Origin of the sequence: Sulfurimonas sp. NWX79, assembly GCF_039667035.1 — a bacterium.
GTDB lineage: Bacteria > Campylobacterota > Campylobacteria > Campylobacterales > Sulfurimonadaceae > Sulfurimonas > Sulfurimonas indica.
Genome location: NZ_JALCZL010000010.1, coordinates 1 through 56,085 on the forward strand (window position 1 = coordinate 1; position 56,085 = coordinate 56,085).

67 protein-coding genes, 1 tRNA gene and 1 other RNA gene (1 of these 69 only partly in view) are annotated in these 56,085 nt (G+C 37.5%); 27 read left to right on the plus strand and 42 right to left on the minus strand.

The window, feature by feature from the left end:
- Positions 1-181: 181 nt before the first annotated feature.
- The 10 genes from ssrA to MNY27_RS05755 all read left to right on the plus strand — a co-directional run bounded on the left by ssrA (position 182) and on the right by MNY27_RS05755 (position 7,077).
- Positions 182-575, plus strand: a transfer-messenger RNA (tmRNA) gene (ssrA, locus tag MNY27_RS05710).
- Between the two features lie 194 nt (positions 576-769).
- The gene (locus MNY27_RS05715; RefSeq protein ID WP_346391974.1) at positions 770-2,011 is read left to right on the plus strand and encodes an integrase arm-type DNA-binding domain-containing protein; all 1,242 of its coding nucleotides are present in this window, start codon (positions 770-772) and stop codon (positions 2,009-2,011) included.
- Complete coding sequence (locus tag MNY27_RS05720; RefSeq protein ID WP_346391975.1) at positions 2,012-2,629, plus strand: hypothetical protein; 618 nt, start codon at positions 2,012-2,014, stop codon at positions 2,627-2,629.
- A gap of 79 nt (positions 2,630-2,708) precedes the next feature.
- A complete protein-coding gene (locus MNY27_RS05725) occupies positions 2,709-2,891 on the plus strand; it encodes a helix-turn-helix domain-containing protein (protein ID WP_346391976.1) in 183 nt (60 codons plus the stop codon).
- 12 nt (positions 2,892-2,903) lie between these two features.
- Positions 2,904-4,085 carry a hypothetical protein gene (locus tag MNY27_RS05730; RefSeq protein ID WP_346391977.1) on the plus strand — a complete coding sequence of 394 codons (1,182 nt, stop codon included), beginning with the start codon at positions 2,904-2,906 and terminating at the stop codon, positions 4,083-4,085.
- A 10-nt stretch (positions 4,086-4,095) separates the two neighbouring features.
- Entirely contained in the window at positions 4,096-4,677 is a 582-nt protein-coding gene (locus MNY27_RS05735) for a replication protein (protein WP_346391978.1), read from the plus strand.
- Positions 4,674-4,961: a VRR-NUC domain-containing protein gene (locus MNY27_RS05740; RefSeq protein ID WP_346391979.1), complete on the plus strand. Its 288-nt coding sequence runs from the start codon at positions 4,674-4,676 to the stop codon at positions 4,959-4,961. Before MNY27_RS05735 ends, MNY27_RS05740 begins: the two co-directional genes overlap by 4 nt.
- Positions 4,962-5,017: 56 nt before the next feature.
- Positions 5,018-5,794: a PD-(D/E)XK nuclease-like domain-containing protein gene (locus tag MNY27_RS05745; RefSeq protein WP_346391980.1), complete on the plus strand. Its 777-nt coding sequence runs from the start codon at positions 5,018-5,020 to the stop codon at positions 5,792-5,794.
- A 6-nt stretch (positions 5,795-5,800) separates the two neighbouring features.
- Complete coding sequence (locus MNY27_RS05750) at positions 5,801-6,421, plus strand: hypothetical protein (RefSeq protein ID WP_346391981.1); 621 nt, start codon at positions 5,801-5,803, stop codon at positions 6,419-6,421.
- A gap of 107 nt (positions 6,422-6,528) precedes the next feature.
- Entirely contained in the window at positions 6,529-7,077 is a 549-nt protein-coding gene (locus MNY27_RS05755) for a phage terminase small subunit P27 family (protein ID WP_346391982.1), read from the plus strand.
- Positions 7,078-7,346: 269 nt separating this feature from the next.
- On the opposite strand, the gene MNY27_RS05760 is transcribed toward MNY27_RS05755, so the two are convergent.
- Positions 7,347-7,589, minus strand: coding sequence for an XRE family transcriptional regulator (locus tag MNY27_RS05760; protein ID WP_346391983.1), 243 nt, complete (start codon positions 7,587-7,589; stop codon positions 7,347-7,349).
- A gap of 163 nt (positions 7,590-7,752) precedes the next feature.
- On the opposite strand from MNY27_RS05760, the gene MNY27_RS05765 reads away from it, so the two are divergent.
- The 5 genes from MNY27_RS05765 to MNY27_RS05785 all read left to right on the plus strand — a co-directional run bounded on the left by MNY27_RS05765 (position 7,753) and on the right by MNY27_RS05785 (position 11,082).
- Positions 7,753-7,911, plus strand: coding sequence for a hypothetical protein (locus tag MNY27_RS05765; RefSeq protein WP_346391984.1), 159 nt, complete (start codon positions 7,753-7,755; stop codon positions 7,909-7,911).
- The gene (locus tag MNY27_RS05770; RefSeq protein ID WP_346391985.1) at positions 7,911-8,180 is read left to right on the plus strand and encodes an SH3 beta-barrel fold-containing protein; all 270 of its coding nucleotides are present in this window, start codon (positions 7,911-7,913) and stop codon (positions 8,178-8,180) included. Before MNY27_RS05765 ends, MNY27_RS05770 begins: the two co-directional genes overlap by 1 nt.
- 360 nt (positions 8,181-8,540) lie before the next feature.
- Positions 8,541-8,753 carry a hypothetical protein gene (locus tag MNY27_RS05775; protein WP_346391986.1) on the plus strand — a complete coding sequence of 71 codons (213 nt, stop codon included), beginning with the start codon at positions 8,541-8,543 and terminating at the stop codon, positions 8,751-8,753.
- A gap of 224 nt (positions 8,754-8,977) precedes the next feature.
- The gene (locus tag MNY27_RS05780; RefSeq protein WP_152184169.1) at positions 8,978-9,658 is read left to right on the plus strand and encodes a phosphoglycolate phosphatase; all 681 of its coding nucleotides are present in this window, start codon (positions 8,978-8,980) and stop codon (positions 9,656-9,658) included.
- A gap of 2 nt (positions 9,659-9,660) precedes the next feature.
- Positions 9,661-11,082, plus strand: coding sequence for an FAD-dependent oxidoreductase (locus MNY27_RS05785; protein ID WP_152184170.1), 1,422 nt, complete (start codon positions 9,661-9,663; stop codon positions 11,080-11,082).
- On the opposite strand, the gene MNY27_RS05790 is transcribed toward MNY27_RS05785, so the two are convergent.
- Positions 11,061-11,135: transfer RNA gene (locus MNY27_RS05790), tRNA-Val, on the minus strand. The genes MNY27_RS05785 and MNY27_RS05790 overlap by 22 nt on opposite strands.
- Before the next feature lie 201 nt (positions 11,136-11,336).
- On the opposite strand from MNY27_RS05790, the gene pckA reads away from it, so the two are divergent.
- Positions 11,337-12,923 (plus strand): phosphoenolpyruvate carboxykinase (ATP), encoded by a 1,587-nt coding sequence (gene pckA, locus MNY27_RS05795; RefSeq protein ID WP_152184171.1) that lies wholly within the window; start codon positions 11,337-11,339, stop codon positions 12,921-12,923.
- A 17-nt stretch (positions 12,924-12,940) separates the two neighbouring features.
- Here pckA and MNY27_RS05800 read toward each other — a convergent pair whose 3' ends face one another.
- Positions 12,941-13,510 (minus strand): DedA family protein, encoded by a 570-nt coding sequence (locus tag MNY27_RS05800; protein WP_152184234.1) that lies wholly within the window; start codon positions 13,508-13,510, stop codon positions 12,941-12,943.
- A gap of 33 nt (positions 13,511-13,543) precedes the next feature.
- Entirely contained in the window at positions 13,544-15,526 is a 1,983-nt protein-coding gene (uvrB, locus tag MNY27_RS05805) for an excinuclease ABC subunit UvrB (protein WP_152184172.1), read from the minus strand.
- Positions 15,527-15,609: 83 nt separating this feature from the next.
- Between uvrB and MNY27_RS05810 the strand changes: the two genes are divergently transcribed.
- Positions 15,610-17,214 carry a transporter substrate-binding domain-containing protein gene (locus MNY27_RS05810; protein WP_152184173.1) on the plus strand — a complete coding sequence of 535 codons (1,605 nt, stop codon included), beginning with the start codon at positions 15,610-15,612 and terminating at the stop codon, positions 17,212-17,214.
- Here MNY27_RS05810 and MNY27_RS05815 read toward each other — a convergent pair whose 3' ends face one another.
- Positions 17,215-17,787, minus strand: coding sequence for an outer membrane beta-barrel protein (locus tag MNY27_RS05815; protein ID WP_152184174.1), 573 nt, complete (start codon positions 17,785-17,787; stop codon positions 17,215-17,217).
- Positions 17,788-17,821: 34 nt separating this feature from the next.
- Entirely contained in the window at positions 17,822-18,967 is a 1,146-nt protein-coding gene (locus MNY27_RS05820; RefSeq protein ID WP_152184175.1) for an aminoacetone oxidase family FAD-binding enzyme, read from the minus strand.
- A 48-nt stretch (positions 18,968-19,015) separates the two neighbouring features.
- Between MNY27_RS05820 and rimO the strand changes: the two genes are divergently transcribed.
- Positions 19,016-20,344, plus strand: coding sequence for a 30S ribosomal protein S12 methylthiotransferase RimO (gene rimO / locus MNY27_RS05825; protein ID WP_152184176.1), 1,329 nt, complete (start codon positions 19,016-19,018; stop codon positions 20,342-20,344).
- A complete protein-coding gene (gene tilS, locus MNY27_RS05830) occupies positions 20,325-21,314 on the plus strand; it encodes a tRNA lysidine(34) synthetase TilS (RefSeq protein WP_152184177.1) in 990 nt (329 codons plus the stop codon). Before rimO ends, tilS begins: the two co-directional genes overlap by 20 nt.
- Here tilS and MNY27_RS05835 read toward each other — a convergent pair.
- From MNY27_RS05835 to MNY27_RS05870, 8 genes are read right to left on the minus strand one after another with little or no spacing between them, the layout of a single operon-like run.
- On the minus strand, positions 21,260-21,817 hold the full coding sequence (locus tag MNY27_RS05835) for a hypothetical protein (protein WP_152184178.1): 558 nt from the start codon (positions 21,815-21,817) through the stop codon (positions 21,260-21,262). The genes tilS and MNY27_RS05835 overlap by 55 nt on opposite strands.
- The gene (locus tag MNY27_RS05840; protein WP_346391987.1) at positions 21,807-22,340 is read right to left on the minus strand and encodes a hypothetical protein; all 534 of its coding nucleotides are present in this window, start codon (positions 22,338-22,340) and stop codon (positions 21,807-21,809) included. Before MNY27_RS05840 ends, MNY27_RS05835 begins: the two co-directional genes overlap by 11 nt.
- On the minus strand, positions 22,337-23,362 hold the full coding sequence (locus tag MNY27_RS05845; RefSeq protein WP_346391988.1) for a hypothetical protein: 1,026 nt from the start codon (positions 23,360-23,362) through the stop codon (positions 22,337-22,339). The genes MNY27_RS05840 and MNY27_RS05845 overlap by 4 nt, the downstream gene beginning before the upstream one ends.
- Complete coding sequence (locus MNY27_RS05850; protein WP_346391989.1) at positions 23,362-24,198, minus strand: tyrosine-type recombinase/integrase; 837 nt, start codon at positions 24,196-24,198, stop codon at positions 23,362-23,364. The genes MNY27_RS05845 and MNY27_RS05850 overlap by 1 nt, the downstream gene beginning before the upstream one ends.
- The gene (locus MNY27_RS05855; protein ID WP_346391990.1) at positions 24,179-24,634 is read right to left on the minus strand and encodes a hypothetical protein; all 456 of its coding nucleotides are present in this window, start codon (positions 24,632-24,634) and stop codon (positions 24,179-24,181) included. The genes MNY27_RS05850 and MNY27_RS05855 overlap by 20 nt, the downstream gene beginning before the upstream one ends.
- Positions 24,624-25,247, minus strand: a complete 624-nt coding sequence (locus MNY27_RS05860; protein WP_152184183.1) for a lysophospholipid acyltransferase family protein — start codon at positions 25,245-25,247, stop codon at positions 24,624-24,626. Before MNY27_RS05860 ends, MNY27_RS05855 begins: the two co-directional genes overlap by 11 nt.
- Entirely contained in the window at positions 25,240-26,544 is a 1,305-nt protein-coding gene (gene miaB / locus MNY27_RS05865; protein ID WP_152184184.1) for a tRNA (N6-isopentenyl adenosine(37)-C2)-methylthiotransferase MiaB, read from the minus strand. Before miaB ends, MNY27_RS05860 begins: the two co-directional genes overlap by 8 nt.
- 12 nt (positions 26,545-26,556) lie before the next feature.
- Complete coding sequence (locus MNY27_RS05870; protein WP_152184185.1) at positions 26,557-26,802, minus strand: HP0268 family nuclease; 246 nt, start codon at positions 26,800-26,802, stop codon at positions 26,557-26,559.
- Between the two features lie 173 nt (positions 26,803-26,975).
- Here MNY27_RS05870 and nusA point away from each other — a divergent pair, with 173 nt between their 5' ends.
- Positions 26,976-28,109 (plus strand): transcription termination factor NusA, encoded by a 1,134-nt coding sequence (gene nusA, locus MNY27_RS05875; RefSeq protein ID WP_346391991.1) that lies wholly within the window; start codon positions 26,976-26,978, stop codon positions 28,107-28,109.
- Positions 28,110-28,115: 6 nt separating this feature from the next.
- Here the strand turns inward: nusA and MNY27_RS05880 are convergent, their stop codons facing one another.
- The 6 genes from MNY27_RS05880 to MNY27_RS05905 all read right to left on the minus strand — a co-directional run bounded on the left by MNY27_RS05880 (position 28,116) and on the right by MNY27_RS05905 (position 32,085).
- Positions 28,116-29,075 (minus strand): ABC transporter permease, encoded by a 960-nt coding sequence (locus MNY27_RS05880; RefSeq protein ID WP_346391992.1) that lies wholly within the window; start codon positions 29,073-29,075, stop codon positions 28,116-28,118.
- 7 nt (positions 29,076-29,082) lie between these two features.
- The gene (locus MNY27_RS05885; RefSeq protein WP_346391993.1) at positions 29,083-29,490 is read right to left on the minus strand and encodes a DUF86 domain-containing protein; all 408 of its coding nucleotides are present in this window, start codon (positions 29,488-29,490) and stop codon (positions 29,083-29,085) included.
- Positions 29,480-29,854: a nucleotidyltransferase domain-containing protein gene (locus MNY27_RS05890; RefSeq protein WP_152184189.1), complete on the minus strand. Its 375-nt coding sequence runs from the start codon at positions 29,852-29,854 to the stop codon at positions 29,480-29,482. The genes MNY27_RS05885 and MNY27_RS05890 overlap by 11 nt, the downstream gene beginning before the upstream one ends.
- A 35-nt stretch (positions 29,855-29,889) precedes the next feature.
- The gene (locus MNY27_RS05895) at positions 29,890-30,180 is read right to left on the minus strand and encodes a nucleotidyltransferase domain-containing protein (protein WP_188109474.1); all 291 of its coding nucleotides are present in this window, start codon (positions 30,178-30,180) and stop codon (positions 29,890-29,892) included.
- The gene (locus MNY27_RS05900; protein ID WP_152184191.1) at positions 30,177-30,659 is read right to left on the minus strand and encodes a hypothetical protein; all 483 of its coding nucleotides are present in this window, start codon (positions 30,657-30,659) and stop codon (positions 30,177-30,179) included. Before MNY27_RS05900 ends, MNY27_RS05895 begins: the two co-directional genes overlap by 4 nt.
- A 112-nt stretch (positions 30,660-30,771) precedes the next feature.
- Complete coding sequence (locus MNY27_RS05905; RefSeq protein WP_152184192.1) at positions 30,772-32,085, minus strand: hypothetical protein; 1,314 nt, start codon at positions 32,083-32,085, stop codon at positions 30,772-30,774.
- A 107-nt stretch (positions 32,086-32,192) separates the two neighbouring features.
- Here MNY27_RS05905 and MNY27_RS05910 point away from each other — a divergent pair, with 107 nt between their 5' ends.
- A complete protein-coding gene (locus MNY27_RS05910; RefSeq protein ID WP_152184193.1) occupies positions 32,193-32,618 on the plus strand; it encodes a hypothetical protein in 426 nt (141 codons plus the stop codon).
- A gap of 9 nt (positions 32,619-32,627) precedes the next feature.
- On the opposite strand, the gene fabI is transcribed toward MNY27_RS05910, so the two are convergent.
- The 4 genes from fabI to gap form a co-directional block, all read right to left on the minus strand.
- On the minus strand, positions 32,628-33,446 hold the full coding sequence (gene fabI, locus MNY27_RS05915; RefSeq protein ID WP_152184194.1) for an enoyl-ACP reductase FabI: 819 nt from the start codon (positions 33,444-33,446) through the stop codon (positions 32,628-32,630).
- Positions 33,447-33,584: 138 nt separating this feature from the next.
- Entirely contained in the window at positions 33,585-34,301 is a 717-nt protein-coding gene (locus tag MNY27_RS05920; RefSeq protein WP_152184195.1) for a triose-phosphate isomerase, read from the minus strand.
- A gap of 3 nt (positions 34,302-34,304) precedes the next feature.
- Positions 34,305-35,513 (minus strand): phosphoglycerate kinase, encoded by a 1,209-nt coding sequence (locus MNY27_RS05925; protein ID WP_152184196.1) that lies wholly within the window; start codon positions 35,511-35,513, stop codon positions 34,305-34,307.
- Positions 35,514-35,522: 9 nt separating this feature from the next.
- A complete protein-coding gene (gene gap / locus MNY27_RS05930) occupies positions 35,523-36,524 on the minus strand; it encodes a type I glyceraldehyde-3-phosphate dehydrogenase (RefSeq protein WP_152184197.1) in 1,002 nt (333 codons plus the stop codon).
- A 331-nt stretch (positions 36,525-36,855) separates the two neighbouring features.
- Between gap and nadD the strand changes: the two genes are divergently transcribed.
- Together nadD and rsfS are read left to right on the plus strand one after the other, a co-directional pair.
- A complete protein-coding gene (gene nadD / locus MNY27_RS05935; protein ID WP_152184198.1) occupies positions 36,856-37,404 on the plus strand; it encodes a nicotinate (nicotinamide) nucleotide adenylyltransferase in 549 nt (182 codons plus the stop codon).
- On the plus strand, positions 37,388-37,708 hold the full coding sequence (rsfS, locus tag MNY27_RS05940) for a ribosome silencing factor (protein WP_152184199.1): 321 nt from the start codon (positions 37,388-37,390) through the stop codon (positions 37,706-37,708). Before nadD ends, rsfS begins: the two co-directional genes overlap by 17 nt.
- On the opposite strand, the gene mltF is transcribed toward rsfS, so the two are convergent.
- Genes mltF through MNY27_RS05965 form a run of 5 tightly spaced genes read right to left on the minus strand, consistent with a single transcriptional unit; the run spans position 37,705 to position 43,640 of the window.
- Positions 37,705-39,243, minus strand: coding sequence for a membrane-bound lytic murein transglycosylase MltF (gene mltF, locus MNY27_RS05945; protein ID WP_152184200.1), 1,539 nt, complete (start codon positions 39,241-39,243; stop codon positions 37,705-37,707). The two genes, rsfS and mltF, sit on opposite strands and share 4 nt — an antisense overlap.
- Positions 39,244-39,278: 35 nt before the next feature.
- Complete coding sequence (locus tag MNY27_RS05950) at positions 39,279-40,556, minus strand: ArsS family sensor histidine kinase (RefSeq protein ID WP_152184201.1); 1,278 nt, start codon at positions 40,554-40,556, stop codon at positions 39,279-39,281.
- The gene (locus tag MNY27_RS05955; RefSeq protein WP_152184202.1) at positions 40,556-41,218 is read right to left on the minus strand and encodes a response regulator transcription factor; all 663 of its coding nucleotides are present in this window, start codon (positions 41,216-41,218) and stop codon (positions 40,556-40,558) included. Before MNY27_RS05955 ends, MNY27_RS05950 begins: the two co-directional genes overlap by 1 nt.
- 53 nt (positions 41,219-41,271) lie before the next feature.
- Positions 41,272-43,416, minus strand: a complete 2,145-nt coding sequence (gene feoB / locus MNY27_RS05960; RefSeq protein ID WP_152184203.1) for a ferrous iron transport protein B — start codon at positions 43,414-43,416, stop codon at positions 41,272-41,274.
- Positions 43,413-43,640 (minus strand): FeoA family protein, encoded by a 228-nt coding sequence (locus tag MNY27_RS05965; protein WP_152184204.1) that lies wholly within the window; start codon positions 43,638-43,640, stop codon positions 43,413-43,415. The genes feoB and MNY27_RS05965 overlap by 4 nt, the downstream gene beginning before the upstream one ends.
- Before the next feature lie 191 nt (positions 43,641-43,831).
- Here MNY27_RS05965 and MNY27_RS05970 point away from each other — a divergent pair, with 191 nt between their 5' ends.
- Positions 43,832-44,389 (plus strand): CDP-alcohol phosphatidyltransferase family protein, encoded by a 558-nt coding sequence (locus tag MNY27_RS05970; protein ID WP_152184205.1) that lies wholly within the window; start codon positions 43,832-43,834, stop codon positions 44,387-44,389.
- 2 nt (positions 44,390-44,391) lie between these two features.
- On the opposite strand, the gene MNY27_RS05975 is transcribed toward MNY27_RS05970, so the two are convergent.
- The 3 genes from MNY27_RS05975 to rmuC are packed head-to-tail and all read right to left on the minus strand — an operon-like array spanning position 44,392 to position 46,248.
- A complete protein-coding gene (locus tag MNY27_RS05975) occupies positions 44,392-44,778 on the minus strand; it encodes a DoxX family protein (RefSeq protein ID WP_152184206.1) in 387 nt (128 codons plus the stop codon).
- Positions 44,779-44,781: 3 nt separating this feature from the next.
- Entirely contained in the window at positions 44,782-44,976 is a 195-nt protein-coding gene (locus tag MNY27_RS05980) for a hypothetical protein (RefSeq protein ID WP_152184207.1), read from the minus strand.
- Positions 44,977-46,248: a DNA recombination protein RmuC gene (rmuC, locus tag MNY27_RS05985; RefSeq protein WP_152184208.1), complete on the minus strand. Its 1,272-nt coding sequence runs from the start codon at positions 46,246-46,248 to the stop codon at positions 44,977-44,979. It abuts the gene before it with no gap.
- Between the two features lie 335 nt (positions 46,249-46,583).
- Here rmuC and MNY27_RS05990 point away from each other — a divergent pair, with 335 nt between their 5' ends.
- On the plus strand, positions 46,584-48,098 hold the full coding sequence (locus tag MNY27_RS05990; RefSeq protein WP_152184209.1) for a DEAD/DEAH box helicase: 1,515 nt from the start codon (positions 46,584-46,586) through the stop codon (positions 48,096-48,098).
- 76 nt (positions 48,099-48,174) lie between these two features.
- Entirely contained in the window at positions 48,175-48,558 is a 384-nt protein-coding gene (locus tag MNY27_RS05995) for an HIT family protein (protein WP_152184210.1), read from the plus strand.
- A gap of 69 nt (positions 48,559-48,627) precedes the next feature.
- Here MNY27_RS05995 and MNY27_RS06000 read toward each other — a convergent pair whose 3' ends face one another.
- The 7 genes from MNY27_RS06000 to metK form a co-directional block, all read right to left on the minus strand.
- Positions 48,628-49,626, minus strand: coding sequence for a beta-ketoacyl-ACP synthase III (locus tag MNY27_RS06000; RefSeq protein WP_152184211.1), 999 nt, complete (start codon positions 49,624-49,626; stop codon positions 48,628-48,630).
- Between the two features lies 1 nt (position 49,627).
- Entirely contained in the window at positions 49,628-50,623 is a 996-nt protein-coding gene (gene plsX / locus MNY27_RS06005) for a phosphate acyltransferase PlsX (protein ID WP_152184212.1), read from the minus strand.
- A gap of 4 nt (positions 50,624-50,627) precedes the next feature.
- Positions 50,628-50,777: a 50S ribosomal protein L32 gene (gene rpmF, locus MNY27_RS06010; protein WP_013326319.1), complete on the minus strand. Its 150-nt coding sequence runs from the start codon at positions 50,775-50,777 to the stop codon at positions 50,628-50,630.
- A 159-nt stretch (positions 50,778-50,936) separates the two neighbouring features.
- Positions 50,937-51,299 carry a DUF177 domain-containing protein gene (locus MNY27_RS06015; protein ID WP_246153836.1) on the minus strand — a complete coding sequence of 121 codons (363 nt, stop codon included), beginning with the start codon at positions 51,297-51,299 and terminating at the stop codon, positions 50,937-50,939.
- Between the two features lie 19 nt (positions 51,300-51,318).
- The gene (gene ndk / locus MNY27_RS06020; protein WP_152184214.1) at positions 51,319-51,732 is read right to left on the minus strand and encodes a nucleoside-diphosphate kinase; all 414 of its coding nucleotides are present in this window, start codon (positions 51,730-51,732) and stop codon (positions 51,319-51,321) included.
- Positions 51,733-51,881: 149 nt separating this feature from the next.
- Positions 51,882-52,166: a 4Fe-4S dicluster domain-containing protein gene (locus MNY27_RS06025; protein WP_152184215.1), complete on the minus strand. Its 285-nt coding sequence runs from the start codon at positions 52,164-52,166 to the stop codon at positions 51,882-51,884.
- A gap of 115 nt (positions 52,167-52,281) precedes the next feature.
- The gene (gene metK, locus MNY27_RS06030; protein WP_152184216.1) at positions 52,282-53,439 is read right to left on the minus strand and encodes a methionine adenosyltransferase; all 1,158 of its coding nucleotides are present in this window, start codon (positions 53,437-53,439) and stop codon (positions 52,282-52,284) included.
- A 170-nt stretch (positions 53,440-53,609) separates the two neighbouring features.
- Here metK and MNY27_RS06035 point away from each other — a divergent pair, with 170 nt between their 5' ends.
- The gene (locus MNY27_RS06035) at positions 53,610-54,206 is read left to right on the plus strand and encodes a peroxiredoxin (RefSeq protein ID WP_152184217.1); all 597 of its coding nucleotides are present in this window, start codon (positions 53,610-53,612) and stop codon (positions 54,204-54,206) included.
- 19 nt (positions 54,207-54,225) lie between these two features.
- On the opposite strand, the gene MNY27_RS06040 is transcribed toward MNY27_RS06035, so the two are convergent.
- From MNY27_RS06040 to MNY27_RS06050, 3 genes are all read right to left on the minus strand, one after another.
- The gene (locus tag MNY27_RS06040) at positions 54,226-54,366 is read right to left on the minus strand and encodes a hypothetical protein (RefSeq protein WP_346391994.1); all 141 of its coding nucleotides are present in this window, start codon (positions 54,364-54,366) and stop codon (positions 54,226-54,228) included.
- Between the two features lie 34 nt (positions 54,367-54,400).
- Entirely contained in the window at positions 54,401-55,660 is a 1,260-nt protein-coding gene (locus MNY27_RS06045; RefSeq protein ID WP_346391995.1) for a diguanylate cyclase, read from the minus strand.
- Positions 55,661-55,725: 65 nt separating this feature from the next.
- Positions 55,726-56,085 carry the 3' end of a DMT family transporter gene (locus tag MNY27_RS06050; RefSeq protein WP_246153837.1) on the minus strand. The gene runs 525 nt beyond the window's last position, so the window shows 360 of its 885 coding nt (coding positions 526-885); its start codon lies off the right edge, out of view; its stop codon occupies positions 55,726-55,728.

Here is a 56,085-nt window from a genome sequence, read left to right on the forward strand (position 1 = left end):
TTTGAACTTTTTCATAAATAATTTTCCTCTTTTTTGGCGAAAAAAGGATAACTTATTTTCAGTTAACCCCTTCTTATCGCTTCTTCAAGAAAATTGCATTTATGATTTGAACTTAGGAAATATTAACAAACTAAACATAATCTTTGATATAATTCTTTTGCTACATAATTGTAGTTATTTTGGGGACGACATGGCTTCGACTGGAGTCAATCGTCTGCGGTTGCATGTCGGACTGAGCAACTCCGTTACACGGCTCATCTTGCAATAAATGCAAACAATACAAATTATCGCCCAGCTTTAGCAGTAGCTTAAGTTTTACCCCCTCTTAAAGAGGACGGGCTGCTTCACCTGTGGATTCTAAATAAGCAGGATTTTCTCAAAGAGAATGAAGAAGTATAACCCTTTATTTAGATATATCATGAGTCTGTCTCAGCTCATGACGAATAAAAGAGACTGGTCTTGTGTAGCTTTGCAGGTTGTGTGAAGCAAGATAAGAATAAACAACCTTTCTAAGCATGTAGACGCCGCAGATAGTTGGCTCTAGGACTCCGGTTCGATCCCGGACGTCTCCACCATCGAACAATATAAAGCAATCTCATAAAGTCCACAAAATACCCTAAAATACGAAACAAAACACACTTCTTTAGTCTAACTTAATCTAATGTATAGTATAGTTATCTAAACTTTTTGGGGGCTGATTAGGGGGCTTAATGACAATCGGCCCCTTTTGCACTTTAAAATAAGCCCCCAATTTCAAAAGGATCTACCGATGGCACGGGTTATTCCACTTACTGCTACACAGATAAAACAGGCAAAAGCACAAAGTAAAGATTACAAGATGAGTGACGGCGGGGGCTTATATCTTTTAGTCACTAAAGCCGGTGGCAAACACTGGAAGCTAAAATATCGTATTGATGGCAAAGAGAAAAAGCTCTCTTTGGGGGCCTATCCTGATATTACTCTTCAAAGAGCAAGAGAGTTGCGTGAGACAAACAGAAAAATAATAGCTGACGGAATAGATCCTGCAGCGAAAAAACAACAAAAAAAGATACAGACCAAGCAAGAGTTCCAACGCACAAAATTTACTTTTAAATTTTTAGCAGAGCAGCTGCACGAAGAACGCTTAAAGAGTGGGGATATAAGTGAAGTACACTATAACAGAATTATCACAGCTTTTAAAAATGATGCCTATCCGGTAATAGGCGATAAGCATATAAGCGAAGTTACAACAAATAATATAAAAACAATCATTACTACTGTTGCAGATCGTGGAGCAGTTGAAAGCGCAAAAAAATTATACTATGCCATTTCAAAGACATTTAAAACACTTATCACAAGAGACAATCCAAATAATCCCGAGACAGATTACCAAATCACGAACCAACCGGCACAGCTCGATTTATCTGATTTGGTAGGGAATACTAAAAAGAAGCATTATCCGACAATCACAGACAAAGCCGGTATTAAAAATCTACTTACAAGTATAAAGGAGTATAGCGGTGAACTCTCTACAAAATATGCCCTTTTACTGCTTGCCTATACATTCGTTCGCCCATCTAATGCAAGGCTGGCACTATGGAGTGAGATTGACATCAAAGCCAGACAGTGGGTGATACCGGCTAAGAAAATGAAAACAAAAGATGAGTTTATAGTGCCGCTAAGTGATACGGTTATGGACCTCATCGAGGAGATAAGACAATACTCTTCCGACAGCCCCTACCTTTTTCCATCTACAAAAAGTAAAACAACACCACTAAGTGACGGGGCTCTTTTGGGGGCCGTTCGTAGAATGGGTTACACAACAGAGGAGTTTACACCTCACGGCTTTAGGGCAATGTTTAGCACCATAGCACACGAGAAGAGCCCTTTTGGCTTTGAGATCATAGAGACACAGCTCGCTCACAGCGTTGGCAACAGTGTAAGCCAGGCATACAACAGGGCAAAGTACCTCAACGAAAGGCATGAGCTTATGCAGTGGTGGAGTAACTATCTTGATGAAATTATTAATTAAATGAAAAGCATATTTGATACAAATAGAGCTTCAATTTACGAGAGTACTTACTCTGATAGATTAAAGAGAGAGAAAAATGTCAGAAAAAGCTGGAAAAAGTTACAAAAGACTCGTAAGGCATCATTGTTATATGACGATATATACTGGAAAGTATATAATGAAGAAGAGGAATATTATTTATTTTGCTATGGGATGGAAATAATAAAAGAAGCTGGCGAATATCTTGGCAATAATGATATTTATATGCTTGAACAACTTGCAGAGATTTTAACACTACCAAAAGAAAAAAATTTAGTCCCTTTTTTTGTTTCTAAGATTAATAAATTTGTATGTTATCCACAAGATAATGACTTAACTATTTATGAAATTTTATCTCAGATAAATACAAATAAAGAAGCTGAGATTATTTATGATGTTGTTCGTAGAAACACATTTTTAAAATCGTATAAAAGAGGGTATTCAGAGGCAAGAAAAAGAAAAACAAGAAAAAGAAAACTCACAAATACATATGAGCATCAATTAAGATTTGAAAGACATTTTCTTGAACGATTACTACAGGGAGAAAATGTCGGAATTAATAGAAGTAAAAAGATCTCTCAAATATTAAAATATATTTAAGCTAATTTTAAAACACCTTTGAAAATCAAACTATAATAAACTTACACCAATAGACCAATAAAATACAAAGGAAAAGATTATGGACTACGGTGTAAAAAAAGAAAACTACAGAGTAGTAGAAGCTGGCAAATATTTAGGTGTAGCAAAATCTACAGTATGGAAGTATATTAAAGACGGTAAGCTCAAAGCGCATAAACTCAGCCCAAGAGTAACAGTAATCCATCGCACAGAGCTTGAAAAATTCGCTCATATCAGACACTAAAGTTTATCTGTCATGGAACTATATCCTCACCAGGTAGAAGTGTCACATAAGATACAAGAGAAAATCAATAGTTTGGCACTTGCAATTTTGCAGGCACCGGAGCGAAGCGGTAAGACTTTGGCCACTATAGATGCTATAGAGAATCTTCCATGTGTAAAAAAGGCTCTATGGATTACAAAAAAAGCTGCTATTGACGGCATCAAAAGTGACCTAAAGCTTTATGACGCACAAAAAGACTACACGCTTATAAACTATGAAAGTATCCACAAGATAGATGAAGCCTTTGACCTCATCATACTTGATGAATTTCACTATGCTATAAGCTCCTATCCAAAGACACCGGCAAAAGCAAAAATAATCCGTGATAGATGGTTTAACACACCAAAGGTGCTTATATCTGCAACACCTGCACCGGAGAGTGCCTCGCAATGGTTTCACCCATTATGGCTATGTGCTGCACATCCATTCAGTAAATACAAAAGCTTTTACAAATGGGCGAAAGCCGGCTATGTGAGTGTCAAACAAAAGCATATCTTCGGGCGCATTATTAATGACTATTCAAACGCTAGAAGTCAAGTACTCGATGAGGTAAAAGAGTATCTTATTCAACTTGAGAGAAAAGAGCTAGGGTTTAAGTATGAGCCTGAAATAGTGCAGCACTATGTACCACTCAACGAAGAGACACAAAGTAACCTCAACAGATTTAAAATATCGCGAGTTATAGACAACTACTTTGCAGACACTCCTCTCAAACTCATCAACGGTTTGTATCAGATTGAATGCGGAGCGGTAAAAGTAGGCGATGAGTATTTTGATATGGGGAACAGAGAGTACATAAACTACATTAAGCAGCACTGGGGAGATACAAAAGACCTTGCCATAATGACAAGATGGGTGGGGCAAAGACAGATATTTGAGCGGGAGTTTAAAAACGCTCTTATTCTAAGCTCTCATGCTCACGCAGAGGGTATTGAACTCTCACATATAGAGCATTTAGTCATAGCTTCAATGGACTACAGCACTGCAAGGTTTCAGCAGCGCAACGCACGCCAGGCCTCAGCAAAACGGCAAACACCTATAAAAGTACATATTCTTATGGCAAGAGGATGGGTGTCTGAAGCTGTATTTAATGCAGTAGCGCAAAAGCACCAGGACTTTAAGGCGCGTATGTTCTTAAAAGATATTGAGTATTAAGGCTTTTTCCGTGGGAAATATCAAAGAGATTTATGCCGATTTGTCCTCTCATTACTTACTAATGTTAGATAAAAATGAGATAGATCACTATGAATTTACAGTTATATCTGTACTGCTAAAACAGACCGTTTTATACAACAAAAAAAGCGACGGAATCAGCATTTCTCAGTGGAGCAAAAAAACAGGCATATCAAAACGAAAAATTTCACATATTTTAGAGGCACTTTTGAGCAAAAAAATTATCAAGAAAAAACGCCAAAAAGCACCTAAAAAAGGTTATATATACAGCCGTTTTTATCTTACCCTTGTGTATGAGATGCTAAAGGTGCACCCTTATGCACCACATGCACACCCTTATACACAGGATGCACATACATATAGAGAGAGAAATAATAACAATAAAGATGCAGAAATTTTTAAAATAGATAAGAATCTAGTAGATGAATATTTACAGTTCTTAATAAGCAAAGGTACTATTTATAACAAAGATGGATACAAAGCAAGAATAAGAAGAGAAATACATAGAGGAGATGAAATGACAATAGCAAATATAAGAGAGTGGGCAGAGGAAAATAAAGGTATAAAAATATGAACGAACAACAGATACAAAAGAAAATCATTGATTATTTAAAGAGTATTGGCGCTTATACAGTCAAAACAATAGTTACTAATAGCTCAGGTACCCCTGACCTCTTAATGAGCTTTAAAGGGCATTTTATAGCCATAGAAGTAAAAGCAGCAAAAGGCAGAGTATCAGAACTGCAAAAGTGGCATTTGGAGCAGGTAAGAAAAAGTGGCGGTATAGCCTTTGTGGCAAAGTCGGTTGATGAGGTAAAGCTAGGACTATTCAAAGCAGGGTTAATTGAAGAGCATTAAAAAGTGCTCTTCGATCAGTTCTGCAGAACAGAGTAATTTAACATAAGGATTATATCATGACAAACAAAGAATATCATGAGACCAAAGGGATAAGTTCAAGTGACTTTAGGCTTTTGGAGCGTTCACCTGTACATTTGCATTTTAAAGAGCTTTTCAAACTGTCTGGCAGTTCTTTAGAATTTGGAAGCGCTTTGCATAAGCTCGTTTTAGAGACAGATACATTTCATGAAGAGTTTGCAATAGCGCCTGATCTGCCAAAAAATACAAAAGCAGGCAAAGAGTCTCACGCAAAGTTTTTAGAAGGATTAGGAGAGCGCACGGCAATTACAAAAAGCGACTATGCGACAATAGAGAAAATGGCCCTTAATATAAAGGCAATCGCCGGAGGCTTACTCAAAGGCGGCGTAGCAGAGAGTTCCCATTTTGCAGCAGATGAAAACGGCATAGTCAGAAAATGCAGACCTGACTACTTCATAGAGGACAAAGGGCTTGTAATTGATGTAAAAACGACCAAAGACAACAGTGAATACGGTTTTAAAAAAGCAATCTATGACTACAGATACCACCGTCAAGCTGCATGGTATATTGACACACTGCAGCTCAATGGGAAAAAGGCAAGTCGCTTTATCTTCATTACCGTTGAAAAAACAGCACCCTATATTGTCAGCATCTATGAACTAGACCAGAAGGCAATACAACGAGGAAGAGATGAGTACCAACGCTTATTAAACGACTATGTAACCTACCTCAACACAAACAAAGCAAATGTAGTCAAAAGTATTGGACTACCTGACTGGACCACAGCTACACAAGACGAACTAGAAACATACTAAGGAGATATGATGGAAACATTACCGACACAACAAAACAACACACAGAGTCAATTAACACCGTTTGCAGATGTTCAGAGCTTCGAGAGCGCACAAAGAATGGCTAAGGCACTAGCTACATCAGATTTGGTTCCAAAACAGTTTAGCGGCAATCTGGGAAACACATTGCTTGCATTAGAGATGAGTAACAGATTAAACATGCCGGTCTTTAGTGTCATGCAAAATTTATATGTGATACACGGAAAGCCAAGCTTTAGCGCTTCGTTTATGATAGCACTTGTAAATGCCTCAAAGAGATTTGATACTCCGCTGCTCTTTGAATACAACGAGGAGAGAACATCATGCTATGCCTATGCGATGCAAGGAGAGAATAAAATCAAAGGCTCTACCGTAACAATGCAGATGGCACAGCAAGAGGGATGGCTTAGCAAAAACGGCTCCAAATGGAAAACTATGCCGGAGTTAATGCTTATGTATAGAGCGGGTACATTCTTCGCCAGAGCATATGTCCCCGACCTTCTTATGGGTATGAAATCGCAGGAGGAAGTTTTAGACATTGAGGCAGAGGTAGTTGATGATAGCAGCAGCTCTGATCTTGATGATATGATTTTGCCACCGGTAGAGGATTAATGCTATAGATGACCGGGGGGGGTATTAATAGCTGCTATATATAGCTCTGCTATATCGTCAGCCCCCCCAAAACTTACACAAAAACTACTTTTTAAGGGGCACCCTTTATGGACTTGAAACAGTTAAAAATTGATGTTGAGAGTGGTGCTTTTAGCAATGTTAAACTAGCAAAAATACACGGCTGTAGCGAATCACACATCAGAAACTTAACATCTCGGCACGGATGGAACAATCCAAGAAAACGAAATAAGCACAACTCGCATGATGAGGTAACACCTGGTATGCATGGTGACCTCATCGATATGGTGGCCGTTAGAAAGTTTGAAGAGATAAAAAGAGAGCGTGAAGGCTACTTAACAAAAGCAGATGAAACACTACTGATAACATTAGCAAATCAATTTGCCAGATACATACGTCTTGAAAAGGAGGTATTAAAAGAGGGAGAAGTAATCATAAGTCAAAAAGGGGCTCCCTATCTAAATCCAAAATTCAATGCTCTACAGTCAGCTGCCAAAATGCTTGCAACACTAGGAAAAGAATTTGGGCTCTCTATAGCAAGCCGTAAGCGTGCAAATATTGAAAACAAAGAAGTTGATGATAAGGAGAGCATGTTTAACATCATGGAAGCAATACAAGATATTGACGTGGATGTGTAGAGTAGCAGCCGAGGGGGTGATTAATCCCCTCTTTTTGATTAGTGCAAATATGGCGCAAAGACCATTAACACTAAAAAGACCACTACAATTTTCAAGAACACGTTATGCCTCCCGTGGCAAGCTCCCACCCACACCACAAACCAACCGTAAAAAAACGGCAAAAAAAAAGGGCTAAAGCCGAAGCCCTAGCCCTATTGCTCACCACAACCTAAGATAATCAGTCCTAAGTATTAAGGAGAACATAACGTGTTTCAAGTCGTATTATATCACTATCCGTTAAATTGTTCAAGTGTTTCATCACACAGACCAGATTCTTTTATCATCGTTTTAAGCTCTTTGCATGATTTATTCTCTATGTAGAGATTTAGCCAGGACTCTACCCAGTCACTAACAGGGCGACCATCCTTACCCCACTTACTACAAGTATCATACTTTACACCTGCTAACTCAGAAAATGCTTTTAAGGAGAGCTTATTCTCTTTGAGTACTCGTTTGAATGTTTCATATTCCATTTTACAGAGACCTTTTTTTGCGTAATTATAGCATATTTGCACTAAATGCAACTATTCGATATACATTTTTGCACTAAATACTAATAAATACTTGACTTTATTATGATTTAATACTATAATAGTGAATATAAAATATGATTTAATCATAAAAAAGGAAAACAAAATGCAAACTCAAACTTATCCAACCTGGAACGAAATTAAAGATGAGGTTAGCAAAGAAGACCTTTTAGAGATTATGGATGCAGCTTTAGATATAGGACTCGAAGAGGCAATTACAGAGTATATAGAAGCAACTTATTACACATATGAGGAGATAGCATAATGCAAGTATCAAGATATAAAACAGCGGAGCTTATCAAAGCGACAAACGGAAAAATCTTTGCGTGCGAGTTTATCAAAAAGGATGGCAGCGTAAGAAAAATGATAGTGCGCTTAGGCGTTGCCAAAAATCTAAAAGGAGGTAAGAACGGGGCAAGTGCGAAAAACAGCTTGATGACTGTCTGGGATATGATGGCCGGAGGTTATCGCATGATAAATCTTGAGACGATCCAACGCTTAAAAGTGAATGGATCAACTTACGAGGTTATCTAACCTCAACGCTCTAAAGGAGACAAAAATATGAAAATAAAAGTGTATTTACCAGGTGGTTATAAGATTGTAAATGTTTCAGTTGCAGATGATGTTAAAAAAATTGCAGATAAATTTGAAAGATGGGAGTATGTATTATGAAGAAAAAACTAAAAAAAGCAAATAAGCAAATAAGCAAATTCAGGTTCTCGAAGTAGAGATTATTGAAGTTGAGAAGAAGCTTGAAAGATTGTTAGATGAGTTTGAAGAACGGGTTAATGAACAAGTCAGCATTATATTAAAACATAACGCACAAAATACAATGAATATGTTTAAAGAATCGTTTAGTGTAAGCGTACTAGGATTAAAAAGGAGGATAGAAAAATGAGTTATCAACAACAAACAATAAAAGCAATAGATAATGCAGATATGGCAAAGGTATATATTAGAGGTGCTATGGTACTAATAGACTTGTTAAAAGACTCAAGTACCTGGAACGAGGACTATATAAGAGATGCTTTTTACTCTGTTGAAAGTGTTTTAGAGTTGGCTACGAGAGAGTTAGATGAAATAATCAATATAAGGAATAAGATATAATCCTTGCAGTATTATATTAATGCCAGTTCTTTTTGCAGCAGGCAACTAGAATTTTTGGGGGCTGATTAGGGGGCTCAATTTAAAACAACACTGATTTAATCCCATAAAATAATGGTGGTTATGTTCAGGACGTCTCCACCAAATATTTTAACTTCCTCTTAAACTTTCATAATACTAACTAATAATAATCATAAATAAATTATCTCCTGTGTTATAATCAACTTATGAAATTTACAGATAAAGAATTACTCATTTTTGATTTTGACGGTACTTTGATAGACAGTGTACCGGACTTGGCTGATGCACTCAATAAAATGCTTACACAGATAAACAAAGAACCTTTTGAGGAAGATACTATACGTTATTGGGTAGGAAATGGTGCACAAACTTTAGTAAAAAGAGCTCTCTTAGGGAAAAATGACATATCCGATTTTCAAGAAGATACAGAATTTACTCAAGCCCTCTCTCTTTTTCTCTCTTTGTATAAAGAGATGCTTTGTAATAAAACAGTTATGTATGATGGCGTGGCACAAACACTGCAAAAATTAAAAGCAGATGGATACAGACTCACAATTGTGACCAATAAACCCTATGATTTTATCGAACCAATTTTAGAAAGACTTGGTCTTTCAGGGCTCTTTGAACTATTACTTGGTGGAGATTCACTGCCAGAGAAAAAACCATCACCACTTCCTCTTTTACATATTTGTGAAAAGTTAGCAGTTGCCAAGGAGCGAACTCTTATGATAGGTGATTCAAAAAATGATATTTTAGCTGCAAAAAATGCGGGAGTTGAAAGTATTGCCGTGAGCTATGGATATAATTACGGTGAAGATATCCGCACTTATCACCCCTCCGCTGTTATTGATACATTTGCAGATTTGACAACACTTTTAGAGAAATAACAATGTCAAAAGAGAACAAAGCAAAAATTGCCATTATTGGAGGAGGAATTGCCGGTGCTTCCGTTGCACTTTACCTTAGCGAGTTTCCTCTTGAGATTACACTTTTTGAAAAAAACAGTTCACTTGTAAGCGGCCCTCCAATGTGTCATCTTCACGCGGGAGGTAATCTCTATAGAGAGATAGATGATGCACAGTGCATAAAATTGCTCAAACAATCCATAGAGCTTTTGAGATTTTATCCTCACGCAATCGATTTTCGTCCTACTGTTATTGCCATACCCACAACAGATACAGGAGAACCATGTGAGCTTTTTTCAAGGCTTGAGAAACTCCAAAAGGAGTATGCATCTCTTATACAAAAAGATGAAAGTAATAAAGTCCTTGGAGAGAGTGAAGAGTACTATAAGCTCTTTGGTAAAGAAGAAGTTGAAAAACTAAGAGAAGAAACAGTTAAAAAGCATCCTGAAACGTTGGATGACTGGCTTATTCCCATTGCCAAAAACCTTGATTTAACAAAGATAAAATTTCCTCTGATATTGGTACAGGAGTATGGGCTTAATGTTTTTCGTATTGCGGCAAACAGCTCATTAGCACTACAGAAAAAAGAGAATGTTACGCTTAAAACAAACACTTTTGTAAAAGAAATCATCAAAAAGAAAGACTCATTTATTATCGAAAATGAACGCTTTGATTATCTTATCAATGCTGCAGGATTTCAGAGTGGTGTTATTGATGATATGCTTGGTATCAAAAGAGAACGTCTGGTTGAATTTAAAGCGGCTTATGTTACAAAATGGGAGACAAATGAAACAGTCTGGCCGGAAATCATCTTCTATGGGAAAAGAGGTACTCCAAACGGCATGGCACAGTTTACCCCTTATCCAAACGGTTATTTTCAGCTCCATGGAATGACAAAAGAAATCACACTCTTTGAAGATGGTTTGGCAAAAAGCTCAAAACTCAGTGCACAACCAAAACTCGAATCTAAGTTTATAGAAAAGATTGATAAAGGCTGGAAATTTTCTGTGACAAAAGAGCGAACAACACGGGCAATTGAGCATATCTCAAAATTTATGCCGGCTTTTAAAGCATCAAAAGTCGCTTCCAAACCTCTTTATGGAGCACAGCAAATTCCGGGTGATGATGCTACACTTCGAGCTTCAGAAGTTTCCTTTGAAGGAGAACGATATGCACGTTGTGAAATTGTCAAGGCATCTTCCATTCTTACTATGGCTGATGCCATCACAAAAAAACTGATTGATTTAAATATTTTAGATAAAGAGATGTATGGTAAAAGAGATTTTTCCACTGCAAAAAAAATAGAGAGTGAAACGATCACGAATTATGCTGAGAAGTTATGCTTGGAGAGAGAATACCCAAAATCTTTGGCATCTGTAAATTATGGTGTTCGAGAGAGGATTTGAACCTCCGACCACTTCGATGTCAACGAAGTGCTCTACCCCTGAGCTACCCGAACATTGTTTAATGAGTGAAATTCTAGCACAAATTCCTTAAAGTAATTTTCTTTTTTAAAGATTTTTTCAATGACTATTTTCTTTTGAAAAATATTGCAATATTCTCAAAATTTTACTTTTAATTTAGGTATAGACGTAGTATAATTTCACTCATAAGAAGATGCTTGAAAGTATCCATATAAATATTACCCCGAAGGTAAAACATGAATGTAACAGAATTAGAAGATATTGGAATTAAAAATGTCGGTAAGGTTTTTCATAATCTTAGTTATGACGAGTTGATTCAACATGAACTAGACAATGGTGAAGTAAAACTTACTAAAAAAGGTGCAACAGCAGTTGACACGGGAATCTTTACAGGAAGAAGTCCAAAAGACAAATATTTTGTTTACCGCGATCCTTCAAACAAATATATCGCATGGGGTGATGTTAACCAAAAAGTAAGTGAAGAAGTATTCAATGAGCTTTTAGATGTAGCTCGTAATCAACTCTCTGGAAAGGATCTCTATGTAACAGATGTATTTTGTGGTTCATCTCCTGCATCAAAAAGATCGATCCGCTTTATTTCAGAAATTGCATGGCAATCACACTTTGTAAAAAATATGTTTATCCGTCCAACAGAAGCAGAACTTGAAGTGTTTAAATCAGACTTTACAGTACTTAATGCTTGTAAAGCAGTAGATAAAAAGTGGAAAGAACATGGTCTTCACTCTGAAGTCTTTGTAATGTTTGACATTGAAAACAACATGGCTATCATCGGTGGTACTTGGTACGGCGGAGAGATGAAAAAAGGTATCTTCTCTATGATGAACTACTGGCTACCATTAGAAGGTAAACTTGCTATGCACTGTTCTGCGAACGTTGGTAAAGAGGGTGATACAGCTCTTTTCTTTGGTCTTAGCGGAACAGGAAAAACAACACTCTCTACTGACCCGAACCGTGCACTTATCGGTGATGATGAGCATGGTTGGGATAACCATGGGGTATTTAACTTCGAGGGTGGATGTTATGCAAAAGTCATCAACCTAGATGGAAAAAGTGAGCCTGAAATCTATGGAGCGATTAAAAAAGGTGCCCTACTAGAAAATGTTGTTATGGATGATGACGGTGAAGTAGATTACGAGGATGGTTCTAAAACTGAAAATACTCGTGTATCTTATCCAATCGGGCATATTGAGAATCATAAAGAAGACCTTATGGCAGGTCATCCACAAAACATTATCTTCTTAACGGCAGATGCTTTCGGTGTACTGCCACCGGTATCTAAACTTACACGTGAGCAGGCAATGTACTACTTCTTAAGTGGATATACTGCAAAAGTAGCAGGAACAGAGCGCGGAATCACAGAACCTGTTGCAACGTTCTCAGCATGTTTTGGAGAGGCTTTCTTACCACTGCATCCAACAGTTTATGCAAAACTTTTAGGTGAAAAGATTGACAAGCATGATGTAAGTGTCTACCTTGTAAACACAGGATGGACCGGTGGAAGATATGGTGTTGGTAAGCGTATGAGTATAAAAGATACACGTGCTTGTATCAATGCAATCCTTGATGGAACTATCAAAGAGAGTGAGTTTGGCACTACAAAAACATTTGGTCTTCATGTACCAAAAACACTCGGAGATATCGATCCAGACATCCTTAACCCACGTAATGCATGGGAAGACAAAGAAGAGTTTGATGCAACACGTGACAAACTTGCAAAGATGTTTATAGAAAACTTCAAAAAATACCAAGATGCAGAGAGTGAATTTGACTTCTCAGCAGCAGGACCAAAACTAGAGAAATAATTTTCTCTGGTTTACCCTTACTTTTTCACCTTTTTCTTCGTAGCTTTTTCCAAATAAAACCAAACACTCCCACCGATTACAAGTAAAATCACAGGTGCAAGCCATTTGTTTTCACTGATATAAATAGCAAAAGACTTCAGAGCCGCTCCAAAATAGTAACTAGAAAGCCCAAAAGCAAGCGCCCAAATAGCTGCTGCAAAAACATTTAAAATCGCAAACTTTTTAAAGTCATACTTTGTAAGTGCAATGGCAATCGGTACTACAGTTTTCAAACCATAGATAAACTTCTGAATAAAAATCACCCAGTCACCATGTTTTTTCATCAACATATGCGAAAGTGCCAACTTTCTTCTGTGTTTACGCAGCCCTTTCATCATCATAGATTTCTGATAACGTGTCAGCCAAAAAAGCATGATATCTCCCAGAGCGTTACCGGCAAATGCGATAGCTATTGAAGTTGTTAAATCCATCTTTCCCATAAAACTAAGCACTCCGGCAGCCACAAGCCCGATAAATCCACCACCAAGTGAGTAGATAAAAAGACCTATATATCCGTAGGTTACCAAGTTGCTAAATGTATCTTCCATTCCTGTTATATCCTTATTTTTCAATCTGCTCTTTTACAGTTTTTTTATTTTTTTTATTTCATCACGAAGTCGTGCTGCCTCTTCAAAATTAAGCTCCTTGGCTGCTGCTTTCATCTTTAATGACAACTCTTTTACAAGTGCCTTTTTCTCTGATGCCGGCATTTTATCCATTTTTTTATGTTTTTCATAGAGTCCGCCTGCATCTTCAATCTTCAGATTTTCATCAAGTGTACGTTTCGTTGTCTTAGGCATAATACCATGCTCTTTATTAAATGCTTCTTGTAATTCTCGACGCTTTTTCGTTATCTCAATAGCACGCTCCATTGAGCCCGTCATCTTGTTTGCATACAAAATCACCCGACCATTCTCATTTCTTGCAGCTCGTCCAATAGTCTGAATCAGTGCTGTTTCACTCCGCAAAAAGCCCTCTTTATCCGCATCTAAAATCCCAACTAAACTCACTTCCGGAATATCCAAACCCTCACGCAGAAGGTTAATTCCAATAAGCACATCAAACTCTCCCTGACGTAAAGCTCGTATGATTTGATTTCTCTCTATGGTATCGATATCTGAGTGCATATACTGCACTTTGATGCCTAAATCTGCCAAGTATTTTGTCAAAGCCTCTGCCATCTTTTTGGTCAGCACCGTTAAAAGTACCCGCTCATCTTTTGCAACTATCTTTTTGATCTCATCATGGATGTCTTCAACCTGATTATCTACAGGTTTTACTTCAATGATAGGATCAAGCAGTCCGGTCGGACGAATAATCTGCTCTGCTTTTACAGCGCTTCTCTCTAACTCATACTCATTTGGTGTAGCAGAGACAAAAAGATAATGTGGTGCTTTTTCGATGTACTCTTCAAGTTTTAAAGGACGGTTATCAAGTGCTGAAGGCAGACGAAAGCCATAATCAACAAGTACCTCTTTTCTAGCTCTGTCTCCTGCATACATCCCGCGAAACTGTGGCAATGATACGTGCGACTCATCAACAATTATCAGATAATCTTTATGTCGCACTTCAAAATAATCCAGTAGTGTAAAAGGAGCCTCTCCCGGCTTTTTGTTGGTTAACAGTCTGGAATAGTTCTCAATCCCTTTACACATTCCCGTAGTTTGGAGCATCTCTAAGTCAAACTCAACACGTTGCTTGAGACGCTGATATTCTACAAGTTTTCCCTCTTTTTGAAAATATGCAAGCCGCTCATCAAGTTCATCTTCTATACGTTTGATTGCTACTGCCATCTTCTCTTTTGAGACGGTAAACTGACTTGTTGAGTAGATAGTGAACTTTTTATGATCTTCAAGTCGTTTATTATCTATCACATCAAAGGTATAAATCGCTTCTATCTCATCCCCAAAAAACTCTATACGAATCGCCTCTTGTTCAAAATATGGCGGATAGATATCAATGCTCTCACCATTGACACGGATGTGCCCACTGTCAAAATAACTATCATTTCGTGAGTAACCCATCTCTACAAGTCGAAGCAGTAGTTTTTTCTGTCCTATCTCATCACCGACTGCTACAGACTGTACCATACTTTGATACTCCTGGGGATCTCCCAAACCATAGTTTGCAGAAACTGAAGCAATGACAATAACATCATCGTAGCTAAGCAGGTTCGCCGTAGCTGAGAGTCTCAGACGCTCCAGTTCATCATTGATAGCTGAATCTTTTTCAATGAAAAGATCCTGACGTGGAATGTAAGCTTCAGGCTGATAGTAGTCATAGTAGGAGACAAAATACTCCACATGATTGTTTGGAAAGAACTGACGAAACTCAGAGTAAAGCTGTGCTGCGAGTGTTTTATTATGCGTCATAATAATGGTTGGCAGTTTCGTTTTTTCAATGACACGCGCCATCGTATGTGTTTTACCAGAGCCTGTTACACCTTCAAGTGTCTGGTAACGATTCCCATCAAGGATACTTTGACTTAGTTTTTCTATGGCTTGTGGCTGATCACCTGCTGGCTCGTAGGGTGAAACCACTTCAAAATTTATATCTTTTTTCATTGATAAAATTATAGCTTTTTATAGTCAATAACAAAGCAGGTAACAAAACTATGTTATGATATAAAAAACAAAAAGGTATAGGTATGCACATTTTTCATTGGCTTGTTCTTTGTGCTCTCTTTTCTACAACACTCTTTTCATCCATTTCTTTACAGCTCAACGATAAAGAAAAGACTTGGTTAGAACAACACAAGATGATAAAACATACCGGTGACCCGGATTGGTTGCCTTTTGAAGCTTTTACACAAAAGGGCGAATATATTGGTATTATTTCTGATGGTCTCAATGTAATAGAGGCCAATACCGGTCTCAAGTTCAAAGTACTTCCATCTACATCATGGAACGAGTCACTTGAAATGCTCAAAAGTGGAAAAGTTGATATGCTAACGGAGACAACAGACTCTTACCTCCGCAAAAACTATCTCTTTACAAAAGCGTTCTTATCAAACTCCATTGTCATTATCATGCGTACACGAAGCTCTTACATCGACAATATCGAACAGTTGAGAGATAAAAAAATAGTCATGATAAAAGATTATGGTTATGTCCACAAGATTGAAGAGAAATATAAAAACATCCACTTTTATAAAGTCAGAAATATTCAAGAAGGACTTGAAGCCATAGCCACTGGAAAATATGATGTTATGCTTGTAACTATGGCTCTTGGTTCCTACGCTATTCATGCAATGCAACTCTCCAATGTACAGATAGTCGGAAAAACCGAATTTACTACACAGGTTGGATTTGCAATCAATCCAAAAGACAAACCTCTCGTGGGAATTTTAAATAAAGCATTTGACTCTCTTGATGAGCCGACAAAGCAAGCGATTCTCAGTAATTGGATTACACATAAATATGTAGAGAAAATTGACTATAAAATGATTTGGCAGGTAGCCATTATATCTTTTTTAATAGTTACCGCTGTTTTACTTTGGACACTGAGACTTAAACGAGAAATACGACGAAGAATAAAACTTGAAAAAGAGAATCAAGAGATGCTCGTACAACAAGCAAAACATGCAGTTCTTGGAGAGATGATGGATGCAGTTGCTCACCAGTGGAAACAACCGCTCAATGCCATTACGATGCTCAATGAACTTCTTATTTTAGAAGAAAAAGACGGCTTCGTGTCCGATAAATATCTCAAGCAGTATAAAAAGGATATGGATATTCAGATAAACCATCTCTTGACAACACTCAGTGAATTTCGCTCTTTTTTCAGGCCGGACAAAGAGCCAGAAAAGGTAAAGCTGCGTGATCTTATAGCATCAGTAGAACTTCTTGTAAAAGATGAACTTATGAAAGACTCCATCATACTTTCTGTTCACTGCGATCCAGAGATCTCAATAAAAGTAATAAAAAATGAGTTTAAACACATCTTACTCAATCTTATTAGCAACTCAAAAGATGCTTTTATAGAAAACGATATAAAAGAGAGAAAAATTTCTATTACTGTAACACAAAATGAAGATGAAACAATTATTGAATTTCGTGACAATGCAGGAGGTATTCCCAAGAAGATTCTACCACATATTTTTGAAGCAAATGTAACATCAAAACCAGAAGGAAAAGGAAGTGGGATAGGTCTTTATATGAGTAAGCAGATTGCAGAGAAAATGTCTGCAAAATTACATGTGCAAAACATTGCAAAAGGTGCAATGTTTACACTCATTATGAAAAATAATTAATTAATCCATCTGCCATTTAAGGATGATACTTGCATATGCAGTTGTTAATGAACTGAAATCATATGTATATGCACCCTGTGTTACTTTTTTATCAAGACTCATATATCTAGCACCTACTTCCAGATCTATCAGCTCTGTCGCATGGATATTAAAGCCAGCATCTGCTCCAAGATATCCTGTACTTGTATCTACCGAAGGCTGTGTACCATTTGTAGCAACTTTCATATATGCTTTTCCTGCATTTGCACCCAAGAAAAAGTTAGCACGCTTTGTAAAATTAAACTTGTATTGGAACTCTCCACCAATTGTATTTAATTTGTTGAAGTCTTTTGCATCATAATATCTTGCACTCAAAAAAATTCTAAAATTTTCAGATTCAGCACCAAGTTTAAGCCCTACATTACCAAATCCATTTTTTTGAATCTTTACGCTTCCAGCACCTGCAGTTTCAACATTAATATTGCTATATCCACCTTCTATACCAAAAAGTGAATTATATTCATCCGCCATTGATAGTGCTGGTATACTTAGTAAAGTTAAAGCTAAAGCTGCTTTAGTCAATCTATTTTTCATGTAGATTTCCTTTTTTTAATTTTATTTATTATACCTATTTTATTGCTTTTGCACAAACATAGGCACTACAAAACGCCCATTGGAAGTTATAACCACCAAGCTCTCCCGTTATATCGACAACTTCACCTATAAAATAAAGCCCTTTGACTTTTTTTGCTTCTAATGTTTCAATGTCCAGTTCATCTGTAACAACACCTCCACGACTCACCTCAGCTTTAGAAAAACCAAAGTTTCCCGCAGGTGCAAAAGTATAGTTATGAAGTTGCGTGAGCTTTACAAGTTCTTCACTTTGAACTTTACTGCACTCTTTATCCTTAAACTCTATGGCTTCTAAGAGTGCTTTAGACAATCTCTTTGGCAAAGGAATGACAGATGATACAAGTTTCTTTCCACCCTTTTTTATTAAAGAGATTATATCTTTATCTACTAAGAAATTTATACTGATATCCCCTTTTTTCCAATAAAGTGAAGTAGACAAAACCGCCGGTCCACTTATACCTTTATGTGCAAAGAGCATCTCCTCACGTAGAACTCTATCTGCTACTTTTATCTCCACAAAACAGGAGAGTCCACTGAGTGCTTTCATCCAAAACTGCTCTTTTTGCAGTGTCAGACCTACTAAAGCCGGTTCAAATCTTTGAACATTGATATCGAAATCTTTTGCAATTTTAAGGCCGATATCACTCGCACCTATATTTTTAAAACTCTCTCCTCCAGTTGCGACTACTACTTTTTTCGCTCTTTTAACACCCCTGTCTGTAAGAACTTCAAAACTATCTCCGCTCTTTTTTACCTCTAAAATCTTTTCATTTAAAATTATCTCTGCATACTTTGCATGACGCAGCAGAAGATTAATGATCTCATCAGAGCTTTTTTTACAAAAGTAGTATCTTCCTTTTCGAAGCTCTAGCTCAATACGTCCTCTCTCTAAAAAGTCAAGCAGATCATCTCGAGAGAACTTTTTTAAAAGTCTCTCTAAAAACTGCTGCTGGGCATCAAAATTATTGACACTAACATGCGTATTTGTGATATTACACTTGCCACCACCCGATATTTTTACTTTTCTTGCCACTTTTGTATTGACATCAATTATGCCGACAGAGAGTCGTTTTGGCAGATTTCCAGCACACATAAGCCCACTGGCACCTGCACCTAAAATAAGTACATCATAGTTTTTCATAAAGAGATTATACGATATAATTGCACAAATAATTAAAAAAGAAGAAAAATGGCTAACAAACTCCATATCGTCTCACTTGGATGTACGAAAAATCTTGTTGATACCGAAGTGATGATGGGAAAACTCCAAAACTTTGAACTGACAGACAATAATGAAGATGCAGATGTTATCATTGTCAATACCTGTGGTTTTATCGATGCAGCAAAAGAGGAATCTCTAAATACTGTGCTATCTCTGCATGAAACTCGTAAAGAAGATTCTCTTCTTGTAATGGCGGGATGCCTATCTGAGCGTTATCAAGATGAATTGATGGAGCAGATTCCTGAAGTAGATATCTTTACAGGGGTTGGAGATTACGACAAAATCGATGAACTTTTGGTCGAGAAAAAGAGCCGTTTTTCAGAAGAGGTCTATCTTATTGACGGTGCAGAGCGTGTAGTGACGGGGTCAACATATCATGCCTATATTAAACTCTCAGAGGGGTGCAATCAGACATGTTCTTTTTGTGCTATTCCTTCTTTTAAAGGCAAACTGCACTCTCGTGACCTGGATTCCATTGCACGTGAGGTTGAAGAGCTTGTGAAAAAAGGGTATTGGGACTTTTCATTTGTAAGCCAAGATTCAAGCTCTTACCTGCGTGACCAGAATGTAACAGACGGTCTCTCTTTGCTCATCCAGAGAATTGAGCTGATTGAAGGAGTAAAAAGTGCACGAATTCTTTACCTCTACCCTTCAACAACAACTATAAAACTTTTACAAAACATTGCAAAAAGCAAAGTTTTTCAAAACTACTTCGATATGCCGATTCAACACATCAATGACGATATGCTACGCATTATGAAGCGTGGTTTTGGCAAAGAAAAGACGCTTGAGCTGCTCAACTTCATGCGCTCTCTTCCAAACTCTTTTGTACGTACAAGCTTTATCGTTGGACATCCCCATGAGAGTGATGTGATGTTTGAAGAGATGTGTGACTTTGCGAGCTCTTTTGGTTTTGACAGAATCAATGTCTTTTCTTATTCTGATGAAGAGACAACTTCTGCCTATGCTATGGAAGAGAAGATTGATGATGAGACAAAGGCAAAACGTGCTCAAATCTTAGGTGATATCGCAGCTGAGTCTGCACAGAAATCACTTCAAGCAGAAGTTGGAAAAACACGTGAGATTGTCATTGATGGTGAGAGTGATGAACATGAGTTCTTACTCTCGGCACGTGAACTTCGCTGGGCTCCGGAGATCGATGGGGAGATCTATGTCAATGACCGTACAGATGATGCAAGTGAGCTTGAGTTTGGAAAAGCGTACGAAGCAAAAATCACAGAACTTGTCGGTAATATCTTAACAGCAACCGTAGATAATGCTAAAAAAGACGACTAAAGCACTCTTAGAAACTTCGAAAAACCTTCTAGCCTTCTCGGCTGGAGTTGACTCTACAGCTCTATTTTTTATCCTGCAAGAAAACAAGATTCCTTTTGATATCGCCATTGTTGATTATGGTCTGCGTGAGCAAAGTAAAGAAGAAATTGCTTATGCCCAAGAGTTAGCTAAAAAATACAATATAGAGTGTCATGTTCAAACTGCTGCTAAAATTGATAGTAATTTTGAAGCAAAGGCACGTGAGATACGCTACTCGTTTTTTGAAGAGCTTATTAACTCACATAACTATGACAATCTTCTGACTGCCCACCATTTAGGAGACAGGTTTGAGTGGTTTTTGATGCAGTTTTGTAAAGGTGCCGGCTGTGTAGAGCTTAGTGGTATGCGGGAGATTGAGCTGCGTGAGCATTACAGACTGATCCGTCCACTCCTGCACCTTGAAAAGCAGGAGCTGCTTGTGTATCTAAAAGAGAACAATCTACACTATTTTGAAGATGAAAGTAACAGAGATGAAAAATATAGTCGAAACTACTTTCGAAAAGCTCACGCACAACCACTTTTAGAGAAATATCTCTCAGGCATTAAAAAAAGTTTCTCCTATCTTGATGAAGACAGAGGGCAACTTATACAAGAGACTGAAATAAAAAAAATCAATCAGCTCGCCTGCTTCAGGCATCAGGATAAACGTTGTGATATTTATCATATTGACAAATATCTCAAATCCATCGGCCATATCATAACAAACGAAGAGAGAAAACTCTTAAAAGAGGAAGAGAGTGTTATCGTGGGACGAAAATATATTGTCACACAAGTAGCAGAGTATATCTGTATCGCACCCTACCAAGAAGCAAAAAATCTGACAAAAGCATTTAAAGAGAGCATGCGTCTCTTAAAGATAGAACCAAAGCTCAGAGGCTATTTGGCAGAAGATACAGAAGCAGAAGAGTTCTTGTCTTTATTATTGGCATAGACCTTCATTGTAAAAGATGATTTTATCATCTCCCCGTCACGCACAAATTTAATAGGAAAATTGACACCGATTATCCAGTCGCCTTTGTTCAGTGCATCTAAAAAGTCATAGAAGTTTGTCGGTGAAGAGATATGTGAAGTAGTATTGACTTCATAAACACTAAAACCCTCTTCATCTTTTGCTCTTTGGATCTTAGAGATCGTCAGCGATGAAAAGTGTGACTTATGTTGCTTCTCAAAACGTTCTGGTGAAAAAGGTCTGTCAAATGCTGTAATGATATTTCTGTTTTTGCTCTGCAACTCTTTAAGTGTTTCCAAAGTCTCATTATGAAAAACTTGATACTGATTGTACTCTTTGAGCTCTTTTTTCAGTGCTGTTCGTTTGAGGCGATACTCCTGACCTTCCGGTATCAAAAGTCCAAAAGAAAAAATCAAGACAAACAGAAAAAGAAAGAAAGACAGAAGCAGTATATAGATCTGATGACGCGATATATTAATCTTCACTGTTTAACTCCTCGCTTTCATCTTCATTGATATAGTTTGTTGAGACAAAATGCAACCAACCACTATCTGTCGGATAAAAACTTGTATATGTCTTCTGAAAAATCGAGCGCAGTGGTGCTTGCAACATAAAGTTATATACATCTTTATTCGGCGTTACACCATACAAAATCAGACCGTTTTGTAAAAGCTCTGCACGTGAGAGTGTTATACGCTCAGGTACGAGATCAAAAAGATTGGCAATCGAGTCTTTGAGCACCATATTTTGTGTAAAGACTTTTTCTGAGAGTGCTTTTTGCTTTTTAATATAGGCAATTTTACTATCCATATCTTCTATGTTTTTTTCCAAATCTATGCGGTTTTGTACCAAAGTCTCTCTCTCATTGACAAAAGAGTAATCTTTAAAGAGTAAAAATGCATATGTTGATAGTAGCATAATGATGGTAATTGAAAAAAATGTAACAATAAGCTGTACATCCGTAGTAAAAGGGGCCTTTTTACGTGGTTTTATGTAGCTGTATTTCATAAACCAAGCTCCTCTTTTACAAGTTCACATATTTCCGTATCTATCTCTGTATGTCTGATGTAGACATTTAAAAACATCTCTTCTTCAAGATACTTTTTCAAGTCACTGCTCACGCCAACCGCATCTGCGATATACATATTTTCTAAAAAAGTGCTCTCATACTTTTCATCTTTATAAAAATGAGCGACAGATGTCTGAATAAGTGAAAAACGCTGATAGTCCTCATTAAAACTTCCGTCATCAGCCTCTTGTAAAACATCATCACTTTCTAAGAACTCCTCTTCAACGTCCTTAGATTCATCAAACTCTTCAATCTCTTCAATCGCATCTAAATCCTCTATATCACTTAAATCTTCCAGAGCCTCCCCAGTATCATCAACATCAATATTTTCCAAGTCAATGCCACTATCCATCTCAAGGTCCAGAACTTCTTCATCTTCAATATCATTTGTCAAAAGAATATCATCCACTTCACTAGTTGTCTGCATATCCATATGCTCAGCATACAGCAGTTTTGAATTCTCAAAAACAGCTATGGAGATAAAGCTGTCCTGTACAAGTGCATAGAGTGCTAAATTTCCACTTATCTTATCTTTGAAAAAATTGGCAAGTACAACAAATGGAGAGAAGATAAAATCTACTCCTGTCTCTTTATAGGTTTTTTCTATCTCATAGAGTTCTGATTTTGATGTATAGTAGGTCCACTTTCCATTATAACACTTATATTCACAATTACTCAGATCATAATAGTATGGCAGTCGATTTTTTGAGCACGTCGGTAAGGCACCTTGTAAGCTGGAGTAGTCTAAAAGAGCGATGTAATAGTAAGGTGACTCTCTGACGTAGCTCTCTATAAACTCTAAAAGTTTTTCATCCAGTTGTGTAGTCTCAAACTCTGCATGAATATTATCAGCACTACCCTTTTTGGAATACAACTCTATATAGACAACAGTTGATGCACGCTTGACAATAATATTGACAAAAACTTTCAGATATAAAGCTTCAAAAATTTTAGCAAGCACTACTTTTCATCCTTACAGAGGGGATGTGCTTTGTCATAATTTTGTTGTTTCAATGCACTACCTAATTTCGTATATATTTGTGTTGTAGCCATAGAAGAGTGACCTAACAACTCACTAACATCGACAATCGGCGCACCACTGTTTAGCAGTGATGAAGCATAGGAGTGACGAAGTTGATGTGGTGTTACGCTCAAGGCTACACGACCAAAGACTTTAGTTATCATATATCTTAGACTATTTTCGCTTAATCTTTCGCCATTTTTTTCAAAAAGATATTTTTTTACCATAAAAACTGACAAATATTCATCAATTAATTTCTTTACACTCTCAAGAAGTGGAATATCTCTCTCTTTATTACCTTTTCCAATAATACGAATCCACTCACCATTGATATCTTCTACTTTCAGAGTTGCTAGTTCAGAGATACGCAGTCCTAAAGTATAGAGCATCAAAACAACAAGTTTTTCCTGCAGTTCTGCCTTCTCTAATGCCTCCATAATATGCTCGTGTGACACCGGTTTTGGCAGAGTTTTTGCTACTTTTATACTCTCATCGGCACGCAACAGTACCTCCGTACCGTTATCATTAAGATACTTGACAAAACTTCTTATAGCACTGAGTTTTTTTGAAATTGTTTTTGCATTCAGTGAAGCGATGTGAATGCGATACGGCATCAGATTAAAAAGCAGATGTTTTTTTTCATCAATGATTTCGATGTGCTTAAATGCTTCTTCTAAAGTTTCTGAGTAGCTTTTAACAGTGAGCTTGGAATACCCTCGCTGTTTTTGTAAATAATCTAAAAAAGCCGCTCTTTTCTTATCTATTGACTTTTTCAAGGAGTTGCTCAAAGTTTTTGTAGTAAGTCGCTGCTTCTTTTACCAAAGCCTCATCTGTAATCACACTAGGAGCAAGTTTCACATACGAGTCCACCATTATCTCACTCATAAGTTTTATCTTTGCTCTGTCAGCATCTGATATACTCTGCTTGGATGCTATGGTATTTATCTCACGCAGATACTCTTTTGCCTGGTCCACATACTTTTTATACTTCATAGATGTCTTAGACTGTGCCATAATCGTTGATGCCATACGATTGTAAACATCTATACTAAAGGCTTCATTTGCAAGTTCGTATGCTTTTTGATACTTTCCAGTTTCATAGTAGTATTTTGCTTCTAAGGATTTTTCATACGAAGGATTAATCAAAAAATAGACAACCATTACTATTATAAGACCAAGAGCGACAAAAGGAAAGAATATTTTAGCATTCATGTTTGAGTAACCCCTCTTTGAGCAATTTCCGTGCAGATTCAAGTTCCATGCCACTGATGTCTATCTCAGGACTTGCATAATAGTTAAGTATACCAAAAGGTTTGGGAATTGTAAACTTATCCCATGAATTTAGCTGCCAAAACTTTGTCGGCTTTATCTCGACAAGAACAATTTTGGCTTTTGTTTTCTGTGCCATCACAATGATACCGTCAGCTACTTCATGGCGAGGTCCTTTAGGACCATCAGGAGTAATGCCTATATCATACCCCTCTTTAATGGTCTTGATAGCCTGAATAAGTACACGTGCCGGATTTTTATCAGATGAGCCTGCAAGTGTTCCAAGCCCAAAGTATTTGATAGTGCGGGAGATAAGCTCTCCGTCAAAATGTGGAGAGATAAGTACCTTTGCGTGCGGTTTCTTACGATAGTACTTGTAAAGGTAAGGAAGCATTAAAAGCTCTCCATGCCAACAGGCAAAAATAACAGGCTCGTCCGTTATGGACTCTGGTGCATGAAAGTTTTTTTTGTTTGTAAGATATAAAAAACGAATGACCAAAGAGCCGATGAAAGGGACAAGAAGTAGAGCCAAAGAGCGGCTGAACTTTTTAAGCAAGAATCTCACCTGTATAAATCGTTCGTCCAATCTTTGTGATTTTCACATCTCTAAACTCACCAAGCAACTCTTCTGAACCTTTTACTTTGACAACAAGGTTGTTATCTGTTCTTCCTGAGACATATCCATCTGCATTAAGCTCTTCAAAATAGACTTCATAGGTTTTACCCATCTGTTTTTGGCTCTTTTCATCAAGCAGCTCTGTATAGAGTGTCTGCAGGTACGAAAGTCTCTCAGATGCCACTTCCGGATCTACAACATCACTAAAATGCTGTGCTTCTGTTTCAGGACGCGCGGAGTATTTAAAGGAGAATATCTGATCGAACTTCACCTGTTTCATCACATCAATCGTCTCGGCAAAATCTTCTTGGCTCTCTCCGGGAAATGCAACGATGATATCGGTAGATATACTTACCTCAGGGCAGTGAGAACGCAGCTTCTCTACACGGTTTAAAAACCACTCTTTAGAGTAGCCGCGTTTCATATCTTTAAGTACTTTTGTACTTCCACTCTGCAGTGGCATATGCATCGACTTACATATCTTCGGATTGCTCGAAAACTCTTCGATGAACTCGTCATCCATATGAAAAGGGTGTGGAGAAGTAAAGCGGATACGGCGAAGCCCTTCTATCTTTGAAAGACGGCGAAGGAGCTCTGTAAAATTTACCTTTTCATGCTCACTTGAAGAGAATCTACGACCATAATTGTTGACATTTTGCCCGAGTAAAAATATCTCTTTTGCACCATTGTCAACTGCACGCTGCGCTTCTCGCACGATTAATTCATCCGGGATGGAGATCTCTTCACCACGCGTCTTTGGAACGATACAGAAGGTACACTGTTTGTCGCAGCCTATGGAGATATTGATGTAGGCTTTATAGGGTGATGTTCTAAAATCATCAAAAGCAAATTCACTCTCATCATAGTTGATGTCAACTTCAACAGCTCTCTCTTTATGCAGTACTTCTGTAATCTTTGAAACATTACGGGCACCCAATACAAAACTGACATAAGGAGCACGTTTAATGATCTCATCACCAAGGTGTGAAGCAGTACAACCGCATACACCTATCTTTGCACCCTCTTTCTTCTTTTTATTAAACACACCGAGTTCCGAAAAAAGCTTTGCAACAGGTTTTTCACGGACTGAACAAGTGTTAATCAAAATCAGATCGGCACTCTTCATATCATCTGTTGTTTCATAGCCCTCTTTCTCTTTGAGCGCTGCTATCATATGCTCACTGTCACGTGAGTTCATCGCACAGCCGAGTGTCTCAATAAAAAGTTTTTTACTCATAGATATTCCGTCTTAGCTCATTATGTGAACTTGGTACATATAGTCATTATCTGACAATCCGTACTTCACTTCACTCATGTAAAAACTTTTACCCTGCTCTTCAAAGTGATCTTGCAGTGCAAGTAAATCTTTGTGAGAATTTTCTCTGTCGAAGTAAAAAATCACACTCTCTTCTTTTGCAACTTTCTCTTCAATCTTTGCCAAATCAATCTTTTTTGGTTTCGCATCTAAATCTGTTCTAGCTAATTTTAAATCCATCTAGGTAGTTTCCTTTGCATTATTTTAAAAGTTTTGCATTATACTTAAATTCTACTAAAAAGCTGATTAAAGATGTTTTTAGCAGAATTTAAGTATAATACCTTACTTCAATAAGAAATCCCCCAAAGAATTATCATTGTTAGAAAGATTTCTTAAAATTTAAGGAAATAACTATGGAAAAAATATTAGACATTGCAGAAGCAATCGGTCATGAAAAAGGGCTCCAGCCGGAAAAAGTTTTAGAAGCTTTAAAGACTGCATTTATCCAGACCGCAAAAAGAGTCATCGATCCAAACTTTGCTTTTGAAGCAGTGGTAGATGAAGAGTCAAAAAATATAAAAATCGTTCAAACTATTACAGTTGTTGCAGATGATGATGAGAGACTGCAAGATGAAGAGAGTGCACCTGCATATATCTCAATCACTGATGCCAGAGAGTATGATGATCAAGTAGAGCTGGGTGACCAACTCCAAATTGATCATGACCTCGAAGATTATGGAAGAACTGCGGCATCAGGACTTCACCGTGAGATCGAGTATCACATCCAAAGACTTGTAGAAGATGAAGTCTATAACAAGTACAAATCAAAAGTAGGCACACTTGTAAGCGGGCGTGTGACACGTGTCGATGCACAAAATGCAACGTACATCGAAGTCGATGAGATTCGTGCAGTATTACCGATGAAAAGCCGTATCAAAGGTGAAATTTTTGAAGTGGGTGATCATATCAAAGCGGTTGTTCGCCGTGTAAATATGGACAAAGAGCATGGCATCTCAATCGAGCTCTCACGTACATCACCGAAGTTCTTAGAAGCACTTTTAGAGCTTGAAGTACCTGAAATCGCAGACGGTACTGTTATCATCGAAAAATCAGCTCGCATTCCGGGTGAGAGAGCAAAAGTAGCAGTACTCTCAACACATCCACAAGTTGATGCTGTTGGTGCTACTGTTGGTGTAAAAGGTGTACGTATCAACTCTGTAAGTGCAGAACTTATCGGTGAAAATATCGACTGTATCGAGTACACGAACATTCCTGAGCTTTTTGTCTCACGTGTCATGAGTCCGGCTATCATCTCTCACGTAGAGATTGTCAAAAATGAAGAAGGTGAGAATGAAAAAGCGATCATTACACTTCCATCTGACCAAAAAAGTAAAGCAATCGGAAAAAGCGGCATCAACATCCGTCTAGCATCAATGCTAACAGATATGCAGATAGAGCTTATAGAGAGTGATGAAACAACCAATGAAAATGGTGAGATTGAAGAGAAAAAAGATGGAGTAGATGCACTTGAAGCACTCTTTAGCTAATAAGCACTAAGCCCTGTTCATATAAGGGTTTAGTTTTAAGAGCACTAGGTCTGCGAACATATTACCAAGCAGAGTTAGAAAGGCTGTTATCATCAGTATTCCCATAATGATGGGATAATCTCGTGAGAGTGCCGAGATATAAAACAGCTGTCCCATCCCCTCAATACCAAAGATAGACTCCAAAATAACACTTCCACCAATAAGCCCCGGCAGAGAAAGCCCAAGCAGTGTAATGATAGGCGGCATAAGATTTGGCAAAATATAATAGCGCAGCAGTTTGGCTTGCGTGAGACCGCGTGAGCGTGCAAAGGTGTAATAATCACTTTTGAGTATCTCCAAGGTCAAAGAGCGTATGTAAATTATCATACTTCCCAGTCCTACAAATATCATTACCCCTATTGGCAGTATCAAGTGCCATGCCATATCCATTATATTTGCAAAACCCTCTTTTGGTGTTATAGAGTGCAGTCCTGCTATGGGGAACAAAGAGAGCTTGATAGAAAAAAAGATGATAAAAAGCAGTGCGAGATAAAAGCTAGGCATCGAAAAAGAGACCAAAGAGAGCTGACGGATGAGATAATCACTCTTTTGCTCATAATTGAGCGCTGCTTTAATGCCAAGATAGAGCGAAAGCACAAAGACGCTTATAAGTGCTATGATATTCATCCATAGTGTGACAGGCAAACGCTTTAATATCTCAGAACTTACATCCTGCCCACTGACAAAAGAGATACCGAAGTTGAGTGTCACTATATTTTTCATCCAGTCAAAATACTGCTGCAGCAGTGGTTTATCCAGTCCATAAACAGCTTTAAGTTTTGCTATAGCCTCCTTTGTCATATTTGGATTGAGCTCCCCTGCTCCAAAAAAAGAGTTTGGTGCTGAGTGAATTGCCAAAAAAGAGATGACAGATATCAAAAGAAGCATAAAAAATATGTAAGCAATTTTTTTTAAAAATAACACCATAACTCTGCTATAAACTTTTTCGTATATATTTGAGATATTCTCTTATATCGCTTAATTTTGCAAGTGTACTCTCACATATCTCTTTATAATCAACTCTTTCATAGTGATGTGCCAAAAAATTTCTAAATGAGGCAATTTTTGCAAAATCATAAGCAAAATCAGCGGGGATAAGATTATATTCTCCAAGTAAATCTATACTTTCATAATAACTGTTTGATTTTCTTAAATTTTTATATTTAATCATCATCTCCGCCAATGCAATTGAGCTGTCAGAGACAAGATAAAGATAGTGCAGCAGAGCACCCTGATATATTTTATCTCTCAAAAATCTCTCTTTACAATCACTTTTCAACTCTTCTAAAATCTTGAGTAGTTCTTCAATAGAAATAATTTTTTGCTCTATCTTATGCAACATCTAACATTCTTTTAAAAACTTTATAATCTTGTATCTCATGTTCTTTAGCGAGTTCAAAGAGTAGGCGTTCATCATTTTTTGCTTCTTTAAGGACAATACCTTCATTAAAAATATCTTCTAAAAGAGTGAAATTTTTGGCACTGTTTAGTATGATTAGATCGATATCTTTATGTAAATTTATTTCTAATTTATGGTGAATTTTTAATTTTGTATCAAAATGGTTGTATTGTTTTTTTAGATACACTGCGATGTCAATATCACTTCTAGCACTTTGCGTTTTTTTTGCATAAGAACCAAAAAGATATGCAAATTCTACCTCATCTATAGTTGCAATAATTTTTTGAATTTCATCTATTCTTACCATAAGATATTATAACATAAGTTCAAAACCAATTGGGATTACAGCTTAATCGAATTTTTTCGGATTTCATCACGCAAAAGTTTGTCTGTCGTACCCATAAGTACCAAATCCACATCGTAAAAAAAATCCATTTGCATCAAAGCAGTAAAAAATTTTGTCTTTTTTTTACGAAATTCATCTTTTGATAGGCTCATATCAAGAGCGATGTCTATATCTCCGCCTCGTTTTGTATCATCTACACGACTGCCAAAGAGGTAGATGTCAACATCACCAAATATTCTATGAACAGTTTGAGTAATCTTTTGTTTTACTTTCTCTGAGAGTCTCATCTGTAGCATCCATAAAAGTCCAGACTCTTTTTATAATAGTTTTCAAGTCTGGTAAAATTCTCTATGCAGTATCTCAAATCATCCAGTGCATCTTTTAGCTCCTGTGGATAATCATGTTCAAGCTCATTTCTTACCTCACGCAGCTCTATCCAATTCTCAATGCTGTCTATGATCTCCTCTTTTTCTATCAAAGAGAGTACCTCACTCATCTTACTAGTATGGACACCTGCTACCTCCAACAGAAGAGGAAATATTTTAGCACCCAGAAAATCCTGCAGTGATGCAAAACGTTTCAGGTAGGCATCTAAGATTGCGCGTTGTTGTGGGTTGAGAGTATTAAAAATAAAGGGCTCATAAATATTGTTATTTTCCTGCATCTCATCGATGAGTGTTTTATATTCAGAAAGAGCAATATAGTGCTTTTCAACTTTATCAAATCGTTTTTGTAAAATATTTTTCAGGGTATCTATTTTTGTCATAAAAGTATTATAACATAAGTTGGTTTTTTCAGGAGTTTGTGATTTTTATACTGGGAGGGGAAACTAGCTCCCTCTAGGGGAGATAGTTAAAGTTTCTAGTCTAATGTTTAGATTAGAAGTTTAATGTTAAGTATGCTTGGATAGTATTATAAGCTGAACCTTTTGTAGCTCCAACTTTAATGTTTTGATCATCAGCTTTTGTATAAATATATGCTAATTTCGCATCTAAAGGACCAAATGCTTTACCTGCCGTCACAGTAAGCTCTTTCATATCTGGACGTTCTGCTGTTCCGCCATTTTTATCTGAGTTCGTTTGTGTATAGTATGCACCTAAATCAATACCAGCAGCATTACCAGTTACAGTAACATTAAGAGCTGAAGTATCTGCACGAGTTACATAGCCATAATTCCACCAAGCTTCAGTATAAAGTTTAGTTTGAGCATTATTACCTAAAGTTGCAAGATTTTGTGCTGCACCAAGTCCGAAACCTGATTTTGTTTCTTTACCTGTTTGAGAGTAAGCAACACTTGCACTTAAAACATCTTTCATTTCATAACCAAGTTTGAATGCATATGCATCATTATCAGAATCAGCTGTAATTGCTAAATTATTACTCTTATTATAGTTGATTTGTGTATATTGTGCTCCAGCAGAAATACCTTCCATAGCTACATCAGCTTGTAACCAGAAACCATCAACATATTGTGGTGCATCATAATACCATGCTTGAACAGTTAATGGTTTTACAGAATTATTTACGATACCTGCTGCGAATGCTCCATTATAAAATTGAGAAAACGTACTACCATCATAACTTGCATCATTATTCTGAATTCTATTAGCTATTCCAACAGGTGCATTTGTCCCTGTACCATTTCCATTAAAAAGACTTGATCCATTAGAACCACCAACATAGGCACCTACTAAAGTAGTATCTGGAATATCTTGGTTAATTACTACAGCAGCTTCAAATGTATTTTCAACAATTGACCACGTCTCAGTAAATACTAATGGTGTGTCAAGTTTCATACGACCAATTTTACCTGTAGTGTTACCTACAGTTGCAGCAATCCATGCTTCATCAACAATCCAAGAATCAGAAACTAAATCTGTTCCTTCCCACACATTATTAACAAGTTGACCTTGCAGACCAAGTGTAGTCAATACAGTTGTATTTACACCAGCTGAGATATTTTTAGTTAAATCAGCAGTAATTCCAAGGCTCAATGCAGCTTGACCAGCAGATGAACCAGCATTAAACAAGCTATCAGAAGCAGTTGTTGTAACACTACTAATACCATCTGTTTTTGCATCATCAGTTGCATAGTAAAGTTTAGCATCACCACTAACTTTAACGTTATCGATAGCAAACGCACTTGAACCAATTAGTAGCGCTGCTACTAAACTCATTTTTGTAAATTTCATATATTCTCCTTATCCTTTTACAAATTTCAGAAGCAGTATAACATAATCTTTTCTTAACTTTACATAAATTTTACATTATTTATCTTTTTTTTGGCTATAATTCCCATATGAAACAACTAATTATAATATCAAACACACTCTTGTTAGCTTTTGTTCTGAGTTCCTGTGCTTCTTCTTCATCAAAAGTAGCACCGTCACAAAATTCTGCTTTAAACAGTATAAGTAATTCAAATGCAGGAAAAAAAGAGGGAGCAATGCAGAAATCCCTTGACTCTTGGCTCAAAGAGGATTGGGAGCCGACAATATCAAAAGACAAAAAGATTCAAAAGAAATATATGCAAGAGAAAAAAGGGAGGACAGCAGAGGGTTCAGTCAAGCAGACTCAAGAATCACACTTTGTTGATAAAGAGGATAGAAACTTTACTTTACAGGAGTATGTTGATAAAGCTTCTGCCTATATGAGAGCAAAACCAAATGATTATAACAGCTCTCATGTTAAGCAAGTCGAGTCACTTCCTGTTATAGGAAAGTAACTCTAGAGTCTATCTTGCATCCCATGCAAGAATAGTTTTACCCTCTTCATTTGTCTCAGCCATTGCCATACCCATAATGTTATAACCGTTATCTACATAGTGTGTCTCACCTGTTACACCAGAGCTTAAATCACTAAGAAGATACATAGCTGAATTTCCAACCTGTTCGATTGTTACATTTTTACGCAGTGGTGCATTTGTCTCATTCCATTTGAGTATCTGAGAAAAATCACCGATCCCTGCAGCTGCAAGCGTTTTGATAGGTCCAGCTGAAATTGCATTTACACGCTGACCTTTTTTCCCAAGGTCCACTGCCATATAACGCACAGTTGATTCTAGGGCTGCTTTAGCTACACCCATTACATTGTAGTTTACGATGTACTTTGGTCCACCAAGATATGATAATGTAAGGATTGATGCATCATCACTTAGTACTGGCTCTAAGCGGTTTGTCAGATCAATAAGAGAATATACAGAGATATCCATCGCAATTTGAAATGCCTGTTTTGTTGTTTTCATAAAAGGCTCAGAGAGTGCTTCTTTAGGAGCAAAAGCAACAGAGTGTACAAGAAAGTCAATCTTTCCGAAATCTTTTTCGATTTTTGCCGCTATACCTGCCATATGCTCTTCATTGCTAACATCAAGTTCATATACATGACTGCTTCCAAACTCTTTAGCAATCGGCTCTACTCTCTTTTTTAGTGCATCATTTAAATATGTAAATGCCATTTCAGCACCCTGCTCATGACATGCTTTTGCAATTCCATATGCGATTGATTTGTTATTTGCCAATCCTACGATAAGACCGCGTTTACCTTTCATTATCATCTCTTTTTTCTCCTTAATTTTATTTCATAAAATGAAGGGCACCCCTCCATCTATTTAGTACAGAAAAGGAAGTAATTCCTTTTCTTACGCTAACACTATGTTTCCCTCAGCGGGAAGCTCTCGCACTTTACGCTCTTATTATTTCATAAGATTTTGCTTTTCTAGTTCATCTGCATACTCTATCATTGTGCAGAAATGTTCAACATAGAGTGCTGCACTCCCGACTAAGATGCCATCTACATTATTCAGTGCCAAAACATCTTTTGCATTGGACACTTTTACACTGCCACCATACAATAGTGGTGCGTGAGATCTCTTTTTGAGCTCTGTATGAATATCTTCGATATCTTCGAGTGTTGGTGTAAGTCCGGTACCTATCGCCCAAACAGGCTCGTATGCGATAATGAGCTTCTCATACGATGTATCTATGCCTGCATATTGTGCAGAGATATAGTCCAGCATCTGCTCTTTACCAGCCTCACGCACATCTTTTGGCTCACCGACACAGTAAACTATCTTAAAACCCTCTTTCTTAAAGTAGTCAAATTTTTTAGCGATGAACTCTTGAGACTCACCTAAGATATGGCGTCTTTCACTATGACCGATAAGGATAGTTTTGATACCAAACTCACTGAGCTGCTCCAGACCAATTTCACCGGTAAAGGCACCATTTACTGTCGGATAAGCATTTTGAGTACCGACCTCGACTTTTGTAGAAAAACTGTCCAGTGATGAGATTGCAGGAAAAACCAAAACTTCTTGCTCGCTTTTTTGTGCACATTTCTCCAACTCTTCTATATAGAGAGCCGTATCATGGCGCGATAGGTTTGTTTTTAAATTCGCTGCAATTATCATCTCTTACTCCTCTTCGCTTTTTTCTACCATAAGCGGTTCAACACCAGGAAGTGTTTTACCTTCTAACAACTCTAACGATGCACCACCGCCTGTAGAGATAAAACTCATCTCATCATCAACACCTACACGCTGAACCAGGTCTGCAGTGTCACCACCACCAACAACAGTTGTAGCATAAGAGTCTGCTACAAAGTGTGCTATCTTAGAGCTTCCACGGGCAAATTTTTCCATCTCATAAACACCCATTGGACCGTTCCAAAGAACAGTCTGCACATCATTAAGACCCTCACGGTAAAGTCGTACAGTTGCAGGACCGATATCTAGTCCCATCCATCCATTTGGAATCTCTTGAGCCGTTACAATCTTACTAACCGCATCTTCAGAAAACTTTTCAGCTGCAATAACATCTACAGGAAGGTAAAACTTTACACCGAGTTTTTTTGCTTCATCCATGATATTTTGTGCCTCTTGTAAGAGTTCATCTTCAACCAAAGATGCCCCAATATCATAACCCATCTGTTTTAAAAATGTAAATGCCATCCCACCACCGATGAAGATTTTATCTACCTTTGGCAGTAGGTTAACAAGGGCTTCAAGTTTTCCAGACACTTTACTTCCACCAACGATGGCAGCAAAAGGACGCACAGGATTGTTAATAAGCTTTCCAAAGAAGGTGATCTCACGCTCTAGCAAAAATCCTGCAGCTTTGTGTTCATTATCAAAGAATTTTGTAATCCCATGAACAGAAGCATGTGCACGGTGACTGACACCAAAAGCATCATTGACATAGAACTCTGCCATAGAAGCAAGTTTGCGTGAGAGCTCTTTGTCATCTTTGGTCTCACCTGCTTCAAAACGCAGGTTTTCAAGTAAAAGTACTTCATGACGCGGCAATTCTTGTGCCATTTTGAGTGTTGCATCATCAACAACACCAGGAGCCAACTCTACATGACGTTTGAGGAGTTGCTGTAGTCTTCTTGCAACCGGTGCCAAAGAGTACTTCTCAACTACTTCACCTTTTGGACGACCAAGGTGAGAAGCAAGTATTACTGCACAATCTAGATCCAAACAGTAGTTAATCGTAGCAATGGCAGAGCGGATTCTTCTGTCATCAGAGATATTCCCAAACTCATCCATAGGGACATTAAAATCACAACGAATAAAAACTTTTTTATCTTTGAGGTCTAACTTTTTTAAGTGTAGTAGTTCCAAACTGCTTTCCTATTTTGAGATGTGTAGAGCCATGTCTAAAAGACGCATAGAGTAACCCCACTCATTGTCATACCATGCCATCACTTTTACCATATCACCACCGATTACCTGCGTGAGGTCCTCTGCAACGACTGAGCTGTACTCACAACCAACGAAGTCCTGTGATACTCTCATATCTTTATCTACAAGCAGAAGATTTTTAAGGCGACCTGCTGCTGCTTCATTGAATGCTGCATTTACTTCTTCTTTTGTAGTCCCTTTTCTTACAACGACATTTAAATCAACCATAGAAACATCCGGAGTCGGTACACGAACTGACTGACCATGAAGTTTTCCTTCAAGCTGAGGAAGTACAAGACTGATAGCCTTTGCAGCACCTGTAGTAGTTGGGATCATATTGATAGCACCTGCACGGGCACGGCGCTTATCTTTGCTGTGTTTTACATCAAGGATGTTTTGATCATTTGTATACGAGTGGATTGTAGTCATCAAACCTTTTTCAATTCCGAACGCATCATCAAGAACACGTGCAACAGGACCAAGACAATTTGTAGTACATGAAGCATTTGATACAATTTTTTGTCCGTCATACTTCTCTTCATTTACACCCATAACAAATGTTGGTGTGATTTTGTCTTTTGCAGGAGCAGAAAAAAGAACTTTTTGGACACCATTGTCAATATGAACCTGAGCGGACTCTTGTGTAAGAAATACACCCGTACACTCTAAAACCATATCTGCACCACAATCAGCAAAGCCGAGATTTTTCGGGTCTCTATCAGAAAATACTCTAATTTTCTCTCCATCTATGCTGATGTAGTTTTCATCTACCTGCTCTACTTCACTATCAAATGTTCCGTGAACTGAATCATTTTTAAGTAGATAAAGCATCATATCCATGCTAGCCATATCATTGATAGCTACAATCTCAACATCATCTCGCTTTGCTGCAATACGAGCAACACAACGACCTATTCTACCAAATCCGTTTATTGCAATTTTGAGTGCCATTCTATATCCTAATAGTAAAAAATTCAGTAATTTTATCCAAAATTAGTTATAATTCGTATTAAAGTACCTATCCAAAAATAAAATCAATTAACAGCGATAAGAAAAAGGTATAGATGCAAGGCAGATTTTTTGCAGCACTAGCTAGTCTAATGCAAAAAAATCTAACGAAGTCAGATGTACCTTTTTCTTATCGCCCGTAGGGAGGTTTAAAATGATACCTATTACTGCGTTAAAACCACTTGAAGCTACTAGTAGCTCCTGCGTAGTTTCACCTTGTACTAAGCATCATTTTAAGCCTCTGTTATTTGGTTTTATTTTTGGATAGGTACTTATGAAAACAATAGCACTTTATGGAGGTTCATTTGACCCTCCACATATCGCTCACGAAGCGATTGTAACAGCTTTAAGCAATCTAGATTTTTTAGATAAAATCATTGTAATGCCAACATATCTCAATCCATTTAAAGATAGTTTTACAACTCCGGCAGAGTTACGTCTAGAGTGGCTTAAAAAAATATTTTCAGAGTATGAAAATGTTGAGATAGATTCATACGAAGTAGATAAAAAGAAAAAAGTTCCTACTATTGAGAGTGTCAATCACCTGCTTAAAGAGTATGACAAGATCTATGTAGTAATTGGTGCGGACAACTTGTCCTCACTTCATAAATGGCATAAATATGATGAGCTTAAAGCCAAAGTCACTTTTATTGTCGCAACTCGTGATGATATAAAGATACCAAAAGATTTCATACAACTCAAAATTGATGAGGATATATCTTCTTCAGAATTGAGAAAGAATTTAGATATTTCAAAATTACCAAAAAAATGTGCACATGAGATTGCACAATATTATAAGGAACACAATGCAAACAAGAATTGAAAAGATTACAGAGACTTTAGATAAGAACAAAGCAGAAGCGATAGAGGTATTTGATCTGCGTGATAAAAACTATTTTGTTGATTATGCGATCATTGCATCATCACTTGGACAAAAACATACGATAGCACTGCTTGACCATCTCAAAAAAGCTCTCAAGCCTGCTGAGAATTTCAATAATGTTGATGAGAGTGGAGATTGGATTGTTGTTGATTTAGGTGATATCCTCATCCATATCATGACGCCAGAGTATAGAGTCAAATATGATATGGAAACATTTTTAAGTGAACTTGGAAACAACAACTAAGATTTTTTCTTTGTTGTTGTAGTCTTTTTCTTACTTTTTTTCTTTGTAGATTTCTTCTTTGAAACGCTCTTTTTCACACTTTTTTTCTTCTTAGTAAGCACTTTTTTCGCTGGCGAAGGATTCTCTTTCTCTAAAGCTTTCTCTTTTTCATACTTCTCTAAAATATCTTTATAGTTGTAAATCGCTTCTACATACTTCACAGGTTCTGCACCACGGGCATATCCATACTTCAAATTTCTGTAGTATCTTTTTTGAGAAAGCAGTGGCAGAACGATTTTCAGATCACTCCAGATATTATGATTGAGCCCCAGTTTTTTAGCAAGCTCACGAGCATCTTTGATATGCCCCATTCCTATGTTATACGCAGCCAGTGCAAATTTAAGTCTATTTTCACCCTCAACAGATTTTGGTACCAGTTTTATCATCTGATTGAGATGTCTTGTTCCACCTACAATACTCTGTTTTGGATCAAGTCTGTTTTTCACGCCTAAGATTTTTGCTGTTGTACGTGTAAGCATCATCAGTCCACGTACACCTGTGAAACTTTTTGCCCGTGGGTTCCAGTGTGACTCTTGATAAGAGACGGATGCCAGAAGCGTCCATGGAATTCCAAAACGTGTACCTGCTTCTTTGAAATACTTTTTATATTTTGGCAGTCTCGATTTTAACCGTTTATAGAACATCTTTGTATTGTAATAATCAAAAAAGAGGACATAGGAGTAGTAGTGATCTTTGAGCTCTGTAATTTTGCCTCGCTGATTAAAATCATTGAGCCATGCATACATATCTGCTTCGAGTTTTTTTGCATCTTTTGGCAACAGCCATGCAAGTTGTTCCCGTCCACTGATAGAAAAAGCAAGGGCAATTTCCGGAAAAAACTTCAAATTGAGTGCATAGATATTTGAATCTGCTACAGTACAGTCTATCTCATGTTTTGCAACCATCTCCAAAAGTTCTTCCGTTGAATACTCTGAACTTGTTGTAAAGTTGATATCAAAACCGTCTTCTTTGAGTTTTTTGAGTGTTTCACTGTAGCTGGTATCATCTCCTACCATAATTGTAAGACCCTCTAAGTCCTCCACATCTCTTGGAAATTTTGAACTGCCAAGCATGCCACGATTACAGATGACCTGTTCTTGCACTTCAAAATAGGATGGTCCAAAGTGATAAAGTTTTTCTCTGCTTGGTGTTTTTGCCAACGAAGCGGATGTGATATGAACATTTGGATTACTACTTAAACGTAGTGCCTCTTTGACCGTATGTGCGGGGATAATGTTGAGCTTTACACCCAAATGATCCGCATATGCTTTTAAGAGATCATATTCAAACCCCTGTGGTCCTTCATTTCCAATATAGTACGTAGAAGGGGCATTAAGCAAAACAACATTTAATCTCTTTTCTTGTTTAATTTTATCAAGCAATGATGATGTTTCAATTCGTTTACCCGGCATATATGCACTATGGCTTAACCAACCAAAAACAAAAAAAGAGAAAGCAAAAAAGATTGCTATACCAGTATAGAGGAGCTTATTCATTATACTAGTTTACACTAGAGTTCTTTTAAAATTCCTTATACGAAGATAAAGCGATTAACCCCATTCTCATATTCATGGGCAAGAACCTGTCCATGCGCTTTTAAGATTGAGTCAACTAGATAAAGACCCAATCCAAAGCTGTTCTTGGAAGGATTTTCTTTTGTAAAAGGTTCAATATAGTACTGCAGTGGGTGCTGCAGACACTCCCCTTTACTCTCAAAACAGAGTTCACCCTTTTCATTGATAAGAATTTTTATATGGGAATCTGTCGAGTATTTCATAGCATTGTCAATCATATTTTTAATAGCAGTTGTATAGAGCCTATAGTTTGCCTGTAGTTTAAAATCAGTCGGTACCTCAACGCTCACTCGCTCTCTCTCCACCATTGCCATATCAATAGCACCATCAATAATATCTACTAGACGGTACTCTGAAAAATCTTTTTTATCATCAAGACTTGTCACTTCTTCAATCATTGCAAACTCATTTACAAGAGTTTCCAAGCGTTTGAATATAGAGCTAAAACGCTCTTTTTGTTTCTCAGAATCTAACATCTGTGTAGCAATCGTACCTTTGGCGATAGGCGTCTTTAACTCATGCATCAAGTTACGCAAGAAGAGTGTGCGGGACTCTAGGATATTGTTGATTTTTCGTCGCGCATACTCAAGTTCATTGGCAACAGAGCCGATCTCATCTTCACTTCTTGTTTTAAAGGAGACATTCATATTTCCCTCTCCATAGAGGGCTATCTTTTTTCGCAATCGGATCAGTGGGCGTAGTTTTTGTAAAACCAGCACAAAAGAGAGACTGATAATAAGAAAAATAGTTGTATAGGTGTAAAGAATATTGATATAACTGTATGGTTTGAGGTCATTGTCTTTAATGAGAATATCTCCATTTGGTGTTTCAATGTAGAAGTAGATTTTTCGCTTATACTGTAACATCGTAGCGCGAAGGTTTGTAACCGTATTTTTCGTATACATCCCTTTTTCACTAATCATCAAAGAGGTGTTAAAACTTTTAAAACCTTCACGTTTTAAGATTTTACTTTTCGAGAGGATTTTATTTTTCTGCGTTTTTGCTTTAATGACTTCAAGATCATAAACGGCCAGATTGGCTTCAAGCATGATCTCGGAGCTTTGGCGTTGCTGATGCTCTCTGTATATCTGTGTAATTACTGTATATTTTGTAAAAATGTGATTGATATACTGTTGATAATTAAGTTTATAGAATTCCCAAAAGATCGCACTGACACTTACCAAAGAGACTGTCAGTGCAAAGAGTACAGTAATTAAAACAGCATGTTTTTTCATTATTTAAGAAGTTTGTATCCTACACCACGTACAGATTCTATGAGTGATTTGTCACCTAGTTTGTTTCGAATACGCCCTACCATTACATCGATACTTTTGTTTGAAGAGTCTTCATTTATCGCGTTTACATTGTGAATGAGGTCCTCACGTGAGACAACAAGTCCCTGCTTGCTTATCATATAAGAGAGTATTCCAAACTCTGCATTTGTCAGGTCAATATTACGCCCTTTGTATGTAATCGTCATTGTTGATTTATCGCATTTAAAATCACTTTTATTTTCCTCTTTTGCAGAGGTTTTTGCTTCATAACGACGCAATACTGAATGAATACGTGCTTCAAGCTCACGTGGATCGTAAGGTTTTGGTAGATAATCATCAGCACCCAGTTCAAGCGCTTTTATCTTATCTGTCACATCACTTCTTGCACTCGAGATAATAATAGGAATATCTTGACGCTCACGTATCGCTTCACATACTTCAAGCCCATCCATTCCAGGCAGTGTCAAGTCAAGTATTACCAGATCAAAAGGCTCCAGTTTTAAAATGCTCACTGCTTTAAACGGGTCATCTTCTGTTATTACTTTAAAGTCAAACTGTTCAAGATACTCCGTAAGTATCTCTGCAAGTTCTAAATCATCTTCAATCATCAATATTTTTTGCATTTTTCTTTTCCTTCTGGTTTATTCTAACAAGTATGAACTAATAATAAGTTAATTTAGCTAAATACGAGTGCGATTCTATAAGCAAAAAAAGCCAGCACATAAGCAACAATTGATGTAAAGATAAAGAGATAGACTGCATACCTCCAACTACCTGCCTCTTTGGCAAAGACTGTTGTTGCTGCCAGACACGGCAGATAGGTCATCACAACGACGATAAAGGCAACTGCCGAAGCAAAGGGAATATTTTGGCGGATATTATCCGCTAGTGATTTGGATGTCTCATCCACATCACCTCCGATTGAATAGAGCACTCCAAGTGTTGAAACCACAACCTCTTTTGCCGCAAGTCCGGTTTGCAGGGCAACATTCATCTTCCAGTCAAATCCAAGCGGAGCAAAAATCGGCTCTGTAAGTTTTCCTATTCTTCCCAAATAGCTTGACTCAAGCTCTTTTTGTGCAAGCTCATTTTCAAAATGAAGCTTCTCTTTTGCATCTACTGCTTTTTCAATCTTGGTGGCATAGAGTCTCTCAAGTGTCTCATTGTGCGGATAATTACTCAAAAACCAAACCAGCATGGCAGCACCGGCGATGAAAGTCCCCGCCTTTTTGAGATACATGATTGTCTGCGTAAGCACTGTGTGCCAGATAAGTTTGAGTGCCGGCAGGCGATACTTTGGCATCTCCATAACAAAAGGCTCATCGACACCTTTAAAGGCTGTCATCTTGAGCACTTTTGCAAGTATGAGTCCCAAAATTGCCCCAGATATATAGATAGTAAAAAGAACATTTCCAGCCATTGCTTCACCAAAGAAGGCTCCGGCAAAAAGAACATAGACAGGCAAACGCGCACCACAGGACATAAAACCGATGATAAAGAGCGTGAGCAGTCTGTCTCGGTCATTTTTTAAAATTCTAGCCGACATATATGCCGGAATTGAACAGCCAAAACCGGTAACCAGCGGGATAAAACTCTGTCCATGCAGACCAAATTTATGAAAAAATCCATCGAGCAAAAATGCCACACGGCTCATATATCCTGTCGTCTCAAGCAGTGCAATTCCGATAAAAAGAATAATAATATTTGGCGTAAAGAGCACAACTGCACCCACACCGCCGATGATGCCATCCACCACAAGTGAGCGGACATCATCATTGCTGATTGTTGGAGCTATAACATCCCCAAGCCATGTGAAAAATCCATCTATCCACTCCATCGGGATGTTACCTATTGTAAAGGTAAGCTGAAAAAGACTCCACATAAAAAAGAGAAAAATAGGGATGCCAAAGAGCGGATGGATTAAGATGTTGTCAATCTTCTCCGTGAGTGTTTTCTCCTCTTTTTTATCATTACTGTGGCGGACAACTTCTGTCACAATCCCACGGTTAAATGCTGCATACTCCTCGGCAAACGCCTCTTTGATATCATCCGTGTCATGGTGCAGTTCAATATGTTTGGATGCCTCAATTAAGATAGGCTGCAACTCTGTCCAGATCGGATCACCATGGAGTTTTTCATAAGTTTTTTTGTTGTTTTTTAGAAGATTGATGGCAATGTTTCTATAAGAATTTACCGCTTTGTATTTGTGCTTTTTGAGATAGGAGACGATAATCTCTATCTCCTCTTCCACCGCCTCACTAAAGATGAGTTTTGGCTCTTTCTTTGGTGCTGTGTATGTCTCTACTACAGTATCAATCAACTCCTCAATGCCTGTTTTTGCTGCGGCTGAGACCTTCACGCAAGAGATACCCAAAAGTTCAGACATATAAGTGGCATCAATTTCTATGCCTTCTTTCTCGGCCTCATCACTCATATTGAGTGCGATAACCATCTTTTTGCTCATTGTCAAAAGCTCAGAGGTGAGTTGGAGATTTTTTTCAAGATTTGTTGAGTCTACGACATTGATGATAATGTCATAATCTTCCGCACAGAGATAATCATGCGTGACCCGCTCTTCTATCGTGTAATCTGTAAATGCATAGGTCCCCGGCAGATCAACAACCGTAAAATGGTAATCTTTATAATCAAACAGTACCTCTGTCTTATCCACCGTTACACCGGAAAAATTTCCTACATGCAGGTGTGCGTTACTCACTGAATTGATAAGCATACTTTTACCGACATTAGGCTGACCTACAAGTGCAACCTTGATATGATTTGCGATAATAGGACAGGCTTTTGGATCAATATGTTCTTTCATACTTCCTCCACCTCTATAAGTTCCGCTTCTTGCGCTCTAAGTGCAATACGCATCTTCCCTATCTTAATCTCAATTGTTTTCTTTCCTGGAGCATGCTCTAAAACTTCAAGCTCAGCTCCTTTCATGACACCAAAAGAGATAAGACGCTGTTTTAAATTATATTCTGCATTTATTTTTTTTACTTTTACTTGACAGCCCTTATGGCAATTCAATAAATTATTCATTTTTACTCTTATACTCTTAATTGTATATTTCTACTCTTTAATGATAATAGAATCTTACTTACAATTCTCTTAATAATGATAAATATTATCATTATCTAATATTTGGACTTTTTTATTTTGAACTATTTTATCTGATTTTGCTATAATTCGACATTAATAGACTTCTTACATATTTTTAAGGACAATACTTTATGAAATTTTTATGGAAACCCTCTTCTCATTTCAATCTGGCAAACCTCTTTACTTTTGTAAATATTACCGCGGGACTTATGGCAACCTACTTCATCACGCAAAACAATTTTACTGTAGCCATCGTTCTTGCCTGGATTGGGGGTGCATTTGATATCTTTGATGGAAAAATCGCAAGAAAGTACAAACTCTCGAATGAATTTGGAGTGCAACTTGACAGTTTTGCAGACTTTTTAAGTTTTGTTCTTGTTCCTGTATTTCTGATTTTTCAAGCCTCGTATGCACCAAATCTAAATGGTTTTTGGCTTATCATTGCAGCAGTTGTAAGCATATACTATGTGATTTCCGGTCTTCGCCGTCTGATTCACTTTAATCTCAATGCAGATGCCGGAGAGGTAGAAAAATATTTCACAGGAGTACCAACACCACTTGGAGCAATCCTGTTGTGGCTAGTATACCTTTTAAATGCCTATGAAATTTTACCCTCCCTTGGTGTTATTCTCTTTATGTTGGCTATTGGTTGGAGTTTAAACTCAACCATTAAAGTAAGACATCCCTAGTCTTACTTTGAATTGACTGCGTACTTTCCGCTTCCAAGTAAAATCACTAAGATACTCATGATAAAAAAGAGCAGTGGCGTCTCCCAGGAGAGTCCGCCAAACTTAGAGGTACTGAGTGAAAATCCATATGCCAGATAGATCGCTACAAACATATTAAAGGCCAAAATACCGGAAGCTACTCGGGCATAGAGCCCTAGTATGATAAATATCGGTGCTATTAGCTCTCCGACATAGACTCCATAAACAAGAAAAGGTGGCAACCCACTTGAAAGAAGCAGTGCTTTTACCCCATCAATTCCGTGTATAAGTTTATGAATGCCGTGAAACAGTATTAAAACTCCCAGTGAAATTCTCAAAATCAGTTTTGCAATATCTGGCTGATACAACATCTTTTATCCTTCTCTTTTCATTCGGAACTTACAGCTTCCCACTGTTATCTCTTTACCATTTTTGATGGCCTCTTTGATATATGAGAGTGTACCTCTACTCTCAGCATCACCGATCTCTTCTTCAATGATTTTTAGCAGATCCTGCTCCTGCGTGAGCGTCCAGATTTTTTCATAATTGTAACGTGTTTCTATCTGCATCTACTCTTCCTCACTTTTTAATGGTAGCTCTTTTTTAGGTTTCAGTCCCAACTTTACAATGTTTTGTGCTCTTCGAATCACATTGCCTCGACCGGTGTGGAGTCTTGCTACTGCTGTATCGTAAGACTCTTGAGCACGACCAAGATGTGTGCCCACCTTTTGCAGTTCTTCAACAAAACCGACAAGTTTTTCAACCATAGCCTCTGCTTCTTTTGCTATCTGCTTTGCATGTTCTTCTTGGCGTTGTGTTCGCCAAATATGCTCAATTGTACGCAGAGTCACTAAAAGTGTAGAAGGTGAAACTACCAAGATATTGTTCTCATAGGCACGTTTAAAAAACTCACCGTCTTGTTCAAGTGCAAGTAAAAAAGCTCCCTCTATCGGCATAAACATCAAAACAAAGTCAAGAGTATTGATACCTTCAAGCCGCTCATACTTCTTCTCACTCAGCTCTTTGATGTGTGAAGCAATACTTGTCAAATGCTCTTTTAAATACTTTGGTTTTAGTTCCGGATTCTCTTCATTGACAAAACGCTCATATGCAGCAAGTGATACTTTAGAGTCAATGACAATATCACGCTCTTGCGGCATATGGATGATAACATCAGGACGATAGCTTTTGCCCTCCTCTGATTTGCGTGAGGCTTGGAGTTCATACTCAACACCCTCACGCAGACCGGATTGTTCTAAAATATTTTCTAAAACAAGTTCACCCCAGTTTCCTTGGGTTTTATTTTCTCCTTTGAGTGCCCGCGTGAGATTGAGGGCTTCCTCTGCAAGCTGTGCGTTCATCTCTTTTAAATGTTTGAGCTCATCTTTAAGCAGGTGTCTCTCTTTTAGCTCCACCTCAAACTGCGCACGTGCTTCTTTGGAAAAATTTGCTATCTGTTCACGGAAAGGTTTTAAAAGAAGCTCTAACTGTTCTTTATTAAGAGATGAAAACTGTTTTGACTTATCTTCAAAAATTTTGTTTGAGAGGTTCTTAAATTCACGTGAGAGCTCATCTTTTGCATTTTGTAAGAGTTTTATCTTCTCCTCTGCTGATTGCATCTGGCTCTCATATTTACTCTGCAGTACTGCATTTTGCAGCTGGAGTGTCTGGTTTTGCTCTTGCAGTTCTGCATATTCTAGCTCCATTGCTTCAAGCAACTGCTTACTTTCTCCTTTATATCTCTCTTTTTCACCTTTTTCTTTGAGATACAAAAAAAGACTAATAATAAAAAACAGTCCTAAAAGAGCAGTAGATATAAGATAGATATTGAGTTCTTGCATAGATACATCCAGTTTTTTTTATAGACTTCTTGTAAAACTCCTATATCCTATATGTCGTATAGGAGTTTTACAAGAAGTCTAATTATACACAGAAAAGCTCTTTCCTGAATAAAATATGACAATATGCAAAATATCATAGCCGTTTTGTAGCAATCTAAACTTAACCCATTTAAAATATTTATAACTTTAATAAAAACTTAGAATAATTTCGCTATAATTTCGCCAATATTTTAAGGGGAAGATGCCCTGATAGACCTCGATAGATTTTCAAAAGTTAATGCAAGCGTCATCTCCTTATATATAACAGAGCATAAGGCTCTTATTAAAGGATATTGATGCAAGAGAATGCACAAACAAACGAAAACACAAATGAAGAAGTTATCACTTTTGATAGCTTAGGACTCAAACCAGAGATACTCAAAAGTATAAAATTCGCAGGATTTACTGCTCCTTCACCGATTCAGGCACAGGCTATTCCTGTAATACTTGCTGGCAAAGACATGGTTGGCCAAGCACACACTGGTACAGGTAAAACTGCTGCTTTTTCACTCCCAGCCCTTAACAACATGAAACTTGACGGTTCCGTTGAGCTTTTAGTGATCACTCCAACACGTGAGCTTGCAACACAAGTAAGTGACGAGATTTTCAAATACGGACGTAACTTAGGTGTAAAAACGGTTACTGTGTATGGTGGCAGCTCATATAAACGTCAACTTGATCTTATCGGTCGTGGTGCTTCTGTAGTTGTTGCGACACCAGGTCGTATGTTAGACATCCTTAAAAAAGGTATGCTGAACGACTTCAAACCAAGTATGGTTGTTTTAGATGAAGCTGATGAGATGCTTGACATGGGATTTTTGGATGATATCAATGAGATTTTCTCTTATCTTCCAACAGACCGCCAAACGCTACTTTTCTCAGCTACTATGCCACAACCTATCAAAACACTTGCAAGCAGAATTCTTCAAGACCCTGAGTTTATCTCTATTACAAAAGGTGAAACGACAAACTCTGATATTGAACAGTTATATTATGTAATTGATGAACATGAACGTGATGATGCTATCATTCGTCTTATGGACTCTGAAGAGACACAAAAATCGGTAGTTTTTTGTAGAACAAAATCTGAAGTTGATAGACTTTCAAACGTACTGAGTAATGCAGGTTACTTGGCAAACGGCCTTCATGGAGATATGGAACAGCGTCAGCGTGAGACAGTTATCAAAGGTTTTAAAAACAACTCAGTAAAAGTACTTGTTGCTACTGATGTTGCGGCACGTGGTATCCATGTGAACAATATCTCTCACGTATTTAACTACCATATTCCGTTTGATCCTGAGTCATATGTTCACCGTATTGGTAGAACCGGACGTGCTGGTACAAAAGGAAAAGCTATCACACTGCTTACTCCTTTAGAGTTTAAAGAGCTGCAACGTATCAAACAAAAAGTTGGTACTTCAATGGAACACGCTTTTGTTCCAAGTAAAAATGACCTGCGTGAGAGCACAGTTGAAAATATCGTCAATAACATTGAAAATCAAAAGATTTATGATGAAGCGCATAAAGTTCTTGACCGTTTAAAAGAAGATATCGATGAAGAGACAATTATGTTCAAACTCATCTCTATGATCTTAGACAAGCAAGATATCAAAGGACCAAGTAACATCGGTATTCCTGCTGATAAACTCAAAGCTATTCTAGAGAGAGCCGCAAAACGTAATGACTCACGCGGCCGTGGCGGAAGAAGCCGTGGCGGATACCGTGGAAGTAGAAACCGTTCAAGTGGAAATCGCGACAGAAATCGCAGTGGCGGTGGATATCGCGGTAACAGAAACAGACATAGAGACTAAAAAAAGTAAAAACTCTCATACCTTTTAAAATTTTGCTATAATTGAGATAACACAAAAAATAATAAGGTAAACTCTTATGCAATATCTTATATATGAAAACAGAGAGTTATATGTAGAGAAAGAAGATGCGGAGGTTCCTTGGTTAAAAATCTTTACCAAAGAGCCCTATAAAGAGCTCACAGAACTACCTGAAGCATTGCGAAAAAAACTCTGGAGAGTTTATGAAATCATCGAAAAAGAAATGCTTTCATACTACAAACCTACAAAAATCAATATGGCATCTTTTGCGAATATGCTTCCCCGTGTGCATATTCATGTCATGGCACGTTTCAAAGAAGACAGCTACTTTCCAAACCCTATGTGGGGAGAGAAGTTACGTAAAAGCAGTTTGGATCTTCCAAATGAAGAAGCGTTTCATAAAAAAGTGTTTGAAGCACTCAACAGAGAGTTTAGAAACTAAACTTACAATGCTCAATCAGAACAAAAATACTTCTTAGCTTTTATCCAACGCAGAAATTGGATAAAAATGTTACTTCAGTGGTGAAAATGGGACGAGAGCTGAACCCCACGTTAAACCACCACCAAAAGCATCAAGAAGCATCATCTCACCTGCTTTAAGTTCACCTGCTTCATACAAATCATTAATGGCCATAGGAATCGAAGCACCTGATGTATTTCCATATTTTGCAACAGTAAGTACAACCTGCTCTTCTCTCATTTTCAGTGCATCACCAACAGCTTTAATAATACGGTAGTTTGCCTGATGCGGAATGAAGTGTTTGATATCTTCACTTTTGATGTTGTTCTCTGCCAAAATCTCTTTGACATCATTTGTAAGAGTACGTACAGCAACTTTAAAAGTCTCATTCCCTTTCATCTGCATATAGCATCCTGCAGTTTCTTTGTCCAATGCATCATGAGCAGAACCGCTTCCACCATTTGGTGTCATCAGCAGGTCTGCATACTCACCGTCTGCACTGGTATGGACATCAGTGATACCCTCTTCTTTTTTATCTGTTGCAGAGATAACCGCTGCACCCGCACCATCACCAAAAAGAATACAAGTACCACGGTCACTGTAATCCGTAATAGCAGAGAGTTTTTCAGCTCCTACTATAAGAACATTTTTCTTCATTCCAGACTCTACAAACGCTTTGGCAATAGAGAGTGCATAGACAAAACCTGTACATGCTGCAGAGATATCAAAAGCAGTTGCATTCTTTATGCCTAACTTTGTAGAGATGATTGTAGCCGTTGATGGCATACAAAAATAATCCGGAGAGATTGTTGCGCAAACAATCATATCAATCTCTTCTAATGCAATACCACTTCTCTCTATCGCTTGAGAAGCCGCTTTTACACCAAGATCAGATGTAAATTCATCTTCAGCTGCAATGTGTCGCTCTTTAATACCAGTTCGTTTTGTAATCCACTCATCTGAAGTATCAACCATCTCAGAAAGTTCTTCATTTGTTAAGATTTTTTGAGGAACATAAGCACCTATTGAACGAAATGCAGCATATGGCATACTAATCCTTTTGTTTTAGCTCAGCTAATCTGTTTATGATGTGCTCATTTACACCAGTATCAACATAGGCGATTGCTTGAAAAATAGCATTTTTAATCGCTTTTGCATTACTTTTTCCATGAGAAACAATTGCACACCCTTTAATTCCGATAAGTGGAGCACCACCTACTTCAGCATAATCTATCTCTTTTTTGAGCAGTTTGAAGACTTTACGCATCAAAAGTGCACCCGTAATACGAATCGGTGATTTTTTGATATAGTCTTTAATGAGGATTGAAATAGTAGAAGCAACACCTTCACTTGTTTTAAGCACCAAGTTTCCGATAAAGCCGTCACAAGTGATAACATCACAGCTTCCGTTAAAGATATCTCCACCTTCAACATTCCCTTTAAAGCCACGATAACCTTGTAAAAGTTTAAATGCCGCTTTTGTGACCTCGTTTCCTTTAGAGTCCTCTTCACCATTTGCCAAAAGACCGATAGATGGTTCTGCAACACCTAAAACATCTTCAGCATAACAGCCACCCATAACGGCAAATTCTGCCAAATGCTCTGGTTTTGAGTCGACATTTGCACCTACATCAAGAACAACAGAACGGCGTCCTGTTTTTGTCGGCATAAGTGTTACAAGCGCAGGACGAGAAACACCTTTAAGGCGTCCTAAACGAAGTGTAGCAAGTGTCATTGTCGCACCACTGTGCCCAGCACTCACAACTCCATCAGCTTCACCGTTTTTTACAAGTTCAACTGCTTTAAAAATTGTACTCTCTTTACGCTTTACTGCATCCGTAGCAGCATCGCTCATTGCAATAACATCATCAGCTTCAACGATTAAAATCTTATCTCTATAACGTTTTGGTAACAGAGGTAAAATTTCTGATTCTTTTCCTACTAAAATAGGTGTGAAGTTTTTCTTTTTGAGTGCTTGAAGTGTTCCCTTGACAATTGGTTCGGGACCAAAGTCCCCACCCATTGCATCGATTGCAATTTTTACCATTTAATTATTTATACTCACCAGTAGTTGGGTTGATGTGGTGTGGTAATCTGTATGTTCCATCTTTATCTTTAACCGGACGAGCTAAAGAAATTTTGTAGTGTGTTCTACGTTTTGCTGAACGAGAGTGAGATACTCTTCTCTTAGGTACTGCCATATCTATTTCCTTTAATTTTATTTTATAAAATGAAAGGAATCCTTTCATCTTAATTTAAAACAGTGTCGGAAGTAATTCCGCCACTTACGCTAACGCTGGGTTTTCCTCAGCGGAAGGCTCACGCGACTAGTCGCTTTTCTTCATTAAAGATGAGTTTGATTAAAATTCAAACTCATCTTTATCTTCGCAACTATCACAGCGGTGATAATCACTTCGGATAAGCTCTATCTCTGAGTGTAATAACTCATCAATATTTGCAAATCCGTCAAAAGATTCAACAACATCAAGCTCGATACTGCCGTCATCTTCAAATAAACCATCACTGATAAAGAACTCTACATCTTCATCAACCGATAATTTAAAATCTTTTGCACAAATATCACAAGGCTTTTCAAGTGAGCCGCCCAGCTTTGCTTTGAGCAAAATCAATTTCCCACCATGATACTCCAAATAACCTTTAAAAGTTATTTCATCAGATTTCAAATCAAAATCTAACGGTGTCTTTGTTACTTTTCTAAGCATCACCTTCATTGGTAATTACTTAAGAGATTTCTCTCTCTGCGAAAAAGAATGCAATCTCAACAGCAGCGTTTTCTAAAGAGTCACTTCCATGAACTGCATTTGCATCTATATTTTCAGCGAAATCTGCACGGATAGTTCCAGCTTCTGCTTCTTTTGGATTTGTAGCACCCATTAAGTCACGGTTCTTTTGCATTGCATTTTCACCTTCTAAAACTGAAACAACAACAGGACCACTGATCATAAAATCAACAAGATCGTTGAAAAAAGGACGCTCTGCATGAACTGCATAGAATGCCTCTGCATCTGCGCGTGAAAGTTGAAGTTTTTTTGTAGCCGCAATTCTAAGACCATTGCTTTCAAAACGATCTAAAATTTTGCCTATAACACCTTTTGCAACTGCATCTGGCTTGATTATTGATAGTGTACGTTCCATCAAATCTCCTCTGAAAATATAAAATTAGAGTGGGATTATACCTAAAAAAACATCTTTTTTAGTTTAAAAAATAAAATTTTATGATTATTGAATAATTGAAGTGTAATTTTGAAGAAAAAAGGAGTGCTAAAAACACTCCTTTATAGAGACTATTCTACAACAGGCTCATGGTTTGAACGTTGCTCATCAGTGATGTCTTCACGATGCTCTGGAGATTCACCAATAGCATCCCATGTGATACAACCTTCTGTTGGACATGCTGTAGCACATGCTGGCTCATCATGATAACCAACACACTCTACACATTTGTCAGGGTAAACATAATAGATCTCTTCACCCGTTGGATTATCATCCTCATCTACGATTGCTTCTACAGGACACTCATCAATACAAGCGCCACAGTTAATACATGTATCATTAATAACTACTGCCATTATCTTCTCCTAATTTTTATTAAAAGTAACTATACAATGAAGAATTTTAAATGTAGCTAAAAATTCTCTATTAAGTGAGAAAATGTACACATTGTTACTTTTCCCCCATCTAGATTTAAAGGCCTAAATAAGCCTTTATCTCGTCAGCTTTATCTGTCTTTTCCCAGGTAAAGCTATCTTCCGTACGACCAAAGTGACCATATGCTGCAGTTTTTCTATAGATAGGTTTTAAAAGGTCAAGTGACTTAATAATACCAGCCGGTGAAAGGTCAAAAATCTCTTTTATACAACTCTCTATCTTCTCTTCAGTAACTTTGCCTGTTCCATGCGTATCAACCATAATTGACACTGGCTGAACAACACCAATAGCGTAGGCTACTTGGATTGTTGCTCTGTCACATGCACCTGCAGCTACTAAGTTCTTAGCAACCCAACGTGCAGCATATGCAGCTGAACGGTCAACCTTGGTCGGATCTTTTCCAGAGAATGCTCCACCACCATGTGGGCAGCTTCCACCATACGTATCCACAATAATCTTACGACCTGTAAGACCGGCATCACCTTGCGGTCCACCGATTACAAATTTTCCTGTCGGATTGATATGAAACACTGTTTTCTCATGCATCATATCTGCAGGAATTACCTTGTTGATTACCTCAGCAATGACATCTTTATGAATCTGCTCTTGAGAAACATCCGGAGCATGCTGTGTTGAGATAACAACAGTCTCCACTGAAACTGGTTGCCCGTCAACATACTTTACACTGATCTGTGCTTTTCCGTCTGGACGAAGATATGGAATAGTTCCATCTTTTCTCACTTCTGCCAGACGTTGTGTAAGGCAATGTGCCAAATGAATCGGAAGCGGCATCAACACATCAGTCTCACGACATGCATAACCAAACATAAGTCCTTGATCACCTGCACCTGTTTGTCCACCAGCCTGATCAACACCTTGATTGATATCTGGTGATTGTTCACCTATACCATTAAGTACTGCAGCTGAACGGTAATCAAAACCATATGTTGCATCTGTATATCCAATCTCTTGGATAACTTGTCTTGCAATCTCTTGCATCGGGGCATACGCCGTAGTCTTCAGTTCGCCTGCAATTACACAAAAACCATTAGACACGAGAGTTTCACACGCTACTCTCGCATTTTTATCATTTTCAATAATATAATCCAGAATTGCATCACTGATCTGATCTGCCATCTTATCAGGATGCCCCTCTGTTACAGACTCTGAAGTAAAAATATACTCTTTCGTCATCGATTTTCCTTATTGAAATACAAAGTCTAGCTTCATAAATCGCTGCAATTATATCTAAAAATATAAAACTTTTCTTTAAGCTAAACAAGTTTTCTGATCTATTCAGAACTTTATTAATATATTTTGGATAAAATCCTATTCATTAAAAAAACAATACAAGGACATATAATATGTTAGTAACAAACCCAGCTCCGGATTTTACAGCTACTGCAGTTTTAGCAGATGGTTCAATCGTAGAAGATTTCAAATTAAGCGAAAACTATGGCGAGAAAGGTACAGTTGTATTCTTTTATCCACTAGACTTTACATTCGTTTGTCCATCAGAGATTATTGCATTTTCACACAGATATGAAGAGTTCCAAAAACGTGGTGTAAATGTTGTAGGTGTATCAGTAGATAGCCAATTCTCACACTTCGCATGGAGAGAGACTCCAGTTGAAAAAGGTGGTATCGGACGTATCAACTTCCCACTCGTAGCAGACCTTACTAAAAATATCGCTCGTGACTATGATGTACTTTTAAATGACGCAGTTGCACTTCGTGGTTCATTTTTAATCGATGATAAAGGAATCGTACGTCACGCGGTAATCAATGACTTACCACTTGGACGTAATGTTGATGAGATGTTAAGAATGATCGATGCACAACAATTTACTGATGAGTTTGGTGAAGTTTGTCCTGCTGGTTGGCAAAAAGGTGACGAAGGTATGAAAGCTGACGCTGAAGGTGTTGCAGAGTACCTTGCTAAACACGAATCAGAGTTATAAGAACTCTTTTAGGCAGAGATTATTCTCTGTCTAACTTATTTAAAGCCTTCTGGCTTGCAGCGTTTGAACGCTGATACTCTTTTTCTGAAAGTCTATTTTTTTCTGTACTACAAGCACTCATAAACAAAAACAGACTCACGAACAATAAAAATATTTTCATATTAATTCTCCATTTTTTATCAATTATACACTATTTAATTAAAAACGACTCTGTTTCTTCCAAGGTTTTTAGCAGCATAGAGGGCTATATCTGCTCGCTCTATACACTGCTCTTTTGTATCACCTTGTCGATACTCTGTCACACCTATACTAACAGTAATACAATAGAGTTCATCGAAAACTGAACCTGCAACAAGATCATTTAACTTTTGAGCGATACGCATAGCATCATGCTCATCAGTAGAGTCCAAAAGCAGTAGAAACTCTTCACCACCCCATCTTCCAAACTTATCGATACTTCTTATATTTTCTACAATTAACCTGCTAAAATCTTTTAAAATATTATCCCCTACATAATGTCCAAAGTTATCATTGATCTGTTTAAAATGGTCTATATCAAAGAGTAAAATCGAAAAAAAGTTTTTCCTATGTTCTGTTTTGGCGATAAAATCATCAAAATATTGATAGAGTTGATACCTGTTGGGGATTTGTGTAAGCGGGTCGATAGTTGCAAGTTTTTTGAACTTTTGTTCATTAAGTATTCTTTCAGTGATATCTCTTGCACTTACAGCAAAATAGGAGATATTTTCACCTCTTTCATCTTTTACCGGAGTAATCTTTGTATCGACATGTATCAGATTACCATTTTTCTTTTTATTTATAATTATCTGATGGTAGTTTTTCTCTCGTAGTACAGTATCCCACAACTCTTTGTAAAAACTTTTCTCATGTTGCCCTGATGAAAAAATTCTGGGAGTATCCCCTACGATCTCTTCTCTTGTATATCCGTAAATTTCTAAGAGAGCCCTGTTTGCATACTCAATGGTCCCCTTGATATCTGTGATGAAAACAATATCATCACTTTGAGAGAGTGCCTGTATCAAAACTTTTATAATCTGATTTTTCTTGACAATATCAGTAATATCAATAATAATACCGATCCCCGCATACTTGCCTCTATAATGAATTGTTTCTGCGGAAACTTTCACATCAAGTGTCGTTTTATCTTTTTTGACAAGAAGTGCTTCATTATGGACAGAGGTAAATTCCTCACCTTGTAAACGTCTTTGGACGATTGTCTGAAAAGATTGTTTGTTACTCTCATCCACTAATTCCCATGGATGCATCTTTAGAAGCTCTTGGGTTGTATATCCAGTCATTTTAGCAAATGCTTCATTGACATAGACAAAATATTCAGTATAGATAAACATACCTACAAGTGAGTTTTCAGCAATTTTACGAAACTTTTCTTCGCTCTCTTCTACCAATTCTAAGCATGATTGGGTGTTTTTCACTGATTTTCTCCGGAATATTCTTCCTAAATAATAGCTTTTATTTGTTATATTTCAACTTAAAGTAACTATTTACGGCTGACCAGAATGCCTCCTACAACAATGAGCCCTATTCCTAAAAATGTCAACGAGTCTGGAAATTTATCTCCTAACAGATATCCAAACCCAATGGCAAAAGGAATATTTGTATAACTAATAACACCGACAACGCTCAAGTTTTTTGCCGAGTATGCTTTGGTTAACAGCCATTGCGAGAGTGTGGAGATAAGGGCCATCAAAGCAATCAGCAGCCAGACTTTCAAACTCATCGGTAAAATAAACTCCGGAAATAAAAAGCTTAAAAATTCTGGGGTATTTATGTGAGGTGCAAGCAAAAAGAGCAGTGCCGGCATTAAAGTTCCCACACCGACAAAAGAGAGAACAATAAC

Coding starts and splice junctions, on each gene's coding strand:
- MNY27_RS05885 (WP_346391993.1), bottom strand. CDS start 29,490: ATGTTGCATAAGATAGAGCAAAAAATTATTTCTATTGAAGAACTACTC.
- MNY27_RS06035 (WP_152184217.1), top strand. CDS start 53,610: ATGTTAGTAACAAACCCAGCTCCGGATTTTACAGCTACTGCAGTTTTA.
- nadD (WP_152184198.1), top strand. CDS start 36,856: ATGAAAACAATAGCACTTTATGGAGGTTCATTTGACCCTCCACATATC.
- MNY27_RS05870 (WP_152184185.1), bottom strand. CDS start 26,802: ATGGATTTAAAATTAGCTAGAACAGATTTAGATGCGAAACCAAAAAAG.
- MNY27_RS05855 (WP_346391990.1), bottom strand. CDS start 24,634: ATGAATGCTAAAATATTCTTTCCTTTTGTCGCTCTTGGTCTTATAATA.
- MNY27_RS05900 (WP_152184191.1), bottom strand. CDS start 30,659: ATGACAAAAATAGATACCCTGAAAAATATTTTACAAAAACGATTTGAT.
- miaB (WP_152184184.1), bottom strand. CDS start 26,544: ATGAGTAAAAAACTTTTTATTGAGACACTCGGCTGTGCGATGAACTCA.
- gap (WP_152184197.1), bottom strand. CDS start 36,524: ATGGCACTCAAAATTGCAATAAACGGATTTGGTAGAATAGGTCGTTGT.
- MNY27_RS05980 (WP_152184207.1), bottom strand. CDS start 44,976: ATGCAGATAGAAACACGTTACAATTATGAAAAAATCTGGACGCTCACG.
- plsX (WP_152184212.1), bottom strand. CDS start 50,623: ATGGTAAAAATTGCAATCGATGCAATGGGTGGGGACTTTGGTCCCGAA.
- MNY27_RS05785 (WP_152184170.1), top strand. CDS start 9,661: ATGTCAAAAGAGAACAAAGCAAAAATTGCCATTATTGGAGGAGGAATT.
- MNY27_RS05975 (WP_152184206.1), bottom strand. CDS start 44,778: ATGTTGTATCAGCCAGATATTGCAAAACTGATTTTGAGAATTTCACTG.
- MNY27_RS05895 (WP_188109474.1), bottom strand. CDS start 30,180: ATGAGACTCTCAGAGAAAGTAAAACAAAAGATTACTCAAACTGTTCAT.
- MNY27_RS05820 (WP_152184175.1), bottom strand. CDS start 18,967: ATGAAAAACTATGATGTACTTATTTTAGGTGCAGGTGCCAGTGGGCTT.
- MNY27_RS06040 (WP_346391994.1), bottom strand. CDS start 54,366: ATGAAAATATTTTTATTGTTCGTGAGTCTGTTTTTGTTTATGAGTGCT.
- MNY27_RS05970 (WP_152184205.1), top strand. CDS start 43,832: ATGAAATTTTTATGGAAACCCTCTTCTCATTTCAATCTGGCAAACCTC.
- MNY27_RS05920 (WP_152184195.1), bottom strand. CDS start 34,301: ATGATAATTGCAGCGAATTTAAAAACAAACCTATCGCGCCATGATACG.
- tilS (WP_152184177.1), top strand. CDS start 20,325: ATGCTAAAAAAGACGACTAAAGCACTCTTAGAAACTTCGAAAAACCTT.
- MNY27_RS05995 (WP_152184210.1), top strand. CDS start 48,175: ATGCAATATCTTATATATGAAAACAGAGAGTTATATGTAGAGAAAGAA.
- MNY27_RS05955 (WP_152184202.1), bottom strand. CDS start 41,218: ATGCAAAAAATATTGATGATTGAAGATGATTTAGAACTTGCAGAGATA.
- MNY27_RS05730 (WP_346391977.1), top strand. CDS start 2,904: ATGGAACTATATCCTCACCAGGTAGAAGTGTCACATAAGATACAAGAG.
- MNY27_RS05720 (WP_346391975.1), top strand. CDS start 2,012: ATGAAAAGCATATTTGATACAAATAGAGCTTCAATTTACGAGAGTACT.
- MNY27_RS05775 (WP_346391986.1), top strand. CDS start 8,541: ATGAGTTATCAACAACAAACAATAAAAGCAATAGATAATGCAGATATG.
- pckA (WP_152184171.1), top strand. CDS start 11,337: ATGAATGTAACAGAATTAGAAGATATTGGAATTAAAAATGTCGGTAAG.
- rmuC (WP_152184208.1), bottom strand. CDS start 46,248: ATGCAAGAACTCAATATCTATCTTATATCTACTGCTCTTTTAGGACTG.
- MNY27_RS05765 (WP_346391984.1), top strand. CDS start 7,753: ATGCAAACTCAAACTTATCCAACCTGGAACGAAATTAAAGATGAGGTT.
- MNY27_RS05910 (WP_152184193.1), top strand. CDS start 32,193: ATGAAACAACTAATTATAATATCAAACACACTCTTGTTAGCTTTTGTT.
- rpmF (WP_013326319.1), bottom strand. CDS start 50,777: ATGGCAGTACCTAAGAGAAGAGTATCTCACTCTCGTTCAGCAAAACGT.
- MNY27_RS05725 (WP_346391976.1), top strand. CDS start 2,709: ATGGACTACGGTGTAAAAAAAGAAAACTACAGAGTAGTAGAAGCTGGC.
- rsfS (WP_152184199.1), top strand. CDS start 37,388: ATGCAAACAAGAATTGAAAAGATTACAGAGACTTTAGATAAGAACAAA.
- mltF (WP_152184200.1), bottom strand. CDS start 39,243: ATGAATAAGCTCCTCTATACTGGTATAGCAATCTTTTTTGCTTTCTCT.
- MNY27_RS06025 (WP_152184215.1), bottom strand. CDS start 52,166: ATGGCAGTAGTTATTAATGATACATGTATTAACTGTGGCGCTTGTATT.
- MNY27_RS06015 (WP_246153836.1), bottom strand. CDS start 51,299: ATGCTTAGAAAAGTAACAAAGACACCGTTAGATTTTGATTTGAAATCT.
- MNY27_RS05815 (WP_152184174.1), bottom strand. CDS start 17,787: ATGAAAAATAGATTGACTAAAGCAGCTTTAGCTTTAACTTTACTAAGT.
- MNY27_RS05965 (WP_152184204.1), bottom strand. CDS start 43,640: ATGAATAATTTATTGAATTGCCATAAGGGCTGTCAAGTAAAAGTAAAA.
- MNY27_RS05755 (WP_346391982.1), top strand. CDS start 6,529: ATGGACTTGAAACAGTTAAAAATTGATGTTGAGAGTGGTGCTTTTAGC.
- uvrB (WP_152184172.1), bottom strand. CDS start 15,526: ATGAAAAAAGATATAAATTTTGAAGTGGTTTCACCCTACGAGCCAGCA.
- MNY27_RS05810 (WP_152184173.1), top strand. CDS start 15,610: ATGCACATTTTTCATTGGCTTGTTCTTTGTGCTCTCTTTTCTACAACA.
- MNY27_RS05740 (WP_346391979.1), top strand. CDS start 4,674: ATGAACGAACAACAGATACAAAAGAAAATCATTGATTATTTAAAGAGT.
- MNY27_RS05890 (WP_152184189.1), bottom strand. CDS start 29,854: ATGGTAAGAATAGATGAAATTCAAAAAATTATTGCAACTATAGATGAG.
- MNY27_RS05770 (WP_346391985.1), top strand. CDS start 7,911: ATGCAAGTATCAAGATATAAAACAGCGGAGCTTATCAAAGCGACAAAC.
- MNY27_RS05750 (WP_346391981.1), top strand. CDS start 5,801: ATGATGGAAACATTACCGACACAACAAAACAACACACAGAGTCAATTA.
- ndk (WP_152184214.1), bottom strand. CDS start 51,732: ATGGAACGTACACTATCAATAATCAAGCCAGATGCAGTTGCAAAAGGT.
- MNY27_RS05880 (WP_346391992.1), bottom strand. CDS start 29,075: ATGGTGTTATTTTTAAAAAAAATTGCTTACATATTTTTTATGCTTCTT.
- MNY27_RS05800 (WP_152184234.1), bottom strand. CDS start 13,510: ATGGAAGATACATTTAGCAACTTGGTAACCTACGGATATATAGGTCTT.
- MNY27_RS05840 (WP_346391987.1), bottom strand. CDS start 22,340: ATGAAATACAGCTACATAAAACCACGTAAAAAGGCCCCTTTTACTACG.
- rimO (WP_152184176.1), top strand. CDS start 19,016: ATGGCTAACAAACTCCATATCGTCTCACTTGGATGTACGAAAAATCTT.
- MNY27_RS05760 (WP_346391983.1), bottom strand. CDS start 7,589: ATGGAATATGAAACATTCAAACGAGTACTCAAAGAGAATAAGCTCTCC.
- MNY27_RS05780 (WP_152184169.1), top strand. CDS start 8,978: ATGAAATTTACAGATAAAGAATTACTCATTTTTGATTTTGACGGTACT.
- MNY27_RS05905 (WP_152184192.1), bottom strand. CDS start 32,085: ATGAAATTTACAAAAATGAGTTTAGTAGCAGCGCTACTAATTGGTTCA.
- MNY27_RS05745 (WP_346391980.1), top strand. CDS start 5,018: ATGACAAACAAAGAATATCATGAGACCAAAGGGATAAGTTCAAGTGAC.
- fabI (WP_152184194.1), bottom strand. CDS start 33,446: ATGATAATGAAAGGTAAACGCGGTCTTATCGTAGGATTGGCAAATAAC.
- feoB (WP_152184203.1), bottom strand. CDS start 43,416: ATGAAAGAACATATTGATCCAAAAGCCTGTCCTATTATCGCAAATCAT.
- MNY27_RS05950 (WP_152184201.1), bottom strand. CDS start 40,556: ATGAAAAAACATGCTGTTTTAATTACTGTACTCTTTGCACTGACAGTC.
- MNY27_RS05990 (WP_152184209.1), top strand. CDS start 46,584: ATGCAAGAGAATGCACAAACAAACGAAAACACAAATGAAGAAGTTATC.
- nusA (WP_346391991.1), top strand. CDS start 26,976: ATGGAAAAAATATTAGACATTGCAGAAGCAATCGGTCATGAAAAAGGG.
- MNY27_RS05715 (WP_346391974.1), top strand. CDS start 770: ATGGCACGGGTTATTCCACTTACTGCTACACAGATAAAACAGGCAAAA.
- MNY27_RS06000 (WP_152184211.1), bottom strand. CDS start 49,626: ATGCCATATGCTGCATTTCGTTCAATAGGTGCTTATGTTCCTCAAAAA.
- metK (WP_152184216.1), bottom strand. CDS start 53,439: ATGACGAAAGAGTATATTTTTACTTCAGAGTCTGTAACAGAGGGGCAT.